This window comes from Flavobacterium sp. (assembly GCF_035299005.1).
GTDB lineage: Bacteria > Bacteroidota > Bacteroidia > Flavobacteriales > Flavobacteriaceae > Flavobacterium.
In genome coordinates this window covers 1-57,671 of record NZ_DATGXL010000010.1, presented here as the reverse complement: position 1 = coordinate 57,671, position 57,671 = coordinate 1, and the positions used below count along the sequence as shown (strand labels likewise).

Here is a 57,671-nt window from a genome sequence, read left to right as displayed (position 1 = left end):
CTGTGAAAATATTCGGTGAAGATTTAGATATATTGGCAAGAAAAGCCTCTGAAATAGAAAAAGCAATTAAAAATGTGGAAGGCGCTTCAGATATCATCATAGAAAAAACAGAAGGATTGCCTCAAATGTTTGTACAATATGACCGCAGTAAAATTGCCCGTTATGGTTTGAATATTTCCGATTTAAATGAAGTAATTGCATTAGGTTTTGCTGGAAAAACAGTTGGTAATGTATTTGAAGGCGAGAAACGATTTGATATGGTTATTCGCTTAAATAAAAATAACCGACAAGATATTGAAGATTTGCGAAATTTATATGTATCAACACCTTCAGGCGAACAAATACCTTTAAGAGAATTAGCTACTATTGAATATACAGAAGGTCCAGCAAAAATATCAAGAGACAATACTAATAGAAGAATTGTGGTAGGAATCAATGTAAGAAATCGAGATTTACAAAGTGTGGTTGACGATGTAAGATATAATATTGAAACAAAAGTTAAATTACCAAGTGGATATAGAGTTACTTATGGCGGTCAATTTGAGAATTTAGAAAGCGCCAAAGCACGTTTGTTAATTGCAGTGCCCATTGCACTATTTTTAATATTTATTATGCTACATTTTGCTTTCGGTTCAATTAAAGAAGCTGTCATGGTGTATTCAGCTATTCCATTATCTGCGGTGGGTGGAATTTTATTTCTATGGATAAGGGATTTACCATTTAGTATTTCGGCAGGGGTAGGTTTTATTGCACTTTTCGGTATTGCTGTTTTAAATGGAATTGTCCTCATTGAACATTTTAAAGAATTAAAACATCAAGGCATGAAAGATATGAACGAACTTATTTTAAAAGGTACAACAGACCGACTTCGTCCTGTTTTACTAACAGCCGCTGCCGCTGCGCTAGGATTTTTACCCATGGCAATCTCATCATCAGCAGGAGCAGAGGTACAACGACCATTAGCAACTGTAGTAATTGGTGGTTTGTTTACAGCAACTCTTTTAACTATGATTGTGTTGCCTATTTTATTCAAAGTGCTTGATAGTAAAGAATTTAAAAAACCCAAATTTAAAAAACATGTAAGCGGTACTTATATTATTTTATTCTTTATTGGTACTAGCTTTGGTTTTGCTCAAGATAGAAATGTTGAATTGGATTCTATTCTAGCAAAAGCGATTCAAAATAATAAATCGTTAAAAGCAGGACAATTGCAAGTAGATAAGATGAAAGCCAATATTAAGACAGCATATGACTTTGAAAAAACAAATGTATATTACAGTTACGACCAAAATAATTTGGCATTGAATAACCAACCTTTAAAAGTGTTTGGTGTGCAACAATCGTTTTTGTTTCCTACGGTATATGGTGTGCAACGAAAAGTTAATCATGCTGCTTATGAGCAAGAACAAGCACGTTTTGAGTTACAGAAAAACAAACTTTCGTTAGAAATTTCTAAAACATATCATAACATTGTTTATTTACAACACCAGGAAACAGCTTATAAATATTTAGATAGTTTGTACCAAAATTTCTCTAAAGCAAGCGATAGACGTTTTGAATTGGGAGAAACAAATTATTTAGAGAAAATTACTGCGCAAGCAAAATATCGACAAATACAAACTAAATTAAATCAACTGGATAAAGAGAAAAAAGGTCAATATGAATTGTTACAAGCATTGGTGCAATCGGATGATAAAATAACTGTTAAATCAGTAATTTTAAAGCCAATAATTAATTTAACTATTACTACAAATAAAGAATCATATTTATCATATTTTGAAAGTGTTACAAATTTTTACAAAAGTAATTTGAAACTTCAAAATCAGAATTGGTTACCTAATTTGAACTTAGAATATTTTCAAGGTAGAAACAATGGAATTTCTGAATCATTATATGGATTTCAAGTAGGAGTTGCTGTACCCTTGTTTTTTTCAGGAAATGTAGCTAAATCTAATGTTGCGAAGCTAGCCTTGCAATCTTGGGAGCTAGAAAAGCAAAATGAAGAGCAAAAAATTGAAGCGTATATTTTGCAGTCAAAAAACACTTTAGAACAACATCAACAAGCTATTACTTATTATACAGAACATGGCAAAAAGTTAGCGACTGAAATAATTAAAGTAGCCGATATGAGTTATAAACATGGTGAAATAGACTTTTTTCAATATATACAAAGTTTAGAAAATGCTACAACTATTCAAATGGAATATTTAGATGCTTTAATACAATACAACAAAACACAACTTGATTTACAATACCTTAACTATTAATATTATGCTTAGAAAAAATATAATTTTAGCCGCACTTACTATTTCGCTTTTCTCTTGTAAAGAAACCAAACCAGAGGAAGTTTCTGTTGTTGATGAAAGCACAATAACGGTAACAAAAGAGCAATTTGAAGCCTCAAAAATGACAATTGGAAACCCAGTTGAACAAGATTTTGATGTAACTATAAAAGCATCAGGAAAAGTGGATGTTCCGCCACAATATAGAGCTAAGGTGACAACTTTTTTAGGTGGTTATGTCAAAGCTACTAAGCTGTTAGTTGGTGATAAAGTTGTAAAGGGGCAAGCCTTGATTACTTTAGAAAACACAGAATATTTAGACTTACAAAAAGACTATTTAGAACTTGCCGAACAGTTAACGTATTTAAAATCGGAATTTGAACGTCAAAAAACGTTATATCAAGAAAAAATAGCTTCGCAAAAAAACTACTTAAAAGCTGAAAGTGAGTACAAGAGTACAAGAGGTATGTATCAAGGTTTGCGCGAAAAGTTATTGTTACTTAATATCAATCCAACAAATGTTGAACGTGGAAAGTTTACTTCTCAAATTACGTTAACCGCACCTATTTCTGGAGATGTAACGGTGATGAATGCCAACGTAGGTATGTTTATGTCTCCTTCAGATGTGATTTTAGAAATTGTGGATACCAAGTATTTGCATTTGAATTTAAGTATTTTTGAAAAAGATATTTTGAGTGTAAAAGAAGGACAAAAAATAAATTTTTCAATTCCTGAAGCAAGTAAAGAATTGTTTGTATCACAAGTGCAAAAAGTGGGTAAATCGATAGAGAGTAAAGATAGAACTATTGCTGTATTCGGTACATTAAGCCAACAAGACAAGACCAAATTATTATCAGGAATGTTTGTTGAAGCTGGAATTGTTATCAATTCTAAGAAAGGTTTTGGTGTACCAGCAGAAGCTATTGTTACTGAAGACAATAAAACCTTTGTTTTGGTTTTAAATAATGATACAAAAGACTATATTTTCAAAAAAGTTCCTGTATCTTTAGGTGAGAAATCTGAAAAATTTGTAGAAATAATGCCTACAGCAACTATTAATCAAACTACCAAGATATTGACTAAAGGTGTGTTTGATGTGGCAAACTAAATATGTAATCTCATGGATTTGAATAAACTAAAGTCTCAATTGCAAACAGAAGTTGACACTGCTTTTTTATACGACAGCATTGCAGCTATTCAAACAGACACCAACTTAAAAAGAGTTTTGGAGAGTTTGGCAAACATTGAAAAAAGTCATGCTCATCATATGCTTATAAAAGTCCAAGAATTGCAGCCAAGTACTCAAATGCCTATGCCTTCCGCAAGAGCAAAGTTGCAACTCAAATTGGGAAAAGTGTTTGGTTATAATTCAATCATTAGCAATTTATCTAATATTGAAAAGCAGTTTGCCGTAAATACAATAAAAAACAAATTAGAAAACGGCGAAAAGATTTCTGGCTTTGAACACAATCACTTAAAGATAATTGAAGCTGTTAATCAAAACCAAGCCTTAAATATTTCGGGTGGTTTCTTATCAAAATTTGAAAGCCGACATAAATCTGTAGGAGGTAACGCTTTGCGAGCAGCAGTATTGGGAGCAAACGACGGATTGGTTTCTAACATGAGTTTGGTTATGGGGGTGGCTGGAGCTGCCGTTTCAAACAGTACAATTTTATTAACGGGTTCAGCAGGATTATTAGCAGGAGCAATTTCAATGGCTTTAGGCGAATGGCTTTCAGTACAAAGTTCCAAAGAACTCTACGAAAATCAAATTGCATTAGAAACCGAAGAATTAGAAGCTTCACCAGAAGAAGAAAAAAAAGAATTAGCATTATTGTACCAAGCCAAAGGAATGTCTGTTGCAGAAGCGCAAAAATTAGCAGATAAAGCTTTTGAAACTCCAGCATCAGCAATAGAAACATTGATTACAGAAGAACTAAACATTAACAAAGAAGAATTAGAAGGTTCGGCTTGGGAAGCTGCAATAACATCTTTTGTATTATTTGCCTTAGGTGCCATTATTCCATTATATCCATTCATTTTTTTAGAAGGTGTTAATGCCATCTATTTGAGTATTGGTAGTAGTGTTGTTGGACTTTTTACTATCGGCTCTGCAATTACTTTGTTTACAGGAAAATCCATTCTTTTTTCGGGATGTAGACAGGTGATATTTGGTCTAGCGGCAGCGGCAGTAACTTATGGAATAGGAGCATTAATAGGCGTTTCCATAGCAGGATAAATTAGTATTAACTTAAATATAATAAATTATGAACGACGCGCATTTACACATGGTAGTAAACCATTTTCCAATTATTGGAACTATTTTTGGATTAGGAATTTTAATTGCTGGCATATTTTTAAAGAACAACGTTATCAAAAACGTAGCTTATATTCTGTTTGTGGTAGCTGCAATTTTTGGAGCTATCAGTATGGCAACGGGTGAAGGAGCAGAGGAAATTGCTGAGAAATTACCTTCTGTTACAGATCAAATCATTCATGAGCATGAAGAAATGGCTGAAAAATTAGCTTTAGTATTATATGCTTTAGGTATAATTTCCTTAATTGGATTGTATCTCAATTTTAAAAATCATGCTAAAACCGCTGCAGTATCATATATTGCATTAGTAGTTGCTGTTATTGGTGTGTTTTTTGGAAAACAAACAGGTACAACTGGAGGAGAAGTTCGCCACACTGAAATTAGAGCCAATGCTACTACAACTGCTGTTGACCAAAATGGAGGAGAAGCGGAAGAAGGTGACGACGATTAATAGAAACTAAGATTTATATAAAAGCCACTTTATAAACAATAAAGTGGTTTTTATTTTAAAAGCTATGGCATAGTTAACGTTTTGCGGCTTGCTCTCAGTGGCGTTACACCAACACCAAGCCATTACAAATATAACAAAACATTCCATTCAGTAGGAAAATCTGGAAGTAGGTATTGAAGTAAACGGCTGTTGGCAGATGGCATTTTTATTTCCACCATTCTTTTTTCGGTTTAATCCACCAACCATTTTTTGAATATTTTTCAGATATACTTAATTCTCCGGCTCCAATGTCAAAATCACATATTGTATATGGAACTCGATAATCACCCCAATTGCATATTTTCTCAGTTGTTGAGTTATACATTTTCCAAGTTCCAACAAACGCATTGTTAAAATAACCGTCAGAATTTAAATTAATGTCGTTATATTTTATTAAATTGTCTTTGTCTAAATACCATTTTGTTTGTAAAATTCCTTTGAATTGTCCCGAATGATTTTGTTCTTTATTTTCAAATAGTTCATACTTTGCAGTTAGTAATCCTTGACTTTTTATTCCTGAATTTTTGAATTCATCATCAACTCCAAAATTGTCGTTTTTCAATTCTTGTATTTTAGTTATTGTTATTTTTCCAATAAAATCACAAACACTTGATTTAACACTCGATTTTCCATAAACTAAATATTCATAAGGATTATTTAAAGTTCTTTCTACAAAAATGAATTTCATTAATATTCGTTGATAATCATCTCCAATTATTCCATAAACCAATTCATTTTCGGTTTTCGTCCATAAATTTGAAAAGTCAAATTTTGAATATTTTTCGATTTGGTTATCTTCAAAAATCTGATTTCCATTTAATATATCTTTTCTGCACAACGTTTCTTGTCCATAATTTTGAAAAGAAATAAAGATAAATACTAATACAACTCTAAACTTCATTTTTGTACGATTTTTTATGCTTTCTGCCAACGTGTCGCCGCTTCACGAAGTTGCTGATTTTCAACACTTTTGATTACAAATATAGACAAAATTTAGTTTCAAAAATTACCAATTCTGATAAATCCCAAGCCCAGAAATTAGTGCAAACCGCTGTTAGCGGCTGCCTTTTATGTTTTTCCAATTCTCAATAGTAGCGGAAAGACAACTTTTTTTTCTTCGCTGTTCCAAAGTTGTTCAATTTCGTTTTGTAATTTATCTATTGGATTAAATCCGTTTTGTTTTATAAAATGTTTTACCGCTGACCAAGTGTTTAAATAACCAATCAAATGTTCTAATGTCCATAAATGCTGGTTTTCAAATTTTGGTGTTTGGATTTCATTAAATGGAAACGGAATTGTTTCATAGTTTTCATCAACATATTTACGTTCCTTATCCCAATATGTTCCGATAACATTTGTGTAAAACTTCGTAATTAAGTTGTCTATTGGTTCAGAAATTTTAATTCTGCCGTAACCAATTACACATAGTAAAGCATTCTCTTTTGTGGTTCGCCTAACTTCTTCGTAAAACTTGTCAAAATCAAACCAATGTATTGCTTGTGCTACAATAATTAAGTCAAATCGTTTATCATCAAAATTTGTTTGTTCGGCTGGTTGGACAGAATACGAGATATTGTTGGCTTGTAATGCGTTGTCAATTTGAGATTGGCTAATGTCAGTTGCAAATACGTTTTCAAATGTTTTTGCTAATTCATAAGCAACTTGTCCATTTCCTGTTCCGCAATCCCAAGCATTTTGTTTGTTAATAATGATTGAGTTTAAATATTCAAAAAACTCTTTTGGATAAGTTGGACGATATTTAGCATATTGGTCAGATTGAGAAGAAAAATTGTCTTTTGTTGCCATAATATTTTTCAATTGTTTTCTACAATTTGTTTTTGTTGCAGTTTTGTTCAAAGGTTGCCGCTACGTTCCGGCGCTTTGCGCAGTTGCGAGCTTCGGAACCGATTATTTTCTGTTAAAGATAAAATTTCTTGCAAGAAATAAACGTGTATTTACCACAAAATTCGCAATCTTGCCAAACGCCTGTTGTGTGTAGTGCTTTTTATGTCTTATTGAACTTAAACATCAAAAATATTATCGTACTTTGTATCACAAGATTTAATATGTAATTTAAAAGCCAAGAATTACTCAATATCATTGGAATTAAACTACAAATCCAAAAAAAGAAGAACCCAATTCCGCTAAACATTGCAAATAACAAAATACTCATTGTTATTCTTTGAAGTATTGATGAAGATTTATCTAAAAACAACATAAGTGGAAGCATTAAGATACTAAAAAAATAATATATTCCACCTGATGTAAAATGAAACCAAAAATTATTAGGAGCAATTTTATAAACGTCTTTTTTTGGTAAATTAGACTTTTTCGGTTCCTCAATATTTTTATTAAAAGAAAGGTCAGACAAATAATCATTAATTTTTTCTAATACGTTTTTTCTGAGTAAAGTCTCGTTACGAAGTTTGACAGCATATTTTATTGTTAATTTATCAGAAGATTTGTCTGAAATTATAGAGTTTATTTTTTGTACCTCCTCAATTTTATTGTTTAATAAGTAACTATAGGAAAATCCAATTAGATTATCGACTAATACAAGACCCAAAATAGATAAAATTATAATAGCAGCTTTTGACGAAATTTTTTTTCTCTCATCAAAAACAAAATCTGTTAACTTATCAAAAAAAATCATATTTAAATTTATTGTTTTTTATAAATAAAGGTTTTCTTCAGTTCAGCGCGCGCATTACACACAACTAGTAAATATCATCAAATATATACAAGTTTTTTAATAATTAATAAATTCTTTTATACTTCAATTGTGTTAAGCCTTTTTTGAGTGTTTTAGATGGTTTGTAGGTTATTTTAGCACCTGTAATATTGCTTTTACCTATGTTTTCAGCATCTGCTGCACCTTTGCCCGTTAAGGCTACTGAAAATGTACCTAGACTCTCAATTTTTACAAGTTTGCCATTTGCTAAAGCTTCTCCAATAGCTTCGCTCATAGCAATCATAACACCATAACAATCAGCTTTGCTTAGTGTGCTTCGGCTTGCTATTGTTTTTGCTAAATCATCTAAATCTATTTCTCCTTGACTCACTGCGCAAGGATAATATTTTACTTCGGGTGGGGTTGCAATATTGTTTTGTTTGGCAACCATTTTGAATTGTATAGCCATCTCTTTTTGTTTTATCAGTACAAATATATAAAATCCCCTAGGGGAATTGCACATTTTCCCTAGGGGATTTATACAAATTCCCTAGGAAATTTTACTAAATGCTGTACAGCAATTGATTTTATTGTACTGACAAAATGAAAATTCAAACGTAATCAATGCAATAAAGTATGCAGAAGAGAGGCAAGTAGTTCAGTTATTTATAAAAAAGATTATTAAATTTCTAAAAAAAAGTAAATGAGCAAAACGTTTAATTAGTTATTTTAGACAAAGGATAGCAAAGCGAGATTTGTTCTTATCATAAAGTACTAATTTACTTTCAAGTATTGATTCATTGTAAGCAAAAGGTTTTGTTTTGCAAGAAATTAAAATTTTTTGAAAGGGAGACTGTTTTTTAATTCTAATTAATAGTCAAATTCCTTGAGATACATTTTCAAAAGTACCATATTCATCAGTTATTGTTTCATGAATAAACCAACTTCCATTGATTAAGTTATTTTTTGATAGGTAGGTATTTTAGTATAGTGATTTATCAAATATCAAAAATTTTAGTTAATACAGCTTACATAATGTTCGTCGTTTGTATGATTATGGCAAAAGCTACTATGATGACAGGCGAAGGAGCCGAAGAAATTGTTGAAGGATTAGGTATTTCACATGATTTGATTCATGAACATGAAGAAATAGCAGAAACCTTCATGAAAATTCTTTATGTATTAGTAATTCTCTCTATTTTAGGATTAATTGCCAATTTTAAAAAGCATCCAAAAGCGGCAATTGTTTCTTATGTTGTTTTAGTTTTAGCAATTGGTTCTGCTGTTTTGTCTATTAAAGTAGGTAATTCTGGAGGTGAAATTCGTCATACTGAAATTCGATCTAATGCTAGTATTAGTAATACTTCAGATACAAATAATGAACAAGAATCACACGAAGATGACCATTAAACAAAAAATAAAATTTTAAAAACATTTTGTTTATTCAAAAAATTAGTTGTTAACTTTGCAACGTTAAATAATAACAGAAATTATGTTTTTAAATCAATTACATCATCATCATCATACCTCCGCTCAAGCGAAGTAATGATGCTATGTAATTAATCCATATAAATCAGAAACCCGTTTGAGTACATCAAGCGGGTTTTTTCTTGTTAAGCATTTTTAAAATCTTCTTGGTGTACTCATTTTAAATCAAATTAAATTTAAAATGAACACGTTAAAAATTGCGATTCAAAAATCAGGTCGGTTACACGATGAAAGTATCCAAATCTTAAAAGATTGTGGAATTTCAGTGTATAATGGAAACGATCAACTCAAAGTCACGGCTTCCAATTTTCCTTTAGAAGTGTATTATTTACGAAACTCGGATATTCCACAATATTTGATTGATGGTGTAGTCGATATTGCGATTGTAGGCGATAATCTTTTAGTTGAAAAAGGGCAAAACATTGAAATCGCTGAGAAACTAGGATTTTCCAAATGCAAAGTATCAGTAGCGGTTCCAAAAAATTTCAACTACAATTCTATTCAAGATTTAAACGGATTACGTGTTGCCACTTCCTATCCAAAAACCGTTGTAGATTATTTTTCTTCGAAAGGAATTACTGTAGACATTCACCAAATCTCTGGTTCGGTTGAAATTGCACCAAATATCGGACTTTCCGATGCTATTGTAGATATTGTTTCTAGCGGAAGTACCTTATTTAAAAACGGTTTAAAAGAAGTAGAAGTGATTCTAAAAAGTGAAGCAGTTTTAGCTGTTTCTCCTCAAATTTCAGAAGAAGCCAAACAAGTTTTAGCTAAACTTCAATTTCGAATTCAAGCCGTTTTGCGTTCAAGAAAATCGAAATATATTTTGATGAATGTTCCCAATGATAAAATTTTAGAAATCAGCAAAATTCTCCCTGTTTTAAAAAGTCCAACAGTGATGCCTTTAGCCGAAGAGGGTTGGAGTAGTGTGCATTCTGTAATTGATGAAGATAAATTTTGGGAAGTCATCGACCAATTAAAAGAAGCTGGAGCCGAAGGAATTTTGGTTTGCCCAATCGAGAAAATGGTCCTTTAAATGAAAATAGAGAATAGAATTTAGAATATAGACTTATGAAAAAAATATACAACCCACAACCCGAATCTTGGTCAGAAATTTGTAAAAGACCAACCCAAACTTTCTCAGACATAGAAGAAACGGTAAAACAAATCTTCAAAGAAGTACAACAAAAAGGTGATAAAGCCATTGCAAAATATGCTTCCTTCTTTGATGGCGTTACTTTAGAAAACATCCAAGTCACACAAGAAGAAATTGAAATTGCAAAAGATGAAGTTACTTCCGAATTAAAAGAAGCCATTCAATTAGCCAAATCAAATATAGAACAATTTCATGCTGCTCAAAAAACGGATAAGATTGTAGTTGAAACGACTGTCGGAGTAACTTGTTGGCAAGAAAAAAGACCAATTCAAAAAGTCGGTTTATATATTCCAGGCGGAACTGCTCCTTTATTTTCAACGGTTTTAATGTTGGCTGTTCCAGCAAAATTAGCAGGTTGTCAAGAAATTGTATTGTGTTCGCCACCCGATAAAAACGGAAAAATTAATTCCGCAATTCTATATGCTGCCGATTTGTGTGGTGTAACTAAAATCTATAAAGTAGGCGGAATTCAAGCCATTGCAGGAATGACATTCGGCACAGAAACCATTCCACAAGTGTATAAAATCTTCGGACCTGGCAACCAATTTGTAACGATTGCAAAACAATTTGCTTCTCAAAATGGAGTTGCAATTGACATGCCAGCAGGTCCAAGCGAATTGTTAGTTTACGCAGATGAAACTGCTATTCCAAGTTTTGTAGCTTCCGATTTATTAAGTCAAGCCGAACATGGGAAAGACAGTCAAGTAATTTTGGTTACTACCAATAAAAATATCTTAAATGATGTAGAAGAAGAAATCTACAAGCAATTAAAAGAGCTTCCAAGACAAGAAATCGCCCAAGTTGCCATTCAAAATTCCAAATTAATTTTTGTTGAAACCGAAAAAACGGCTTTATCGTTAATTAACGAATACGGCCCAGAGCATTTTATTGTATGTTCTAAAAACGAAGATTATTTCGTTGATGGCATTCAAAATGCGGGTTCGATTTTTATTGGAAATTACACTCCAGAAAGTGCTGGCGATTATGCTTCAGGAACCAATCACACACTACCAACAAATGGTTATTCCAAAAGTTACAGCGGTGTAAATTTAGATAGTTTCTTAAAAGCGATGACATTCCAAAAAATATCAAATGAAGGAATTCAAAACATCGGAAAAGCGATAGAAACAATGGCGGAAGCTGAAGGTTTACAAGCACACAAAAAAGCAGTTACACTAAGATTAAAATAAGAACTATGAATTTAGAAAATCTAATCCGAGAAAACGTAAAAAAACTGAGTCCCTATTTCTCAGCACGAGACGAATTTGAACAGTTCACAAAACCAATGATTTATTTGGATGCTAATGAAAATCCGTTTTCGAACGGTATGAATCGCTATCCAGATCCGCAACAGAAAGAATTGAAAGCAATAATTGCAGATAGAAATAATGTTCCTAAAGACAACATTATCTTAGGAAACGGAAGTGATGAAGTCTTAGATTTGATTTTCAGAGCTTTCTGTGAACCGAATCGCGATAATATTATCACATTGCCACCAACATACGGAATGTATGGTGTTTTAGCAAATATCAATGCTATTGAAAATCGTGAGGTTTTATTGAATGAGGAGTTTCAACCGAATGTTGAAGCCATTCTAAATGCTGTAGATAACAATACGAAAATCATCTTTTTGTGTTCGCCTAACAACCCAACAGGAAATTCTTTTACGGATGCATCGGTAATCAAAATTCTGAATCAATTCAAAGGTTTAGTGGTTATTGATGAAGCGTATATCGATTTTTCAAAAGATGAAAGCTGGTTAAGTGTTTTGAAAGATTTTCCTAATTTGATTATCACCCAAACTTTATCAAAAGCGTATGCTATGGCGGGATTACGAATTGGAATTTTGTATGCTTCTAGGGAAATTATTTCGGTCTTGAATAAAATCAAGCCTCCTTATAATATTAACGGTTTGTCTCAAGAAACGGCAGTTAAAAAATTGTTGCAAAGTACCATGCCAACACAAGTTAGAAAAATATTGGTGGAACGAAATAAACTTATCGAAGCACTTTCAAAATGCGAATTTGTTGAGAAAATATATCCTTCGGATGCCAATTTTATTTTGATTAAAGTAGATGATGCAAATTATCGCTATCAACAATTTTTAGATAATGGAGTAGTGGTTCGAAACAGAAGCAATCAACCATTATGCGAAAATTGTTTGCGAATTAGTATTGGAACCAAAGAAGAAACCGAACAAATTATTGAATTATTAAAAATCTTCAACAATGCCGAAAAAAGTATTATTTATAGATAGAGATGGAACTTTGGTTTTAGAACCAGAAAATTACCAATTGGACAGTTTAACTAAACTAGAATTCTATCCAAAAGTGTTTCAATTTTTGAGTAAAATAGTAAAAGAATTGGACTTCGAATTAGCAATGGTGACCAATCAAGATGGTTTAGGAACCGAGAGTTTTCCGGAAGAAACGTTTTGGCCAACCCAAAATTTCATCCTCAAAGCATTTGAAAATGAAGGCATAACATTTGACGAAATTTTTATCGATAAAAGTTTTCCAGAAGACAACACTCCTACCAGAAAACCAAGAACTGGAATGTTAACGAAGTATTTGAACAATCTGGAATACGATTTAGAAAATTCATTTGTAATTGGCGATAGAATTACCGATGTAGAATTGGCAAAAAACTTAGGTTCTAAAGCGATTTTCATCAAAAATGAAGAGAATTTGGGAGGAAATGAAATCGCAACTTCTTTAGAAGAATTACAAAATGTAATTACTTTACAAACAACTGATTGGCAGAAGATTTACGAATTTCTAAAATTGGATGAAAGAACAGCTTCTATTAAAAGAACTACTAATGAAACGAATATCGCTATCACTTTAAATTTCGATGGAACAGGAAAAAGCAACATCAACACCGGAATTTTCTTTTTTGATCATATGTTAGACCAAATTGCGCGTCACGGTCAAATGGATTTAGATATTCAAGTGAAAGGCGATTTAGAAGTTGATGAACACCACACGATAGAGGATACAGCAATTGCATTAGGCGAAGTTTTTGCAAAAGCTTTGGGCAACAAATTAGGCATCGAACGTTACGGATTTTGTTTACCAATGGACGATTGTTTGGCTCAAGTGGCTATTGATTTTGGTGGAAGAAATTGGTTAGTTTGGGAAGCAGAATTCAAACGCGAAATGATTGGTCAAATGCCAACCGAAATGTTTTTTCACTTCTTCAAATCGTTCACCGATGGAGCAAAAGCAAATTTAAACATCAAAGCAGAAGGCACAAACGAACACCATAAGATTGAAGCAATTTTCAAAGCCTTCGCCAAAGCCATAAAAGCTGCTGTAAAACGTGATGCAGAAAAAATGATTTTACCTTCAACCAAAGGAATGTTGTAATGAAAATAGCCATTATAGATTACGGAGCCGGAAATGTGCAAAGTGTTATATTCGCTTTGGAACGACTTGGTTTTGAAGGAATTGTTACGAATGATTGGAATACCATAAAAACCGCTGATAAAGTGATTTTTCCTGGTGTAGGTGAGGCGAGTAGTGCTATGAAAATGTTACAAGAAAGTGGTTTAGATGTGCTAATTCCAACGTTAAAACAACCTGTTTTAGGGATTTGTTTGGGCATGCAATTGATGTGCAAACAGTCAGAGGAAGGAAACACAAACGGACTTGGAATTTTTAATGTAAATGTTATGAAATTTTCAAACGAGGTTAAAGTGCCTCAAATGGGTTGGAATACGATTTACAATCTGCAATCGCCATTGTTTAAAGGAATTAAAGAAAACGAATTCATGTATTTGGTGCACAGTTATTATGCACCATTGTCTGAAAACACTATTGCCACAACAAATTACCAACAAGAATATAGCACAGCATTACAACGCGATAATTTCTTTGGCGTACAATTCCACCCAGAGAAAAGCGGTGTTTTCGGAGCACAAATTTTGAAAAACTTTTTAAACGTATAATTGGAGCTTAAAATTGCTCTTGAAAACGAACTTGACATGAGAATCATTCCAGCCATAGACATCATTGATGGAAAATGCGTACGACTTTCCAAAGGAGATTACAGTACGAAGAAAATATATAATGAAAACCCGTTGGAAGTAGCCAAATCCTTTGAAGCACATGGCATTGATTATTTGCATTTAGTAGATTTAGATGGTGCAAAATCAAGCAAAATAGTGAATTATAAGATTTTGGAACAAATTGCTTCGAAGACCAATTTAAAAATCGATTTTGGTGGCGGTTTAAAATCGGATGCGGATTTGAAAATTGCTTTTGAAAGTGGCGCCCGTCAAATCACAGGTGGAAGTATTGCCATCAAACAACCTGAAGTTTTCAAAAGTTGGATACAGCAATATGGAGCTGAAAAAATCATTTTAGGAGCGGATGCAATGAATGAAAAAGTAGCGATTTCAGGTTGGTTAGAAGGATCAAAAGAAGAATTAATTCCGTTTATACAAAAGTATCAACAAGAAGGAATTCAGTATGTAATTTGTACCGATATTTCAAAAGACGGCATGCTAGAAGGTCCAAGTTTTGAATTGTACCAAAGAATTTTAGAACAAACTAAAGATTTAAAACTAATCGCTTCTGGAGGTATTTCCACTTTCGATGAATTACCCAAGTTAGCCGAATTAGGTTGCGAAGGCACCATCATCGGAAAAGCGATTTATGAAGGTAGAATCACCTTAAAACAATTAGAAAATTATATTATTAATAAGTAAAAGTGAAGAGTAAATGTTTAAAAGTTTGTAAAGCTATTCACTAATCACTAAATCATGCTTACAAAAAGAATTATTCCCTGCTTAGACATCAAAAATGGACGAACCGTAAAAGGTGTCAACTTTGTGGATTTAAAAGATGCTGGAGATCCAGTAGAATTAGCCAAGAAATACGCTGAATCCGGCGCAGATGAACTTGTTTTTCTTGATATTTCTGCTACGGAAGAGCGTCGCGCGACATTAATCGATTTGGTTAGAAAAGTGGCAGCTGCGATAAATATTCCGTTTACCGTTGGAGGTGGTATTTCTTCCGTTGCGGATGTGGATGTTTTACTACGTAACGGTGCGGATAAAATTTCGATTAATTCTTCAGCTGTTAAAAATCCTGATTTAATAAACGAGATTGCAGCAAAATATGGAAGTCAGTGCGTGGTTGTTGCTATTGATGCGAAACAAATTGATGGCGATTGGATAGTTCATTTGGTTGGCGGAAAAGTTCAAACGGAATTAAATTTATTCGATTGGGCGAAAGAAGTGGAGCAACGTGGTGCTGGTGAAATTTTATTCACTTCCATGAATAATGATGGTACAAAAAATGGTTTTGCGAATGAAGCCTTGGCCAAGTTATCCGAAATCGTAAACATTCCCATTATCGCTTCTGGTGGTGCAGGGACTATGGAACATTTCGCAGAAACATTTATCACCGGAAAAGCTGATGCCGCATTAGCAGCTAGTGTTTTTCACTACCAAGAAATCGAAATCCCAGAATTGAAACAGTTTTTAAAGAATCAAAATATTTCAATTAGAGTATAACTTTTATGAACTTAAAAATAAACTCAATTTACCGAATCAACTTATATGACTTATATGTTTAAAAATAAAACTATGAATATCAATTTCAACAAAACCCCAGATAACCTTATCCCAGCCATCATTCAAGACAACGAAACCAAAAACGTTTTGATGTTGGGCTACATGAATCAAGAAGCATTAGACCAAACGTTGGCGACCAATAAAGTAACTTTTTTCAGTCGTTCTAAAAAACGATTATGGACAAAAGGTGAGGAGAGTGGCAACTTCTTAGAACTAATTTCCATTAAAGAAGATTGCGATAACGATACACTATTAGTAAAAGTAAAACCAGTGGGTCCAACTTGTCACACAGGTTTAGATACGTGTTGGCAAGAAGCTAATAATCAAGAACTTGGATTTTTATCAAAATTAGAAAATACCATTGCAACACGCAAAGTAAATGCCGATGCAGAAAAGAGTTATGTAGCTTCATTATTTGCGAAAGGCATTAACAAAATCGCTCAAAAAGTAGGAGAAGAAGCCGTTGAAGTAGTCATTGAAGCCAAAGATAACAACGATGATTTGTTCTTATCTGAAAGTGCCGATTTATTGTTTCACTATTTAATTTTATTGCAAGCGAAAGGTTTTCAGTTGCAAGATGTAGTGAAAGTTTTGAAGGGAAGGGAGAAGTAAAGTTATATTTTTTTAATGCTTATTTCATTAAAAAATGAGATTTTAGATATGGTTTTACGTATGATTATTTTTTGCATCAGAGACTATTTTATTTATTAAAGATTCAAATACTATTTGAAAAAGTAAGTTTCTTTGTTCAAGTAAAACATTCCATTGTTCAGATGTCCAATCATTTTCTAATTTTTTATACATCCCATGAGCTAAAATATGTCTCATATCATCAAATTTTTCGTTTCTCAAAAAGCTGTTTTGACTTTTTATTTTTTCAATTATTTGATCACGAATATATTTATTCTCTTTTCCGGATGCATAATTTGTTTTTAACATAGATATAAAGCTATCTGTAATATTAGATTTATTAGATTTCTCATTATACCAAAATCCTTCAATAAATGAATATAAACTTAACAATTCAATTATAGAATCATCAATTTGACTAATCTTGTAAATCTCTTCTAAAATAAAATAATTTAATCTAGGAATAGTTTTTAAAGCATTAAAATATTGAATTACTTTATCAAAACTATTAGAATTAATTTCAATTTTCGAACTATTTCTCGAGTTTTTAAAACCTTCCCAAGTTACCATTGTACTAACTAAATTTGGAACATGTTCAGCTGTTTTTGAAATTAAAGTTGGTTGAAAGTAAACAATTTTCAAACACAATCTTAGTAAATGAGGAAATTCACTTGATACTTTATGATTATATGGATTTTTTGTTATAACAAATATTGAACTTATCGGAAGAGGACTATTCCTAGAATTCATCATTCCATCATTAATGATTTTATTATGTATCCAATCTTTCAATGGTTCTTCTATTGTTTTTGAGTTTTGGTAATTTGTTATCAGAAGTTCAATTTTCTCATCATTAAATTCTAAAGTTTTCGAAAAATCTTTTCCAGAAAACACAATATTATCAATAAACCAACAATTGTATCTATAGTTTTCAATCATTATTTATAATTAAACAATTATTTATTTCCCTCAAATATATCCAAATTTCTCCAAAAATTCTTACCTTTAAAATAAAAATTTAAGATGCGATTTCATACGAGAAAATGGGTAAAACCCGAAGATTTGAATGCAAACGGAACGTTATTCGGTGGTAAATTACTGGCTTGGATAGATGAAGAAGCCGCTTTGTATTCGATTGTGCAATTGGAAAATCCTAAAGTAGTGACCAAGTTTATGAGTGAAATTAATTTCATGAGTGCCGCCAAACAAGGAGATATTGTTGAAATTGGTTTAGATGTGGAACATTTTGGAAAATCGTCGTTAGTATTAAAATGTGAAGTTCGTAATATGATGACACGTGAAAAAATCATTACTATTGATAACATCACGATGGTAAACTTAGATGAAAATGGAAAACCAAAACCGCACGGCAAAACTCAAATTGAATTTATTGAAGATCGTTTAAAGAAATAACATCATTTTGCTACGGATTATAGGATTAAAAGGATTTTCAAAGTAAATAATCGTGATAATCTGTGTAATCAATGGCTAAATAAATTAAAAAAATATGCTACAAAAATCAACCTTCGAATTCCTAGCAGAACTCAAAGAAAACAATAACCGCGAATGGTTTGCCGAAAATAAAAAAGCATTTCAGGCGGAAGAAAAATTAGCCAAAGCTTTTTTTGCTGCAGTATATGCCGATATAGAAAAAATAGACAGTTTGGATAAAATGCAAGTGTTCCGCATTTATCGCGATGTGCGTTTTTCAAAAGACAAATCACCTTATAAAAATCACTTTAGTGTTGGTTTCAATCGAGCCAAACCCTTGCTAAGAGGAGGCATGTATTTACACATAGAAAACGACGCCAGTTTTGTAGGTGGTGGTTTTTGGGAGCCCAATGCGGCCGATTTATTTCGTATGCGTAAAGAAATAGAAATGGATGCCTCAGAACTGAGAGCAATTATTGCTGAAGAAACTTTTCAAAAGTATTTCAAAACACTAGAAGGAGAGGAGTTAAAAACGGTTCCAAAAGGATTTGATAAAGCGCATCCGGACATTGATTTAATTCGTAAAAAGCAGTTTCTATTAACCCGAAGTTTTACGAATAAAGAAGTGTTATCGCCTAATTTTCAAGCAGAAGTTATAGCTACTTTTAAAGCAATGCGTCCGTTTTTTGACTACATGAGCGATGTATTGAGCACCGATTTAAACGGCGAATCAATTTATTAAACCAACAGTAAAATTAATAATTGGGCAACAAATATTCTAAATATGGTTACTAATGGGTAAACCGTAGCATAAGCCTGTGTAGGAATATCAGAATCTAAATATTTGGTGCTAAATGCTAAAGCTGCAGGGTCGGTATAAGTACCACTCATCAAACCAACTAACTGATAAAAGTTCAGTTTTAGTACGAATCGTCCGATTAAAACCATTGCAATAAGCGGAATAAATGTAATGAAGCAACCATAATAAATCCACAACCAGCCGTTGTAGTGTATGAAATTATCATAAAAACCTTCACCGGCATGTACACCCACAGCAGCAAAGAATAAGCAAATTCCCAAGTCTTTCATGAAATATACAGCACCATTATTTATATAGGAGTGAATAACACCCACACCACCATATCTACTGATAAATAATGCGGTTAACAATGGTCCGGCAGCAAATCCGAGTTTAATAGGGACTGGTAATGAAGGGATAAAGAAAGGAATGGAGCCAACGATCATTCCAATAATTAAGCCACCAAATAAAGATAAAAAATCGGGTTCTAATAGCTTTTTTTCAGAGTTCCCTATGATTTTTTCAGCTTCAACAATGGCTTCTTTATTTCCTACAATTCTGATTTTATCTCCATAATATAATTCTAATGTAGGTTGCGCTAGCAATTCCATTCCTGAACGGAATACACGGGTTACTTTTAAATCAAATTTGTTGTATAAGTCTAGTTCAGCTAGTGTTTTATGTGTTGCAGCTGATTTGGTTACAAAAAGATTTTTAGTCACTATATCTTGTTCCGATTCGATAAATAAATCACTAGAAACTTTTCCAACGGCATCAATAAATTGTGATACAACTGCTGGTCTTCCTACAACCATTAGGACATCTTTATTATGGATTTTAGTATCTAATGAAGGAGCATAAACAACCTGGGAACCACTGTTTTTTAAACGAGAAATAATGATGTCTTGAATGTTGACTTCTTTTAAAACTTGATAAATGCTTTTTTCAAAAAAGGCTTCATTGGTAACTCTACATTTTTGATGGATTATAAGTGCAGTATCATTGTTAGTTGTAACAGTATCACATATAAAGCTTTCTTTTCCTAAATTAATTTTGAGTAATGTTTTAGATAAAATAATAGTAATGATTATTCCAAATACACCTAACGGATAGGTAATAGCATAAGCAATAGTAGGGTCACTAAATGATTTAGAAGGAAATTGTTTCTGAATTTCGGTAAGCGTTTCTTTAGCTGCACCTAGTCCTGGTGTATTAGTAACCGATCCCGACATTAATCCAACGGCATTTTCAATAGAAATAGTAGAAAATTTGAATAGGAGGAAAGTGATAAATCCACCAAACAAGACGGTAGAAACGGCTAAAATATTAAAGCGAATTCCTTCCTTTTTAAAAGAGGAAAAGAAAGATGGTCCAACTTGAATTCCAATTCCATATACAAAAAGGATTAAACCAAAGTTGCGAACAAATTCTAAAATTTCGGCGTTAATTCGATAACCATAATGGCCTAAACCTAATCCTACAAACATAACCGCCGAAACGCCTAGTGTAATTCCTTTTACTTTTATTCTGCCAACAAAAAATCCGATACTTATTGCTAATAACAACACGACTAATGATTGTGTAACATCTGGTATTTCGCTAGGGAAAATTAGTCTATACATCCAATCTAACATGATCTTCTTCTTTAAGAAATTTTACTGTATAAAGGTAATCATAAAAAATGATAAAATCTCTGTTAAGCCTTATAAATAAAGAAAACGTTTGCGTAACTTTTTATTTTTTATGATAAATATCAGTTTATTTGGAGATGCTATTTCGGAACTTTGATAAGCATTAAAGAGTAATAAATCAGTAAACGAAAATCATATGAAAAATATTAAAATTATTCAGGAGTTGCATGATTTAGGAATTACAGGATATCATGAGGTTTCTTATAATCCAAGTTATGAAGAATTATATCAAGCAGAGGTTTCTCATCAACGCAAAGGTTATGAGAAAGGCGCCTTAACCGATACTGGTGCAGTAGCTGTAAAGACAGGAATCTTTACGGGTCGTTCTCCTAAAGACAGATACATTGTTAAGGACGATGTTACAAAAGATACCATTTATTGGGATGACAAAGTAAATTTTGCTACTACACAAGAAGTGTATCAAGATTTGAAACAACTTGTTTTAAAACAACTATCTGTTTCAAAAAAACTATATGTAGTTGATGCCTTTTGCGGCACAAATCCAGATACACGTTTAAAAGTTCGCTTTGTAATGGAAGTAGCTTGGCAAGCTCATTTTGTAACCAATATGTTTATACGTCCTTCAATTTATGAATTAGAAAATTTTGGCACTCCTGATTTTATTGTCATGAATGGTTCAAAAACAACCAATCCGAAATGGGCTGAACAAGGTTTAAATTCTGAGAATTTTGTTGTTTTTAATTTAACAGAGCGTATTCAGTTGATTGGCGGTACTTGGTATGGCGGTGAAATGAAAAAAGGAATGTTTGCTATGATGAATTATTATCTACCCTTGAAAGGTATGGCATCAATGCATTGTTCTGCTAACGTAGGTGAAAAAGGTGATGTAGCAGTGTTTTTTGGGCTTTCTGGAACAGGAAAAACAACACTTTCAGCTGATCCAAAACGTTTTTTAATTGGAGATGACGAGCATGGTTGGGACGATAATGGAGTGTTTAATTATGAAGGTGGTTGCTATGCAAAAGTTATAGATTTATCAGAAGAAAATGAGCCAGATATATGGCGAGCTATCAAACGAGATGCTCTTTTAGAAAATGTAGTGGTTAATGAATACGGAGAGGTAGATTATTATGACCATACCATTACTGAGAATTCTAGAGTTTCATATCCAATTTATCATATTAATAAAATTGTATTGCCATCTAAAGCTGGACATGCTAAGAAAATCATATATTTATCTGCCGATGCATTTGGTGTGTTGCCTCCTGTATCTATTTTAGATGATGAGCAAGCGCAATATCATTTCTTATGTGGTTACACATCTAAATTAGCAGGAACAGAAAGAGGAATTACAGAACCACAACCTTCTTTTTCACCAGCATTTGGAGAAGCATTCTTAACATTACATCCAACTATGTATTCTAAAACATTAATTGGAAAAATGAAAGAACACGGAGCTAAAGCATATTTAGTAAATACGGGATGGAATGGTACAGGAAAACGTATTTCATTAAAAGATACCCGTGCAATTATAGACGCAATCATCAATAGTGAGATTGATGCAATGCCAACCCAGCATATTCCTTATTTGAATTTGACAATTCCAACTACATTGCCAAATGTAACAGAAGGAATATTAGACCCAAGAAATACCTATAAAACAGAGGAAGAATGGGCTATAAAAGCAAAAGATTTAACAGCTAGATATATCAAATATTTTGAACAATATACCACTACAGAAGAAGGAAAACGTTTGGTGGCAGCAGGCCCTACATTAGAACAGGTTTTAGTTTAAATTTGTATAAGTTTGTTATGAAAAACCATCTATTCAACAATGAATAGATGGTTTTTTTATGCTATTTCTAATAATTGTACTTGACTTTTTAAACGTTCAATTAATAAATTCATCATTCTTTTGTTTATATTAGAGGAATTTTGAATGTATTCTTTGTACTCTGTGATAGTAAAGAGACCAATGATAATACCTTTCAATGAGTTTCTAAATTTAATATCACGTTGAATTGCGTTTTCAATGTAACTCATTTTTTTTTCAGGAGTATAAGTGAAGAAGATGCCTTTTTGTTTGACAGCATAGTTTTTAAAAACTTCCAAAAACAAATCATTTTGAAATTTCAAAATAGGGCGCAAGGTCTGATTTTGAAATCTTTCTTCAAAACTAGAATGTTCGGTAATCGTACCAATAGATTCTCCTCTAATTTCTAAAATAGCTTCTTCTTTAGTTTTCATGGTTCTTTTTTTATAGTTATTTAAAGTTAATTAAAAAATATACATTGTATAATTGTTTAGTATATAAGTTATTAAGAATCAGTTGTTAATTACTTCTAGTCAAACTCTTTGATTGTTTGCCTTACAATTGTTTTAAAAATGCTATTTTTGAATAGAATAACCTCTAAATTGTTATGGCATATATATCAAAAATATTTGTTACTGTTGATGTTTTAATTGTAAAAACTTTTGAATTGGAACAACAAATTCTGTTGATAAAACGGAAAAATGATCCATTTAAAGATTGTTGGGCTCTACCTGGAGGTTTTGTTGATGAAAACGAGGATTTAGAACTAGCTGCTATTAGAGAATTAGTTGAGGAAACTCAAGTTAAAGTATATCATTTAGAACAAATTGGTGCATTTGGAAAACCATATAGAGATCCGCGAGGACATATGGTTTCAGTTGCATATTTTGGCCAAGTGGATACAAATACAATTGCAATGGCAGCCGATGATGCTAAAGAAATTGGCTGGTTTTCGGTAACAAATTTACCATCACTAGCCTTTGACCATTCAGCTATTATCGAAGCGGGATTACAAAAGTTTTTATAAAATTTCAGTATCAATTTTTGCAGGTGGTGTACTTACCATTTCAAATACTTCTAGACCAAAATATGGTACCGAAGCAATAACGTGATCAAAAATATCAGCCATAATATGCTCATAATTTAACCATTCTTTATCCTTTGAAAAACAGTAAATTTCTAACGGAATACCTTTGTCTGTAACTTGCAGATAACGCACCATTATTAGCATATCTTTATTAATACCTGGGTGACTAATAATGTATTGGTTAATATATTTTCTAAACAATCCTAAATTTGTAAGATTTCTACCGTTTACGATAGTACTTTTGTCTATGGCATTTGATAGATTATATTTATCAATATCAGACTGTCTATGCGTAATATAGGATGAAATGTGTTGTATTTTTTTATATTTTTCAATTTCTTCTGGTTGAATAAATTTTACCGAGTTGGATTTAATTAAAATATGTCTTTTTATTCTTCTTCCATCTGAATTAAGCATTCCTCTCCAATTTCTAAAACTATCAGAAATCAAGCTATAAGTAGGAATAGTTGTAGTAGTATTATCAAAATTTCGAACTTTAACTGTAGCTAAATTAATTTCAATAACATCACCATCAGCACCAAATTTATCCATAGTAATCCAATCACCAATACGTACCATATCATTTACCGAAACTGAAATACTGGCTACAAATCCAAGAATAGTATCTCTAAAAACCAAAATGATTAAGGCAGAAATAGAACCAAAAGTGGTTAAAAGTGTTGTTTTGCTAGTGTCAAATATGATTAAGATAAATGAAGTAATTCCAAAAATCCACAAAAAAAGCATAATTACCTGAATATAGCTATCGATGGGCTTATCGCTAAATCTTGGTTGTTGCTTTAAATAATCTTTTAGTGCATTAAAAATACTTCGCGTAATCCATAAGGAAAGTAAAATGATGTAAATTTTTACTCCCTTTTCAAAAAAATCTTCCCAATAAGTAAACTTACTCAAAATAACAGGAACCGTTTTGTAAATAAAGAGTAGGGGAACTAGGTGAGCAATATATTTAGCCGTTTTGTTTGCTACTAAAAAATCATCAAATGACGATTTTGTTTTGGCTGCTACTATAGCTAAGAAAATTATAAATACTTTTTTGAAAATATAATCTAAAATATAGGCAACAACAATTAGAACAATAATGTTCACAAACAAGTTTAAATATAATGCTAATTCGTCATTAAAATCTAAGCTTTTGAATAATGTATAGGCCCAATTAAATATTTTCACTAGTTATTTGTTAAGTATTTTTTTTCTACATAGAATGTTCCAAATGGTAATATTGAAGCGATTAAAATTACAAAAAATGTTTTAATATCCCATTTTTGTGACTCTTTCAATAAAAAAGCTAAACAAATATAACCAATGAATAAAACCCCATGAGCCATTCCTAAAGGAAATAATATTTGCTTATAAATGTCAATAAAATTAGGTTTAATTAATAACATGTTGGCAAATAATAAAATATAGGAAACTCCTTCTAAAATGGCCGTAATTTTAAATATTCGTAGCATATAATGTCAATTTTGAGGCAAAAATAGTTGTTTTTGGTATGATTATTCGTTAATAATTTTATAAAAAAAGCTACTTAAGAATAAGTAGCTTTTTAATATTATGTAAAATAGAAATGTCTAAAATGCTAAAAATGCTTTGTTGTATTCTTTTAAATCTAACACATTATTTTTCTTACTTAAGTCTGTAAATAAAGATAGGAAGTAATTAAAACTTTCTAAGTTGTTTTCTTCAGAAATATTTGCTTCAATTTCGGTTTCTTTACTATCTACAGGTTCGTCGTCTGGAATTCCAATTAAGAATGCATTATTAGCTTCTAAATGTTCGTATGCCAAGCGCAATGCTTTTGTAACAACTGGATTATTTAATTCTAAAGTAATTTCTCTTATTTTTTTTAAATCGGCAACGCTGTCTGCTACAGAAAATTTATTTTGTAATAGTTCTTTCTGTATTTTTTCGATTAATTTTAAGGCTTGTTTGTTTTCCATGACTATATTTAATAAGGTTTGCAAAACTAAACTTTATAATAGTATTACACAAACGTTTTTCTTAATTTTTGCATATTATTATTTTGATATATAATATACATTATGTAAAATAGAATATTTAAAAGAATGTTGATATATCAATAAAATTACTAAATTTGTTAAGTAATTAAACACTCTCACTCCATGCAGAATTCAATAGCCGAAAATATTGCCACCTTCCTCAAACAATATGAGCCATTTAATTATATTGAGTATACAGATTTAAAATCAATTGCAACAAATTGTAGTATTTTAACATTGCAAAAATCAAAATCACTTTTTAAAATTAATGATGAACTACATGAATCATTTTATATTGTTTATTCTGGTGTTGTACATTTGACTAAAGTGGTTGATGCTGAAGAAGTTTTGCATTCAAAATGTTATACTGGTAACTTGTTTGGATTGCGTCCATTTTTTGCCAAGAATAATTATGTTTTAAATGCAACAGCAAATGAAGATGCTGTTTTATATGCTATTCCAATTGCTATTTTTAAACCCTATTTGACAAAATATAGTTCGGTCTTAGATTATTTTCTTGAAAATTTTGCTACACAGGCCAAACCTAAAATGGAAAATTATCAACAATTTAAATCTATTTCGGAGATAGATACTGGTGCATCTGATACAAATTTATCTTATTTTCAAGATTTGCAATACACTACAAATCCTACATTAATTGAAATAAATACTTCTATAAAAAATGTAGCTTTAAAAATGATTGCAAACAAATCTAATCATGCTATAATAACTTATAATAATAAAATTGCAGGTTTAGTTACTGATGCAGATTTTACAAAAAAAATTGGAGCTGGTCTATTTCAAATTGAGAATGATGTCAATAAGATTATGAGTACTAATTTTATTGTAGTTGATAAGAGTATTTCAGTTGCTGAAGCACAATTATTGTTGCTAAAAAATGATGCAACACATTTATGCGTAACTGAAGATGGAACAGAGAATTCTACAATTTTAGGAATTATTTCTGAGCGTGATGTTATTAATTCGCAATCAAATAATCCGGGAATTTTAATTAAAGAAATTAAATCCGCACATACCTTTGATGAAATTAAATATATTCATACCAAATATTTAGACATCATTCAAAATTCATTTACTAAAAATATTCCTATTTTTCATATCAATGCTGTTGCAAGTGAAATTTTGTACTCAATTATTCATAAAAATATAGAGATGGCAATTGAGCATCTAGGCTCTCCTCCTGCTCGTTTTGTATGGTTAGCTATCGGAAGTCAAGGAAGAAAAGAGCAGCTTTTTTTGAGTGACCAAGATAGTATGTTAATATTTGAAGATGTTGCTCCAGAAAAGCATCGTGATGTAAAGTATTATTTTGTACAATTAGCTAAGTTGGTTATAGGAAATATGGAAAAACTTGGCTATAAATTATGTCCATATGATCACATGGCGAGCTCTATTAAATGGTGTAAATCTTTGACAGATTATATCAATTTGTTTCAAAATTGGATGGTTACACCTGGAGAAAATAGTACTGATTTTAGTACTATTCTATTTGATTTTGAGTTTGTTTATGGCGAAATAAAAATTAAAGACGCCCTTGAAACTGCAATTTATCAGAAAAGTAAAAACAATACTTTATTCTATGATTTTCTTGGTAATAAAGTTCTAAAACTTCCTGAAGGATTAACTTTTTTCAAGAAAATAGCTGTTGAAGAAAATGGAGATAAAAAAGATTTTTTTGATCTTAAACAAAAAGGTTTACAAGTATATATTGATGCTGCTCGATTATTTGCTTTAAGCCATAATTTAAAAGGAGTTAACAATACTTATTTACGTTATAAGCAGTTGGCAATAACAGACGCTAAAAATGCTGAGAAATATTTAGATTTTGCAGAGAATTATTTGCAATTACAACATTTTAGAGTTGAAGAAAGTATTGTAAATGATACTGATGGCGCATACATAAAAATAAATTCGCTAAATAAGGTTGATAAGGAAAAATTAAAAAAATGCTTATCACAAACCGATGATATAATCGAATTAATTAAAGATAAATACCAATTAACACAATTTTCATAGAAAATGCTACAGTGGCTAAATAATAAATACCCAGAATTCTGGAAAAAATACACTTCTAGTTTTAAAGAAAAATCAGATAGATATGTAGTTTTAAGCATTGAATCTACTGGACTTAATACCTCAAAAGATGCTATTTTAGCTTTTTCTGCGGTTAGTATTTTAAATGATAAAATTACAATTAAAGATGCTTTAGAAATATATGTTTCTCATACAAAATCTGAAGTAGAAATCAATCAAAATGAGTTTTTATTAGTTAGTAAAGTAGCCAAAAAGACTGAAAGTGAGGCAATTGAACTATTAATAAATTTTATCGGAAATGCTACAATTATTGGACATAGAGTATATCAAGATATCGAATTATTAAATACTAGTTTAGCAAAATTAGACTGTGGAAAGCTTAAGAATGAAGCCCTTGATATTGAAATTATGTTCAATAAAGTAAAAGATACAATTGATAAAAAATACGCATTGGAAGAAATGTGTACTTATTTTTCTGTTCCTGTTAATGATAGAATTTCGGTTGCTGATGATACATTTTCAATTGCCATTCTTTTTTTAAAATTAAAAACGATTCTAAAGATAAAATAGCAGAGGCAATATAGTAAAGATTTGTAATTTTATATAAACTTTTATTCAATTGTTATTACCTCTATTAACATTTTGTCAAGAAAAAAATATGCAAAACGATTGGGCTAATCTTAATAAATATGCTTTAGAAAATGAAAAACTTATTCAACAACCTAATATAGGTAATAGAATAATTTTCATAGGAGATTCAATTACAGAATTTTGGAAAATGAATGATAGCATATTTTTTTCTCAAAATAAGTATATAAATAGAGGAATTAGTGGACAAACAACTTCTCAAATGGTTAAGCGATTTGAAAATGATGTGTTAAAATTGCAACCCAAAAAAGTTGTTATTTTAGCGGGAATTAATGATATTGCTGAGAATAACGGACCAATCTCATTAGAAGAAATTTTTCAAAATATTGTTTCAATGATTGATATGACAAATGAAAATAAAGCAGAAGTTATTTTATGTTCTGTGCTTCCTGCTAATAGATTTTATTGGAATACAAAAATACTACCAGGTGAAAAAGTTGTAGCATTGAATAAAATGATTCAAAATTATGCAAATTCTAATAAGATAAAATTTGTTGATTATTATTCTGAAATGGTTGATAATTCTAATGGTTTACAAAAGCATTATGGTGAAGATGGTGTACATCCAAATTTAAAAGGATATTTAAAAATGAAATCAATACTTGAACCATATATAAAATGATAAATCGGTTGCTAAATATTGGTTTATTAATTGCTTTTCAATTTTGTTATTTAGAATGGCCGAATAATTCTGTGTTTATATTTCAAGCTGAATATGAAATATTTACAAAAACTGAAAGTTTGTTAAGTAACTTAACGCATCCAATTATTTTGCTTGGATTAATTACTCAAATTATACTTTTATTAGGTGCTATTTTAAATAATTTTAGCAAAAAAATAAATAATATAGCTGTTCTATTACTATCAATACTAGTTTTATTTTTCTTTTTTGTTGGAATTCTTGGTTGGAATTATAAAATAATTGCTTCCACTACTCCATTCTTGATTTTTGCAGGAATTTATTTAGTGTCACTTTTTAAGCGAAATCAATAATTTTTTATTCTTTTTTCTTTTCGTCAATATCTGGAGTTGCACTAATTTGAGATAGAAAACTTATTGTCCCAGTAGTTTTAAATTTTTTATTCGCAAAAAATATTCCAATTATAAAACCAATGACTATTACACCTATAGCCACTACTAAGCCAATATTTGTTTGAAAATTATAATAGATTATAGCTCCAATTAAGCAACCTAATAATGTAGGAGATAACATTATTTGAATCCAACCGATTATTTCTAAGATAAAATGAAAAATTCTTTGCATACTCAAATTTAGACAAAAATTAGATAAAAAAAAACTGCTCCATTTCTGAAGCAGTTCTTAACCAATAAAACTAAAAAACTAGAGTTTGCCTTCTTTGATTTCGTCCACTATTTCAGGATTTAATAAAGTTGAGATGTCTCCAAAGTTAGAGAAGTCTCCCTCAGCAATCTTTCTTAATATTCTACGCATGATTTTACCAGAACGTGTTTTTGGTAAACCACTAACAAATTGAATTTTATCTAATTTAGCAATAGGACCTATTTGATCAGAAATTAATTGATTAATCTCTTTTGCTAAGTTATTTCTATCACGACTTTCACCTGTTTCTTTCAAGATAATAAAGCCGTATAATGCGTTTCCTTTGATATCATGAGGGAAACCTACAATTGCACTTTCTGCAACTGCTGGGTGTTCGTTGATGGCATCTTCTATAGGAGCTGTTCCTAAATTGTGTCCAGAAACAATAATAACATCATCTACTCTACCTGTAATTCTGTAGTATCCAACTTCATCACGTAAAGCACCGTCTCCTGTGAAATATTTTCCAGGGAAAGCAGTGAAATAAGTTTCTTTATAACGTTGATGATCTCCCCAAATAGTTCTTGCCATCGACGGCCAAGGAAATTTAATACATAAAGCACCAGTTACTTGATTTCCTTCAATTTCATTACGTAATTCATCCATTAAAACTGGTTGAATACCAGGTAATGGTAGTGAAGCATATGTTGGTTTTGTAGGTGTAACAAACGGAATTGGTGAAATCATTATTCCTCCTGTTTCTGTTTGCCACCATGTATCTACTAATGGACAACGCTTGCCTCCTACGTGGTCATTGTACCAGTGCCAAGCTTCTTCATTAATTGGTTCTCCTACCGAACCAATAACTTTTAGAGTACTCAATGGGAATTTTTGCACATAATCTAAACTTTCTTTAGCTAAAGCTCGAATAGCAGTTGGTGCAGTGTAGAATTGAGTCACTTTATGTTTTTCTATTACTTCCCAAAAACGGCTAAAATCTGGATATGATGGAACACCTTCAAAAATTACGGTTGTTGCTCCATTTAAAAGAGGTCCATATAAAATATAGGAATGTCCAGTAATCCAACCGATATCTGCTGTACACCAATATATATCATTTTCTTCGTAATTGAAAACGTTTTTAAATGTATATGCTGTGTAAACCATATAACCTGCTGTAGTATGCACCATTCCTTTAGGTTTACCTGTAGAACCTGAAGTATATAAAATAAACAAAGGATCTTCCGCATCCATAATTTCGGCTACATTGTTTCCAACTGCTGCGTCCATTAAAGGCTGTAACCAAATATCTCTACCTTCTTTCATATTTACTTCTGTATTAGTTCTTTTAACCACTAGTACAGTTTCAACACAAGGTGATTTTTCTAATGCTTCGTCTACAATTCCTTTTAAATCAATGGCTTTGTTTCCACGGTAGCTACCATCAGATGTAATTACCATTTTACATTCACTGTCATTGATACGAGCTGCAACGGCAGAAGATGAAAAACCAGCAAACACTACTGAGTGTATTGCACCAATTCTGGCACAAGCTAAAATAGCAACTGCTAATTCTGGAATCATAGGTAAATAAATACAAACTCTATCTCCTTTTTTTATTCCTTGATCACGCAAAACATTTGCCATTTTTGAAACTCTAATGTACAAATCGTTATAAGTAATGTGTTGTGCTGCTTCACTCGGATCATTTGGTTCAAAAATAATAGCTGTTTTATCTCCTCTTTTTGCTAAATGTCTGTCAATACAGTTTTTGGTAATATTAACTTTTGCATTTAAAAACCATTTAAAATTGGCTTCTTGCATGTCTACTTCAAATACTTTATCCCATTTTTGGTACCAAGTAAAATTTTCATCCGCTACACGATCCCAGAATTTTCTAGGTTCACGCACAGATTTTTTATACATTTTAAAGTAGTTTTCTAAATCGTGTATTTTGTAATAACTCATTGTTAGTTTTTTGTTATCAGTTTGTTAATGTAAATATAACTATTAAATAGAATCTAAAAAGAATTTTCTTGCTAAATAGATATAGTTAAGAGATTGAAAATATGTTAGAAAATTTTGTAACAAATTTATTTGAAACAACCAATTTTATCATGTTGCAATGCAGCTCTTATTTCATCGATAATTGCCTCATCGTCAATTGTAGAAGGTATTTGAAAACTTTCTCCATCTGCAATACTACGCATCATTTTTCGCAAAATTTTACCAGAACGAGTCTTAGGCAAACGTTGTACTAAAACTACATCTCTTAAAGCAGCAACTGCTCCAATTTGTTCTCTAACTAATTGTACTACTTCATGTTGTAATTGAAAATGCTCAATATCTTCGCCTGATTTTGCTACAACCAAAGCTAATGGAATTTGTCCTTTCAATTCATCATTGATACCAATAACAGCACATTCTGCTACGGAATGATGTGAAGCGACAATCTCTTCCATTTCTGCTGTTGAAAGGCGGTGTCCAGCAACATTAATTACATCATCTACTCTACCAGTAATATAAATATAATCCTCAGTATCTTTAAATCCTCCATCACCCGAAAAATAATAACCTGGAAATTTATTCAAATAACCAGCTTTAAAACGGTCGTTATCTTTCCATAAGTCTAATAAAGTCCCAGGAGGCAAAGGTAATTTGATTACTACATAACCTTCTTCATTAGGGCCTAATTCTTGTCCGTTTTCGCCAAAGATTCTGATATCATACCCTGTAACAGCTTTACCTGCAGAACCAGGCTTTATAGGTAAATATTCCACCCCCATCATGTTAGAAATCATAGGCCAACCTGATTCTGTTTGCCACCAATGATCAATAGCTGGAATAGGAATATGTTCACGGTACCATTCTAATGTAGCTACGTCACATCGTTCTCCTGCTAAAAATTGAATGCGCAATGAGGATAAATCATACTGCTTAATAAAATCTCCATTTGGATCCTCTTTTTTGATAGCACGAATGGCTGTTGGTGCTGTAAACATAACATTTACTTTATGTTCATTAATCACACGCCAAAAAGTACTTGCATCTGGTGTACGAATTGGTTTTCCTTCGAATAAAACGGTAGTATTTCGGTTAATTAACGGACCGTAAACTATGTAACTATGCCCAACAACCCAACCCACATCTGAAGCTGCCCAAAATACCTCACCTTCTTTAGTGTCGTAAATATGTTGCATTGAAAATTTAAGTGCAGTTGTATAACCTCCTGTATCTCTGACAATTCCTTTTGGCTTACCTGTTGTTCCAGAAGTATATAAAATGTATAAAGGGTGTGTTGAATTTACAGGAATACAATTAGCTTCATCAGAACCATAAACAAGAGCATCATAATCAACATCATATTTTTTAAATGGAACCCTTGCGCCTAATTTTCGATTGAAAACAACAACTTTTTCGGGTTTGTGATTGGCTAATTCAATAGCTTCATCAACTAAAGGTTTATAAGCTATTAATCTATCTATTTCAATTCCTGATGAAGCTGTAATGATAGCTTTTGGTTCACAATCATCAATTCGTATGGCTAATTCATGAGGAGCAAAACCTCCAAATACAACGGAATGAGTGACTCCTATTCTAGCACAAGCCAGCATAGCAAATGCGGCTTGAGGAATCATAGGCATATAGATTACTGCTGTGTCTCCTTTTTCTAAACCTAAAGAAAGTAAACCTCCCGCTAATTTAGCAACTTCAGCTTTGACTTCACTAAATGTATATTTTTTTACAGTTTGAGTAACTGGTGAATCATAAATGATTGCTACTTGATCACCAAAACCATCTTGAATATGTTTGTCTAAAGCTAAGTAACAAGCATTTAGTTCTCCGTCTGCAAACCACAAAGGATAATCGTTTTTATCTTTTGACAAGATAGTTGAAGGCTGGCTATACCACTCTAATTTTTTGGCTTGATCTGCCCAGAATTCTTCAGAAGAATTTATACTTTTATTATAAATATCGCAATAATTCATTTGTATTATTCAATTTATGTGATTTATTTTATAGAGTAAATGTAGAAAATAAAATAATGCTAAATGAATTAATTTTGCTAAATAGGTATAGTTAAAAAAAGGAACTTAAATACAGTTCCTTTTTTAAATTATTTATGTCATTTTACTATGAAAGTAATTCTTCTACTTGTTCTACAACTTTTTTTATTGAAAATGGTTTAGTCAAATAAACATCGGCTCCTAATGACATTCCTTTTTCAATATCACTTTCTTTATTTTTGGCAGATAAAAACATGACTTTGGTATGTTGTAAATTAATATCTTTTCTAATTTGCTCAAGTGTAGCATAACCATCAACCATCGGCATCATAACATCTAAAATAATAACATCAGGGTAGTTTGTTTTCAAAATATCTAATGCCTCTTGCCCATCGCGAGCTATAAACACTTCATAATTATTCTTCTTAAATGTATATTCAAGCGACATTACTATGTTTGGTTCATCGTCTACAATTAAAATCTTTTTCATAATTAATTATTTTCTGTATTCTTGTTTTTAGGCAGGGTAAAAACTATACAAGCTCCTTTTAGACTTTGTTCTACCCAAATTTTACCTTTATGGTGTTCAATAATTTGTTTGCAAATGGCTAATCCTAATCCACTTCCAACAGGTTTTTTAATGTTTTGATTAGTTGATTGATAAAATTTGTCAAATATAGCTTCAAAATCATTTGAATTTATACCTTTTCCGTTATCGATAACACTTGTTTGTATAAAAGTTTCTTTATCAGTTATTTGGATTGTAATTAAACCATCATTCTCAGGGCAAAATTTAATTGCATTTGAAACTAAATTTGTAATTACTTGAAAAATTCTATCTTCATCATAATAGGCATTTACCTTACTCTTACTTTCTATATAGATGCTTATGTTTTTATTTTTAATCAATTGCTGTAAGGGTTCAATTGATTTTTCTATGGTTTCAACTAAATTATTTTTTGTGGGATGTATGGTTTGCTTCCCCGTTTCAAATTTTTCTAAGTCTAATATTTTATCAATCAAACGATTTAAACGATCTGATTCTGAAATAATATTTTGCAAAAACTGTTTTTTTAACTCGTCTGGAATTTCGTCATCATCATGCAAAATCTCACTAGCGGCACGAATGGCTGTGATTGGCATTCTAAGTTCGTGGGTTACGGTATCCAAAAATTCATCTTTTTGCTTGTCTTTGGCCATCAACGAAATATTTGCATTTTGTAATTTTGCAGTAATTTCTTTCAATTCGTTTGATGTTTCAGTCAATTTTTTATTGATAATGATATTTTCTTTAGATTCTTCTAATATTTTTAAAACCTCAGGTAATGTGATTTTTTCTTCTTTTACAACGCTTGAAATTAGTATTCGAGCTGAAGCAGTTCCAATGTGTCCTGTAAGAAGATTTTCAGAAAATTTAATCAATCGAGCATCGGCTAATTCCTGATTGATATCGACATTATATTTTACATTAAATATATTCATGGCTCGTTTTGTGCGCTCAATGCCTAAAAAACGAATCAATACTTTTTCAATATCATTTCGATAAGCGGTTCCTTTCCAAATGAAAGCATTTTCGTGATTTGTAATGTATTTATTAATATCAACAAACATTTCGGCATAATTACGTTCGCGATAATTTCCTTTAAAGCTTACAGAAACAGCAAAATAAGTTATACAATTAAATAACATACTCCAAAATAAAGCATGTGGAACTGGTTGCAAATAGTCTAATCCAAATAGTTGAAATGGTTTTAATAATTCATACCCCATGAAACCATCAGAAATAAAAGTACTTTCGCTATTAGTAATTCCTATTGCATAAGGAACTAATAATGTATATATGCAGACAATAAAACCAACAATGATGCTATAAATCGCCCCTAATCTTGAACCTCTTCTCCAAAATAGCGCTCCAAAAAAGGCTGGTGCAAGTTGTGAAATGATAACAAAAGCAACCATTCCGATTGAAACCAAATTATAATCTAATCCAAAAAATCTATAAATAAAATAGGAAAGTATGATTAATGAAAAAATACCAATTTTTCTACTATTTAAGATAGATTTACTACTAATTGATTCATCACTTTTCAATTTTCCTAATAAGTTATAAGGAATCAAAATGTTATTTGTTACCATAGTGGATAAACCAATTGATGAAACAACAATCATAGATATAGCTGCAGAGAATCCGCCAAGAAATACTAAAACGGTTAAAGTTTTATTATTGAATAATTGAGGAATCAATAACGAATATGCATCAGAATTTACTTCTTGTCCTTCAAATAAAATATTTCCACCCCAAGCAATTGGATAGACGAAAATATTAAACAGTAAAAGGTATAGAGGAAATAACCAAACTGCTGTATTAATATGATTTTCACGGTTATTTTCAATTACCCCTACTTGAAATTGTCTAGGTAATAAAAATATAGCAAACATAGATAATATACAAAGTAAAAACCAGTTGATTGCTTGTGGCAAACCACCTATTGAATTTTTTTCTTTAAAATGTTCTAAAAGAGATGCTTTTTGATAAATATCATCAAATCCATCAAAAACAAAGAAAGTTACATAAACGCCAATGATAACAAAAAATACTAATTTCAAAACACTTTCCAAAGCAACAGCAGTTACAATTCCTTTTCTTTTTTCTGAAGCATCTACATAACGTGTTCCATAATATGAAGCAAATAAAGCTAATGCAATTGCAACATAAGTTGTGGTGTCATCAAAAATAAAAGAGCGAATTTCGGTTCTAGTGACCACATGGAAAGTCTCAGCAATAGCTTTTAATTGTAAGGCTATGTATGGAATAATTCCTGTAAGACAAATGATTGTTACTAAAGCGCCGAGAAATCTGCTGTTTCCATAACGTAAAGAAATAAAATCTGCAATACTTGAGATCTTATTTACCCTAGATATTCTAATAATTTTCTTTAAAATTAAAATCCAAGACGGGGCAATAATAATAGGTCCTAAATAAATCGGTAAATAACTTAAGCCACTATCTGCAGCAACTCCAATACTTCCATAATATGTCCAAGCAGTGCAATATACGGCTAACGAAAAAGTATAGATATATGGATTATTTGTCCACTTACTGTTCCCTTTTTTTTCAGCCCAATAGGCAATATAAAAAAGAACAGCCAAATAGCCAGATAATATAACCAAAAGCGAAATACTATTCATTATATCGTTTTACAATTAATAAAGAAACCAAGATTGAAAATAACCAAATTGAAAAAAAGTAAATATATATAACTGGAAAACCTAACATATTTTGGCTTGAATCAAATAATAATACAATAGGAAGATTTAATCCTATGAGTAAAATCATGGATACGATGACCAGTTTTTGTTGATGTCTTTTTTTCATATTTATTGCAACAAAATTGTTGAGTTTATTTTGATGATTATTTCACTAATTTACACAAAGTTTTTAATCTCATATACTAAATTCATAAACTTTTAAAACCTCTATGTAATAAAAACCCAAAAGCCCTTATAGAAATAAGAGCTTTTAGGTTAATTAAATAATATTCTTAATCTTCCTCGTATTCATCAGTGATTGCATACCATCCGAATATTGTTAATCCGGTTACAACCATTGGTAAAAGTATGAAGAAAATAATGATTCCAAAAACTAAATCATCTTGTTTTCCAGAAGTTAATTTACCTCCAAAAATTCCAATCGAAAAATAAGCTATTGCGATTGCTAATGCTATCCAAACGATTCCTAAATATTTTTTTACTGCGTTCATATCTTATTTTTTTTAGTCGTGAAGTGTATTAATTTTTCTATCAATGTATATCATACCAATAATGAAACATACAGCTGCAATTCCGATAGGATACCAAAGTCCTTCTAAATAAAACTCTACATCACCAGCATCTTTGGCTGTTGTAACAAAGTATGTTGAAATAGCAGGTAACAATCCACCAAATATACCATTTCCTACGTGATATGGCAACGACATGGATGTATATCTAATTTTAACAGGGAACATTTCTACAAGGAAAGCTGCAATTGGTCCGTAAACCATTGTTACAAAAATTACCTGAATGAAGACCATTAATACCAAGAACCATTTGTCGCTATTATTAATTTTTTTAGTAACCTTAGTTTCAATTTTGTCTTTTCCTTTATCATCAAGCATTACTTTTCCAGCTTCAAAATGGATTGTTTTGATTTCTTCTACAGTAGTTCCATCAGTATATGCTTTTGTTGTAGTGTAGATTGAATCCATTTTAGTTGCATCAATTTCTTTGATTGAAGGAACTACTTTTGTTTGATCTACAACTTCTGTTTTTAAAGATAAATCTGTAGAAGCATACATCATACGATAAATTGGACGGTAGCATAAGATCGCTAATAACATACCTCCCATCATAATAACTTTTCTTCCCACTTTATCACTCAACCAACCAAATACTACAAAGAAAGGAGTTCCTAATAATAAAGCAATCCCTAATAATGTGTCTACTTGTGAAGAATCTATACTTTGTACTGTTTTCAAGAAGTTCATCGCATAGAATTGACCAGTATACCATACAACTCCTTGCCCCATTGTTGCTCCAAATAAAGCTAAAAGAACAAATTTTAAGTTGTATTTGTGACCAAAACTTTCTTTTAATGGATTAGTAGAAGTTTTTCCTTCAGATTTAGCTTTAGCAAATACTGGAGATTCGTGCATATTTTTACGAATCATGTAAGAAATAAATACCATTAAAATTGAAACCCAAAATGGTACTCTCCATCCCCAATCTTCAAATGCTTCTTTAGACATTAATCCTTTAGTAATTAAAATTACCATTAATGAGATAAATAAACCTACAGTTGCAGTAGTTTGGATCCAAGAAGTCCAATATCCTTTTTCGTTTTTTGGAGCGTGTTCTGCAACATAAGTAGCAGCACCACCATATTCTCCTCCAAGTGCTAAACCTTGTAATAAACGTAAAATTAATACTAAGATTGGAGCAGCATAACCAATTGTCTCATAACTAGGAATACACCCGATTACAAATGTAGCACCACCCATTAACATTAAAGTTACCATGAATGTATATTTTCTACCTATTAAATCTCCTAATCTACCAAAAAATAAAGCTCCAAACGGACGAACTACGAAACCAGCTGCAAATGTTGCTAATGTAGATAAGAATGCTGCTGTAGGATTATCTGACGGGAAAAATTTAGTTGATAATACTACTGCTAAACTTCCGAAGATATAGAAGTCATACCACTCAATCATTGTTCCCATTGAAGAAGCTGAAATAACCTTCCAGATTCCCGTTGTTTTTTTATCACTCATATTTATAATTATTTTAGTTTAATATTAAATTAGAAAGCATATACACAAGAAATCATTGCTCTAAAGTTTCCAACATCTTTAGTGTTTCCACCTATTGAAGCATCAGATTTTAAGTCACCCCAAGTTGCTGCAGTGTACTCTAATTCAGGTGTAATTCTAAATTTGTTTTGTTTGAAATCTACTCTTGCAGAAGCTCTCCAAACATTATCAACACCTCTTGTTCCAGAAACGCCTCTCATATATAATGCAGTCGCACCATCTTTACCTGTACCATCATTTTTAGTATATCCAAAAAAGAAACCAGGAGCAACTTTTGCACCATTACTAGCAACGTCCAACCAGAATGAAGTTGTTTTAGTAGCTTCATATTTTTCAACTTCACCAGGAACTGTATATCCAGCAAAACCACCAAGCATCACTAAATTATACATGTTTTCACCCGTAATTCCGTATGCTTTTATATGAAATTTATCGTTATTGTATTTGAAATATCCAACGAATGAAGTGCTATTTACTTTTTCATCAGACACTAATCCATTAGAAACAGTTAGTGGTTGTAATGATTTGAATTCAGCACCTAAACCTGCAATCCAATTTTTATTTTTGAATTGAAATTGACCGTGAAAGGTTGGAATTGAAGAATTAATTGATGCAGAGTTTTGAGATCCTCCTGTTGCTGTTGCTGTTGTAAACTCTCTTTCCTTGTATGCTGTTAAAGCAAATGAGATACTTTTTGATAAATTATGTTTTACTCTAACTTGAGAAGCCCAACCAAATGGATTAAACATAATTCCTGTGCTAAAATTTGCTACACCTGGAAAAACCTCTGGAATAAACGTTGGGTACCAAGTTTGTCCCATTGTAACTGTTGTTTTTGACCATTCTAAACTTGCAAAAGCATGTCTTAATCTAAATTGACCAACAGTTCCTTCAGTATTACCAAAGAAGTCACCTTCTAATGTTCCTGAAGTTTTTGCTCCCCAGACATTTGGTCCTTTAGCTTTAACTCCAAGTCTGGAAACAACAGATAAAAAGTTTGATGCACCTGCATCATTAATGTCGTCTCCATTTGCATCTAAAGATTCATCTAATGGATACAAGTTCAAATTGTATTCTCTAACTTGTACTGATTTTCTAGTATCCCAAATATAATCGGTTCTAACAAAACCATAAAGACTTACGTCCCACTCTTTTTCTGCAGGGGCAGCTGTTGGCGCAGTTTGTGAATATCCAGAGAAGGATAAAGCAGCAAACGATGCAATTAATACTCTTTTCATAAATTTAAAATTTGGTTAGTAATTCTATTTTTGTTTGACCAAATTCTAAAATTTTGTTAATGAAAAAAATTATAATATATATTAATGTAAAATACTATAGTTAATCTTTAAAACGTTCCCATTTTATAAGCATAAATTTATCACCGAGTTCTGTAATTATCATACCTGCACCTGATAATTTTTCTTTGTGTTTGAGAAATTCAACTAATTCTAAATGATTGAAAATTTTATATGTAGGATGATAATTTGGATGTGGAGGTTTTTTTATCTTAAATTCCTTTACCCAATTACTAATAGATACGTGTGAAACCCCTAAAATACGCTCAATTTCTCTAAAACTGAGCCCTTCTAAATATAACTGTAATGCTTTTGTAACATAGTAATCATCAATCTTTTTTCCTAATTTGTTTACCGTGAAATAATAATTACAAGATTTACACAAATACCTTTGTTTATCTTTGATTACACCACTTTTTACAATTGTGTCACTTTGGCATTTTGGACAGGCTAAAATCTCCATATATATAAATTTTGCATAAATATACTAAATTAGCAATTATATAAAAACATTTTTGATATTTTTTTTAATTAAAAAATAAACAAAACATAATTTTTAGTACAAATAATTATGTTTTATGTAGTTTTTACTGAATTATTCAAAATAACAACATTCAAATAAACTAATTAATTGAATATATGTATTAATAATTCTTTTAATAAATCGTGTTGACTTATTGATGAAGCTCCTACTCCTTTACTTTTAACATCAATATCTCTTAAAGCAGCTACAATTGCACTTACTTTTTTCATAGGATAATTTTTAAAAGCTATTTCATAATCTTTAATAAAATAAGGATTTACTTTAAGTACTTTAGCGGCATTAAATTGTGATTTATCCTTTAATCCATGGTATTGTAACAGTTGGGAAAAGAAACCAAAAACTAAACCAGTAGTTACAACCAACGGATTATCTTTGGGGTTTTGTGCAAAATAATCTATAATCTGATAAGCTTTAACTTGGTTTTTTTCACCAATCGCCTTTCTTAATTCAAAATTATTATAATCTTTACTAAAACCTATATTTTCTTCAATATCTTTAGGAGTAAACGTATGTCCTTTTGGTAAAATTATTTTAAGTTTATCTAATTCATTACTAATTTTTGATAAATCAGTACCTAAGAACTCAACTAATATAGCAGCAGCTTTTGGTTCTATACTGTAGCCTTGTCCTGATAAAACTCTCTTAATCCAATCCCCTACTTGATTTTCATATAATTTCTTACTTTCATATACAACCCCAACTTTGTCTAATAGTTTTGTGACTTTTTTTCGCTTATCAAGTGTTTTGTATTTGTAAGCAAAAACCAATATTGTTGTTGGCTGCGGATTTTCGGCATAAGCTTCTAACTTATCAATATTTCTTGATAATTCTTGTGCTTCCTTAACAATAACCACTTGTCTATCTGCCATCATTGGGTAACGTTTAGCATGAGAAATAACTTCTTCAATTGTAGTATCTCTTCCGTAAATTGTCATTTGATTAAAACCTTTTTCATCTTCAGAAAGCACATTATCATCAATAAAATCTGTTAATTTATCAATATAATAAGGTTCTTCACCCATAAAAAAATAAATGGGTTTATAATTACCGGCTTTGATATCTTTTGTAATTTGAATTACTTCGTCCATAATTTAGTATTCAGTGTTCAGCAAAATAGTTGGCAGTTTGTAATATTTAACTAATTTTGAACTATGCAAAATTTGAATTTCCCAAACTATTCCTTTCGGTTCAAAAATAGCGAAAATAAAATAGCTATCTTCGATGAAATTAGAAAAAAATTTATTCTTCTTACACCAGAGGAATGGGTGCGTCAGCATGTGGTTCAGTTTTTATTACAAGACAAAAAATATCCGAAATCATACATTAATGTAGAAAAATTAATCAAAATAAATAATTTAAGTAAACGTTATGATGGTGTTGTATTTCAACCAAATGGAGAAATTTTTTTATTAATTGAATGCAAAGCGCCTGATGTTCCAATTACGCAAAATACGTTTGATCAAATTGCACGTTATAATTTAGTACTGAAAGCTAAATATTTAATGGTAACTAATGGTTTGAATCATTATTTTTGCCAAATGGATTTTGAAAACGAAAAATATGTTTTCTTGAAAGAACTTCCAGAATATTCAAATCAATGAAAAAAATAGCAGTAGTCATATTAAATTGGAACGGAGCCAAATTGTTAGAACAATTTTTGCCTTCAATTATTGCTTTTTCTGATGAAGCAACCGTTTATGTAGCTGATAATGCTTCTACAGATACTTCGATTCAAGTAATAAAAAGTCAATTTCCATCTGTTAAAATTATTCAGAACACGGGAAATTTTGGATTTGCTAAAGGTTATAATGAAGCCTTGAAATATGTTGAAGAAGAATATTACGCATTAGTCAATTCGGATATTGAAGTTACTGAAAATTGGCTTACACCTATTTTAAATATATTCGAAACGCAACCTGAAACAGCGATTATTCAACCTAAGTTATTAGATTTCAAAAAGAAAACACATTTTGAATATGCTGGTGGTGCTGGTGGTTTTATTGATAAATTTGGTTATCCATTTTGTCGTGGACGAATTTTCGATACGATTGAAGAAGATAAACATCAATATGATGATGAAATTGAAATTTTTTGGGCAACTGGAGCTTGTTTTTTTATTAGAAAAGAAGTCTATCGAAAATTAAACGGTTTTGATAATGATTTCTTTGCCCATCAGGAAGAAATTGATTTGTGTTGGAGAGCTTTCAATTTAGGCTATAAAGCAAAATACACACCAAAATCTATTGTTTATCATGTGGGTGGCGCTACTTTAAACGAAGGAAATCCTAAGAAAACTTTTTTGAATTTTAGAAATTCATTATTGATGTTAACGAAGAATTTACCTAAAAAACAGTTAATCCCTATTTTATTTATGCGTTTGTGTTTAGATGGTTTAGCAGGAATTCAATTTATTTTAAAAGGAAAATTAAAACATTGCTGGGCAATTATTGAAGCACATTTTGCGTTTTATTCGCTTGTAAATCAATTTTATAAAAAAAGAATAACCCTACAGAGAAATAATTACTATAAAACAAACAACATAGTTTATCGCTATTTTGTTAAGAATGGCAAGGTGTTTGCTGATTTGTTTTAACAATAGTTTATGTATAAAAATTTCGTGTACTTAAACTTCCTTTTTAAATTTGTAAAAAATTATTATCTCATGAAAAAAGTAATGTTAATCATCACTTTAGTTTCTATGTCATTTACATCGTGTGTTTCTAAAAAGAAATTCACAGAATTAGAAGCTAAAAACAAGGAAATTCAAGATTTATTAAACACAGCAACTATCAAATTAAACACTTGTTTAACTGAAAAAGATGCTCTAAGTAGTCAGGTTGAATATTTAAAGAAAAACAATTCTGATTTAATCAATAGTTCGAAAGAGTTAACTGTTTTAACTACTAAAGGAGCTGAAAATCTTGAAAAATCGTTAGAAAGTTTAAAAGAGAAAGATCTAAAAATAAATCGTTTGCAAGATGCCTTAACTAAAAAAGATAGTGTAACTTTAGCTTTAGTAACAAGTTTAAAACGCGAAGTTGGAATTGACGATCCAGACATTAATATCAATGTTGAAAAAGGAGTTGTTATGATTTCAATTGCAGACAATTTATTATTCAAATCGGGAAGTTATGAAGTGAGTGACAGAGCTAAAGGTATTTTAGCTAAAGTTGCTAAAGTAATCAATAGTAAACCAGATTTTGAATGCATGGTTGAAGGACACACAGATGATGTGCCTATCAAAAATTCCGTGTTATTAGACAACTGGGATTTATCTGTAAAAAGAGCCACTTCTATTGTAAGAGTTTTGCAAAAAGATTTAGGTGTTAATCCAAAACAATTAATTCCTGCTGGTAGAAGTTCATATATTCCATTAGTTGAGAACAATACACCAACAAATAGAGCAAAAAACAGAAGAACTCGTATCATAATTATGCCAAAAATTGATCAGTTTTATGATATGTTAGAAAAAGAAATGAAAAATTTGGAAGGAAAATAATCCAACAAAAATATCTGATAATTAACCCATAAATGAAGCTAAATAATTGGAGTTTCATTTATGGGTTTTTAGTTTTATTTTGCTTAAATTTGTAAGTGATACTATCAAGATTTAACAAGAATTATAAACTTGATTTAGTTCATTTAATTTCGTTAAAAATAACCAAATGAACTCCATTTTAAGAAAATTATTAGTTGGAAAAGTTTCTAGAAGTTATGTCCCTAAATACAATCCTATTCAGAAACGAATTTTAAATATCAAATCCATATGGAATAACGACCATCAAGATGATAATGGAATTGAAAAAATTGTTCGATTATTACTTTCTGGCTCTCAATTGTTATTTCCTGGTATTTACATTAAATATTTTGCTTGTAAAAGAGGTTATGAATATCAAGATTTAGCGCTAGATTTTTATGTACTAGCAAAAGTAGTATTTCCTATTCTAATCTTAATGAACCAATGGCAGAGTAATATCTATATTGTTTGGATGTTAGTTTATTTATTACTTGAAACAGTTTTATATATTCCAACACTAATTTTTGCTTCGGATTTATTTTCTAGACCACGTTCATACAAACGTTCTATGCTACTTCTCTTTTTTAATTATATTGAAATTGTAGTTTCGTTCGGTGTGTTGTATACTATTGGAGACAATATGAATAAACCTTTTGAACATTGGTTTGATTCTGTATATTTTAGTGTAGTTAGTTCAAATTCAATTGGTTTTGGCGATTATTATCCAATAACAACATTCGGCAAAGTCTTAGTGAGTTTACAAGCGATGTTTTTTCTTTCTTTTGTGATTTTATTTTTGAATTTTTTCTCGACAAAAGTAAAAAGCAAAGGATATTTCGAAGATGCAGAAAATTAAGCTAATAATTTTCGAGCTTTTTCTAAATCTTCTGTAGTATCAATTCCAATACTTCCATGAGTGGTTTCGACCATTTTAATACGTTTTCCATATTCTAAGTAGCGAAGTTGTTCTAGTTTTTCGGAAGCTTCTAACGATAACATGGGTAAACTATAAAAATCTAGCAACGCTTGCTTTCTAAATGCATAAATTCCAATGTGTTTCATATAACGTACTCCAGCATTTTCTTCTCTTGGAAAAGGAATTACTGAACGTGAAAAGTATAAAGCAAAACCTTGTTGATCTGTTATTACCTTTACATTGTTTGGATTATTAATTTCTTCTTTATCAGTTATTTGAAACATTAACGAACCTAAATCCACTTTCTTTTCAGCATCTTTTTTAAAAACTTCAATAAGTTGTTCTAATGGTTTTTTATCTATAAAAGGTTCGTCTCCTTGTACATTAATTACAATATCAACATCCATATTTTGAACTGCTTCTGCAATTCTATCACTACCGCTTTCGTGTTCTTTTATTGACATAATTGCTTTGCCTCCATTCGAATAAATTTCGTTAAAAATCAAATCCGAATCGGTAACTACGAATACATCGTCAAATAATTGTGTATTTACAGCTGCTTCATATGTTCTTAATATTACAGTTTTACCACATAAATCTTGCATCAATTTTGCAGAAAAACGAGTAGAAGCATAACGAGCAGGAATAACAGCGATGATTTTCATAATTTAGATTTTATATGCAAAAGTATTAATTTTTAAAATATTCATCTTTAAATCCTATTAAATATAGTTTCTCTTCAGCACGAGTAATGGCGGTATATAGCCATCTCACATAGTCTATATCTATTCCATTTGGCAAATAAGGTTGTTCTACGAAAACTGTTTTCCATTGTCCTCCTTGAGATTTATGACAGGTAATAGCATAAGAAAACTTAACTTGTAAAGCATTGAAATACTCATTTTCCTTTACCTTTTGTAATTTTTTATATTGCTGACGTTCCTCTTCATAATCTAATAAAACTTCTTGATACAATTTGTTTGATTCTTCATAAGTTAGCGATGGCGATTCGCTCATTATGGTGTCTAACATCAAAATAGTATCAAAAGGAGCCTGATTTGGATAATCGACCATTCTGATTTTTACTGTAGCAAATTTGAATCCATAGAGCTCTTGAATTTTTCTAATTTCCAAAATTTCAATAATATCTCCATTAGCAATAAAACCTGCATCAGATTCTTCTTTTAACCAGAAATAATTATTTTTAACCACCATTAAATAATCACCAGTAGATATTTCGCTCTCTTTTGATAAAATTGAAGCTCTAATTTGCTGATTGTATTGGTTAGCTCTTTTATTTGAACGAACAATAAATACGGTATCTTCTAATCCATAATTGTCATACGCACCATGAATTGCATCTTGAATATCATAACCATCTTGCAAGCGAACAATATCTTTAAATCCTTTCAAATCAAATTGAAATGTATCAATAAAATGTGAATGTAATAATTCGCGTAATTGTGTAGCATTATATAAAATTCCAGAAGTTTCTGCCTGACGCATTACTTCATCTAATTCAATATGCTGCACGTTTTTTTGATAATGCAACGATAAAGTATCGATATCCAAAGCTGGGCTTATTGTCATATTTACGGGTGGTAACTGAGCTGTATCACCTATGAGCAATAATTTACAATTTTTACCAGCTTCTACATAAAAGAATAAATCATCTAAAAGCGATCCGTTCTCATATAATTTTGAATCTTGTGAAGTATCAGAAATCATAGAAGATTCATCAACAATGAAAATTGTATTCTTGAATTTGTTTTGTTGCAATGTAAAGCTAACGCCTCCTGTTTTATTTTTTTTAGGAAAATAAATTCGTTTATGGATTGTAAATGCAGGTTTTCCAGAATAATTACTAATTACTTTTGCAGCTCGTCCTGTTGGAGCTAATAAAACACATTTCATTTCTACTTCTTGTAATTGATTAATTACATTAGAAATTATAGTTGTTTTACCAGTTCCAGCATATCCTTTTAAAACAAAAATTTCATCGCTTGATTTGTTTAAAAGAAAATCTGAAATTTTTTGAAAAAAAATATCCTGTTTTACAGTGGGCTGAAACAGAAAATTTTTGTGCAGAATCTTATAAAACAAAGCAGAAGTAATCATTAATAAGTGGTAACTTTTATAATTATCAAATATAGTGTTGATTTTTGAAAGAAAAGAGATATCATTCAAAAAAAATTGTAGCTTTGCCAGTAATATACACCAATATTTTACTGATTAAGATAAGGCATTTATGGTAATTTCATCTAGTGATATCACTCAAAAAACATATAAAAAGTTAGTTATTCAAGTTGCTTTGAATACCTTTTCTTTTTGTGTTTTTGATTTAATTACAAACAAAGTATTGCATACCCAAGTGCTTAATTTAGAAAAAAACAAAGTGATTGAAGAGCAACTTTGGCGAGCATTTGTGGATTATCCAATACTAACTAAAAATTATGATGAAGTAGTTGTTTTGCATAATAATAATTTGAATGCATTCGTACCTTCATCACTTTTTGATCCTCACTTTTTGGCAAGTTATTTACAATACAATACAAAGGTTTTCGAAACCGATTTTTTTGCATATGATGTTATTGCACCTTATGAAATTAATAATGTTTATGTGCCTTTCATGAATATTAATAATTTTTTATTGGATCAATTTGAAAGTTTTGATTACAAGAATAGTAATTCGGTATTAGTTAAAAAATGTATTGATTTTTCAAAAAACAAAGAAGAAAAGCAAGTATTTGTTCATATTCAAAAAGAACATTTTGAAATTGTAGTTGTTAGAAATCAAGAACTTATTCTGTTTAATTCATTTTATTATTCAACTGCTGAAGATTTTATTTATTATTTACTATTTACTTGTGAGCAATTGCAATTGAATCCAGAAACTATAAATGTACAACTTTTCGGAAACTGTGTTGCGGACGACGCAAATTTCAAAATTGCATATACTTATATCCGCAATTGTTCACTGTTAGATGTTTCGCACTTAACAAATGGTTTTGATGCAACAGAAACTGCAATTAGAAATCACTTTACACTCTATCATTCATGAGAATTATATCTGGAAAACACAAAGGACGTCGATTAGTAGCTCCGAAAAATTTACCTGTTCGTCCTACAACTGATATGTGTAAGGAATCCTTATTTAATATTTTAAATAATTACTTTAATTTTCATGGATTAAAAGTATTGGATTTATTTTCGGGTACTGGCAATATCAGTTATGAATTTGGTTCTAGAGGTGCAGGCCCAATTACAAGTGTTGATGGCGATTTTGGTTGTGTAAATTTCATTAAAAAAACTGCAACAGAATTAGATTTAGACATTACAGCTATAAAAAGCGATGTTTTTAAATTTTTAGAAAAAAGTAAGTCTAGCTACGATATTATTTTTGCTGACCCACCTTATGATTTAAATCAGCAAGATTTTGAAAGTATTATTCAGCTCATTTTTGAAAACGAACTTTTAGATGAAGAAGGAATGTTGATTATTGAACATTCAAAACACACTAAGCTAGATCACATGACTAATTTTTCATTTTCAAAAAATTATGGTGGTTCTGTTTTTTCCTTTTATGAATTTGAAAGCGAAGAAGAAGAAAATTTTGAAGATGAAGATGAAAGTTAATCACATTACAAAATAAAAAAGCAGACCTATAAGCCGGATTCTGTCTCCGATATATCGGAGCCTTATCATTTATCTAGACTATACATTACTATATAGTTCAAGCTGCCTACCCTTCAGCATCGGACGAGTAGCCCTTATTCTGATTACTCAGAAACTGCTGATATACTTGACATTTCACCGCATAGAGTTTACCTGGTTTCACTACAGCATTATCTGTACATACTTTCTGTTGCACTTGTCCTCGTTTTTCAACGGACGGGCGTTACCCGCTATGCTACTCTTTGGTGTCCGGACTTTCCTCCCATGCTTACACACGGACGATAAGGCGGTCTGCGGTGCAAATGTATCAATTACGAATTAAAAATTACGAATTAATACCAATTTTAAACATATAAACTTTTAAACATTTAAACTTTTACTTACATTTGTGATTCAATATAATCTATGGAACAATTTATAGTATCAGCCAGAAAATACCGTCCGCAAACATTTAAAGATGTTGTCGGTCAACAGGCTATTACTAATACATTGTTAAATGCTATTGAAACCAATCACTTAGCTCAAGCTTTATTGTTTACTGGACCTCGTGGTGTGGGTAAAACAACTTGTGCGCGTATTTTAGCACGAAAAATCAATCAAGAAGGTTATGATGATCCATATGAAGATTTCTCATTCAATGTTTTTGAATTAGATGCTGCTTCTAATAATGGTGTAGATGATATTCGTAGTATTATCGACCAAGTTAGAATACCACCACAAACAGGAAAATATAAAGTTTATATTATCGACGAGGTACATATGCTTTCGCAAGCTGCTTTTAATGCTTTCCTGAAAACATTAGAAGAACCTCCTAAACATGCTATTTTTATTTTAGCAACAACAGAAAAACACAAAATCATTCCAACGATTTTATCACGTTGTCAAATATTTGATTTTAAAAGAATTACTGTTAAAGATGCCAAAGAACATTTAGCTGAAATTGCTAAAGAACAAGGTGTTGCTTATGAAGATGATGCATTACACATTATTGCTCAAAAAGCAGATGGTGCAATGCGCGATGCTTTATCAATTTTTGATAGAGTTGTTTCTTATTGTGGTAAAAATCTTACTAGACAAGCCGTTACCGAAAATTTAAATGTATTAGATTTTGAATATTACATCAAAATCACCGATTTAATTTTAGAAAATAAAATCCCAGATTTATTAGTTGCTTATAATGATATTTTAGCAAAAGGATTTGATGGACATCATTTTATAGCAGGTTTGGCTTCACATTTTAGAGATTTATTAGTGTGTAAAAATCCAGCTACTTTACCATTGTTAGAAGCTGGTGAACAAGCTCAAGCGTTATATGCTGCTCAATCGCACAAAGCAATGCATGATTTTTTAATAAAAGGAATCGAATTGGCAAACGAGTGTGACTTGAAATTTAAAGTCAGTCAAAATCAACGTCTTTTGGTTGAACTTTGTTTAATGCAATTAGCCTCTATCACTTTTGATGGAGAAAAAAAAAAGTAGCTAAATTTATAATTCCGGCTACTTATTTCAAAAACAACTCCTACTCTATTGTTGAAGTTCAAAATCAGATTCCGCAAATTCAGAATGAAAAACCTTTTGTAGTAAATGAACTTATTAAAACAACTGAAGTTTCAGTTGAAGAACCAGCAATTGAAAAAGTAATAATTCCTGATGTTCCGAAACCAGTTCTTACCAATTTAAATCCAACAGGCACCAAAGTTTCGGCGCTTTCATTAGCTAGTATTAAAGCTAAAAAAGAATTAGAAGCACAGCAGCAACACCATCAAAAACATAGAGAAGAATTGCCTTCAGAAGTGTTTAATGAAACCGATATGTTGTTGCAATGGAATAAGTTTGCCCAAAAAATGACCGACACTGGCAAACGTTTATTAGCGACCTATATGCAAATGAACGATCCAACTTTAAACGGGACTATAATTACTTTAGAACTTCCCAATCAAAGTACTAAAGAAGAATTCTTAACGGGTTGTCATGAATTATTAGGTTATTTGAGAGGAAAATTACACAACCACGATATTACCATAGAAGTTGTTGTAAACGAAGCTACTGAAAACAAATACGCTTTCACACCACAAGAAAAATTTGAACGATTAAAACAAATTAACCCTACGATTGAATTGTTGAGAAAGACTTTTGATTTGGATGTTTAGTTCTTCCTATATCTTACCATAATACATTGCCTTCACAATACCATCTGATAATCCAATTTTTGGAACGTAAATATGTCTTGCTCCGCTCCATTTCATAGCATTTAAATAGATTCTTGTAGCTGGAATAATTACATCAGCACGATCTGGATTTAAACCTAAGTCGGCAATGCGCTGTTCATAAGTCATACTATTCAATTTTTGATATTGTGATTGAATATACATATATGACAAGGGTTTATCTTGATTTTTTTCTGATAATTTGAATAATTTATTAATATTTCCACCAGAACCAATTAAAGTGATGTTTTCAAACGGCTCAGTGTTAGTTTTAATCCATTTTTCAATTTCTTGCCAAACAATTTCAGAAACCATATTATTCAACAAGCGAACTGTTCCGTTTTTAAAGGATTTTGAAGCAATAATTTTTCCTTCAAAAAACAAAGAAAATTCAGTACTTCCGCCACCTACATCTACATATAGATAGGCTTTATCCGAATTAATAAACTGGGTTAAATCGGAAGCAGCAATAATAGCGGCTTCTTTTTTACCGTCAATTATATCAATTTTTATATCTGCTTTTTTTCTAATAATCTCAACTACTTCTTTGCCATTATATGCTTCTCTCATAGCTGAAGTTGCACAAGCTTGGTATTTTTCAACTTTGTGTACTTTCATTAATAATTTAAAAGCTTTCATGGCATCTACCATTCTATCAATGTTTTCTTCTGTAATTTCTCCCACAGTAAATGCATCTTGTCCTAAACGAATAGGTACACGAACTAAGGAACTTTTGTTAAATTGTGGGGCACAACCATCTTGCTCTACGATATTTGTAACTAATAATCTCATGGCATTAGAACCAATATCAATAGCAGCATATTTTTTTATTGTAATCATTTGATAATTATAGGGTTATTCAACTTTTTCAGCAATTACATCCAATTTTTTTTGGTAATAATTGTACATTTCTAATTGTGCTCTAAAAGGTTTTTCATCACCTCGTTTTCTATACTTATTTAGTAAATCATCAGAATGAATTCGGGCTTTTACATTTGCTTTCCAACCAATTTCAAAAGTTTCAATGAGTTCTTTTTTGATATCTTCATCATAAATTGGGCAAGTAACTTCTACCCTAGCATCTAGATTTCGAGTCATAAAATCTGCAGAAGAGATAAAAACATCTGGGTCACCACCATTGGCAAAAATATAAATACGTGAATGCTCAAGATAATTATCCACTATGCTAATTGCTTCAATATTTTCACTCAATCCTTTTACACCTGGAATCAAACAACAAATACCTCTAACAATTAATTGAATTTTTACACCAGCATTACTAGCTTCGTATAACTTATCGGTCATTTTAAAGTCAGAAATACTATTCATCTTTAACTTTATAAATGCCTCTTTTCCTAAAAGAGCATTTGATATTTCTCTTTCAATTAACTTATTAAATTTTCCTCTTGTATAATGAGGTGAAACAATTAAGTGTTTATAACGGTGAACACGATAATTTACGTCAAAGAAATCAAAGATTTTAGCTGCATCTTTTAAAATTTCTGTATTACTAGTAAATAAGGTAACATCGGTATATACTTTTGCAGAATTTTCATTGAAATTACCAGTAGATATTAATCCATAACGCTTTACTTTTCCTTCTTCAATACGTTCAATAACACATATTTTGCTGTGAACTTTTAATCCTTTTACACCAAAAATCAATTCAATACCTTCCGTTTGCATTTGTTCAGAATATGAAATATTGCTTTCTTCATCAAAACGGGCTTGTAATTCAATTTGAACCGTTACTTTTTTACCATTTTTAGCAGCATTTATTAATGAACTTACAATTTGTGAATTCTTAGCTAATCGATATAAAGTTATTTTAATTGAAGCAACTTTTGGATCTAAAGCAGCTTCTCTTAAGAACTTGATGATGTATGAAAAAGATTGGTACGGAGCGTATAATAGATAATCTTTCTTTTTAATTTTCTCTAAAATACTACCTTCTAGCGACAATCCTGTAATTGGTAAAGGAACATTAGAACGATATAGCAAATCATAACGTCCTAAGTTAGGAAAACTCATATAATCTCTACGGTTATGGTATCTTCCACCAGGAATAATACTATCAGAACTATCGATTTTCATCCCCTTTAAGAAAAATTCTAAAGTATCTTTTCCAATCGCTTGATCATATACAAAACGTACAGGTTCACCTACGCGTCTGTCTTTAACGGAAGAAGATATTTTTTCAATTAGACTTTTACTTAAATCACTATCAAATTCCAACTGAGCATCTCGAGTAATTTTAATCATGTGAGCAGAAATACTTTCATAATTAAATATGTTAAATATATTATTTAGATTATAACGTATAACATCGTCTAATAGAATAATATACTGCTTTTCTGAATTTGATGGAAGTACTACAAAACGATTAATTGTATTGGGAATTTCTACTACTGCATATCTAATTTCTTTGTTTGTAAATACTTTATCAACTATAGAATTTGACTCCGACTTCATTACTAATTTTACTGCCAAATAACCAGACGTGTCTTTCAATAAAGGAAACTCATCTAAATCATTTAACATAATAGTCACAACTGCTGGGCTAACTTTCTGAATAAAATAATCGTGAATAAACTCTTCTTGTTCTTTAGAAATATCTTTTTCATTAATAATAAAGATGTTTTCTTTTTCAAGCTTTTTCTCAATTTCACTTAAAATTCGTAAACTCTCAGATTGTTGTTCAATTACAATTTCTGTAATTTCTTTTAATAATTGCTCAGCTGAAACACCCAATATTCTTTCAGTTTCAGTATTTTCGTGGCTCATTCGTCGAATGGCAGCATATCTTACTCTAAAAAATTCATCTAAATTATTGGAAAAAATTCCCAAAAATCTAAATCTATCTAATAAAGGAACATTTTCATCATTAGCTTCTTGTAGTACTCTAGCATTAAATGTTAACCAGCTCTTTTCTCGGTCTATATAACTATTATGTGTATTATTCATCTTTAAAATGGCTTGGAAATAAAGTTTTAATTGTTTTTCCTTTGCCTAAATTTGACCAATCGTTGCTATCAAATTCCATAACAACAACCCCACTTGTAGGAACATTATCAATTTTTAGGTCTCCAAATTTATTAACAAAATTTGTAATAGCTTCATTATGTCCAAAAAGAATTAGATTATCATGCTCATTTTTACATTTTTTTATGGCTAAATGTAATTTTTTCTTATCAAAAGTGTATAACTCATTTGAAAAATGAATGGTTTCTATCGGAATTGATAAATATTGAGAAAAAATATAGGCAGTTTCTCTAGTACGTTTAGCAATACTAGACCAAACTATGTAAGATTTAGGCAAAATAAAAGCTGTTTTAGCTGCTATAAGATGTGCATTTTTTACTCCTTTAGCCGAAATAGAACGATCAATATCTTGAACTGGTGCATCCCAACTTGACTTTGCGTGTCTGATTAAAATTAAGTTTTTCATAGTATCTGCTTTAAAAAATTAAATTACTGAATTTAATTGACGTAAGCAAAAGTGATTTGCGCATATTTGAGTTAGTTAATAGATTTTTTTATACACTTTGTCGAAAAACTTCTACAAGGTTATTGTAATTAATTGTTTTTAAGTAATTTAGCACAGTGATTTTATTTATAATTTAAAATTTTAACATAATTATTTAAAATAAATCACATAAAAGATTTAGTCCCTAAAAATCTATTATTTTTTTAACTTAATAATTTTCTACCCCCTTAACTAGCCTTTAGAACACTTGCTATAATTCTAAATTTAAAAAATTAGTATTATGGAAAGTTTTTCAAAATTCCAATGTCATTTAATTATGACATTATTTTTCTTCATAAGTTTTGCTCATTGCAATGCACAACAGTTTCATAAATATAGTGAAACAAATAACATTAGCGAGCAAAGTAAAATTGCAGAATTAGATAAAAAAATTAGTCTTCTTTTAGATTCCAAAGACGTTTTATTTATAAATAATCTGCAAAGTACTTCCAAATTTGAGATTTTAGATATTGATTACAATGATTTAGTGTCTTTAAGTAAAATTTCTAATAGTAGGTTGTTTTCTATCAAATATTGCATTGTGCGAATTAAAGAAAATACAACAATTGATTTAAACAATCTAAATCAGTTTTCAAATTTAGAATTAGTGCATTTAATCATAGAAACCGATGTAAATTCTATGAACATTCCTTCAATAATAACTATGTCAAATCCAAATATGGTTATTTCTTATCAAATAAGTATTCCACAATAAAATAGTGTAAAATGAAGATGAAAAATTACTTTTTAAAAGTTCTATACAGCAAAGAATCGCTACTTTATAGTCTATTCTTTTTATTTCTTGGAATTGATGGAATTGCTCAAGTTAGGGTCAATTTTACACCAAGAGAACCTCAAACTAGCCCTACAACATCAATTTATCATGTAAAAGGAGATTTTTCTTTAATAGGAAATACAAATTTGACATTGAACAATTATGATAATAATGAACCCAATAGTAACAACAACATGATTTATGTTGATGTTGATAGCGATACAAATACATTCAATTCATCAAGCTCAAACTTAACTTTTTCAACAGAGAATGGAGCAATTCCAGAATGTTCTAAAATTGTTTTTGCTGGATTATATTGGACAGGCAGAGCTTCAAACGGTTCAAATAGCCCTGACACATTTAATGTTACAAAAAATTCTATTACTATGACATTTAATAAAAGAAAAGTTCAGTTAAAAGGACCTTTATCTAGCTCTTATACAGAAGTTACTGCTAATGCTAATGATATTTATTATCCGCAAAATAATGATGGTTTTATGTATTCTGCATTTGCTGAAATTACTGACTATGTAAAAACAAATGGCTTAGGACAATATACCGTTGCTGACATAGCATTAATTGAAGGAAATGGTGGCGGAACTGGTTATTATGGAGGTTGGGGAATCATTGTAGTATATGAAAATTCCAAAATGAAATGGCGAGATATTACTGTTTTTGATGGTCATGCATATGTTCAAGGAAGTACAACAATTAGTCACCAAATTCCTATTTCTGGTTTTAATGCAGTTCAAACTGGTCAAGTAAATGTAAAATTAGGATTGATGGCTGGTGAAGGCGACCGCAGTATTAGTGGAGATTACTTTAACATTCTTCGCTCAAGTGATAATAATTGGCAAGCATTGAATCATAGTGGAAATTCTACCGGAAATTTCTTCAATTCATCAATTCAAACTGGTGGAAATACTAGAACTCCAAATTTACTAAACAATACAGGATTAGATATTTCTATGTTTAATATTCCAAATCCAAGTAATAGCGTAATTGCTAACAATCAAACATCTACCACTTTACGATATGGTTCCACTCAAGATACCTATGTAATTTTTATGGCAGCTATGGCTGTAGACGCATATATTCCGGACGCAGAAGGCCTAATGTCTTTAATAACTATTAATGGTCAACCTCCTTCTAGTTCTCTAACTGTATTACCAGGTGATGAAATAGAATATTCAATAAAAATATTAAATGAAGGTACTGAAGCAATCAACAATGCCCAAATAAAAATTGCAATCCCATATATTGCCAACTTTGTTAGTGGAAGCCAAGTAGGAACAATAAATTATTCACCATTACCTACACCAAATAATTTATATTTCAACCCAACTTTAGGCGGTAATGGAACTTTAATATGGGATATTGGTACACTACCTGTTCCTGCAAACTCATCAGACATTTTGGGTGAATTAAAATATAAAATTAAAATAACCGAAGATTGTTTTTTACTAAAAAGTCCAAATTGTATTCCTGTTGCATCATTGCATGGTTTCATTAATGGTATTGGCGCAATTACTGGAATTCCAATCATCGATAAACCTTTTATTCAAGGTTATCAGACTACTGGATTATGTTTAGGAGATCCAATTACCGATCCTATTAAAGTTACAATTGATGCTACTGATTTTATCAACCAAAATTGTCAAAACACTGTAACAGAACTTAGTTTTAATTATTGTGGTAGTTCAGTTGTTATTCCATTTAATTTAATTGCATCATATTATCCTAATGGGACAAGATTTTATAGCAGTTATCCTGTAACAATAGCATCAACAGAATATACAAGTTCAAATCCTTTTCCAAATACACCAGGTGGCGTAAATTACTATGCGGTTCCACCAAATGCAAATGGTTGCTATTTTATGTTCACAATTTTTATCAATGATATTCCAATAATAACAGCACCTTCTGCAACTACTATCAATGGTTGTGGTACAAGTGCTATAACTCCTTTGGCTTTTAGCACAACTCCTGTGTCGATTACATTGCAAGACTTTATCAATGCTGGCGGAACTGTTTCTAATAATTCTCTAAGTTATACTATTACATACTCAGATGTAGCAACAGGAAGTTGCCCGTTATCAGTAAATAGAACATATTCAATATCAACATCTTGTATTTCACTAAATTTTACACAAACATTTACAATTTCTGACACCACCTCGCCAACATTTGATATGGTAATTCCAGCTGATCTAACTGCAGAATGTAACTCAATTCCAACAGCAGCGGTGATTACTGCTTCGGATAATTGTGATAGCAACGTTACTGTTGTTTTCTCTGAAACAACTTCAGCTGGTGTTTGTCCTAATTCGTATACTTTAACTCGTACTTGGAGTGCTACTGATGTTTGTGGAAATTCGGTTTCTGATTCGCAAGTAATTACAGTGCAAGATACCACTGCGCCAACATTTGATATGGTAATTCCAGCTGATTT

At 30.8% G+C, this 57,671-nt stretch carries 56 protein-coding genes and 1 other RNA gene (1 of these 57 running past the window's edge); 31 read left to right on the top strand and 26 right to left on the bottom strand.

From position 1 onward, the window contains the following. The 4 genes in view from VK164_RS05555 to VK164_RS05540 are tightly spaced (at most 28 nt apart) and all read left to right on the top strand, a layout consistent with a single transcriptional unit that may run on beyond the window. Positions 1–2,267, top strand: the 3' portion of a protein-coding gene (locus tag VK164_RS05555) for a CusA/CzcA family heavy metal efflux RND transporter (protein ID WP_324208411.1). 2,068 nt of this gene lie to the left of the window's left edge; only the last 2,267 of its 4,335 coding nucleotides appear in the window; its start codon lies beyond the left edge, outside the window; it ends in the stop codon at positions 2,265–2,267. Between the two features lie 4 nt (positions 2,268–2,271). Then, on the top strand, positions 2,272–3,390 hold the full coding sequence (locus VK164_RS05550; RefSeq protein ID WP_324208410.1) for an efflux RND transporter periplasmic adaptor subunit: 1,119 nt from the start codon (positions 2,272–2,274) through the stop codon (positions 3,388–3,390). A 12-nt stretch (positions 3,391–3,402) separates the two neighbouring features. Next, a complete protein-coding gene (locus VK164_RS05545; protein ID WP_324208409.1) occupies positions 3,403–4,521 on the top strand; it encodes a VIT1/CCC1 transporter family protein in 1,119 nt (372 codons plus the stop codon). A gap of 28 nt (positions 4,522–4,549) precedes the next feature. Further along, positions 4,550–5,050 (top strand): hypothetical protein, encoded by a 501-nt coding sequence (locus VK164_RS05540; protein ID WP_324208408.1) that lies wholly within the window; start codon positions 4,550–4,552, stop codon positions 5,048–5,050. Positions 5,051–5,255: 205 nt separating this feature from the next. On the opposite strand, the gene VK164_RS05535 is transcribed toward VK164_RS05540, so the two are convergent. From VK164_RS05535 to VK164_RS05520, 4 genes are all read right to left on the bottom strand, one after another. After that, positions 5,256–5,990: a hypothetical protein gene (locus tag VK164_RS05535; RefSeq protein WP_324208407.1), complete on the bottom strand. Its 735-nt coding sequence runs from the start codon at positions 5,988–5,990 to the stop codon at positions 5,256–5,258. A gap of 167 nt (positions 5,991–6,157) precedes the next feature. Then, positions 6,158–6,895, bottom strand: coding sequence for a class I SAM-dependent methyltransferase (locus VK164_RS05530; protein ID WP_324208406.1), 738 nt, complete (start codon positions 6,893–6,895; stop codon positions 6,158–6,160). A 199-nt stretch (positions 6,896–7,094) separates the two neighbouring features. Beyond that, entirely contained in the window at positions 7,095–7,742 is a 648-nt protein-coding gene (locus tag VK164_RS05525; RefSeq protein ID WP_324208405.1) for a hypothetical protein, read from the bottom strand. A 103-nt stretch (positions 7,743–7,845) separates the two neighbouring features. Beyond that, positions 7,846–8,229, bottom strand: a complete 384-nt coding sequence (locus VK164_RS05520; protein WP_324208404.1) for an HU family DNA-binding protein — start codon at positions 8,227–8,229, stop codon at positions 7,846–7,848. Positions 8,230–8,795: 566 nt separating this feature from the next. On the opposite strand from VK164_RS05520, the gene VK164_RS05515 reads away from it, so the two are divergent. The 9 genes from VK164_RS05515 (at position 8,796) to hisIE (ending at position 16,600) form a co-directional block, all read left to right on the top strand. Then, a complete protein-coding gene (locus VK164_RS05515; RefSeq protein ID WP_324208403.1) occupies positions 8,796–9,170 on the top strand; it encodes a hypothetical protein in 375 nt (124 codons plus the stop codon). Positions 9,171–9,429: 259 nt separating this feature from the next. After that, positions 9,430–10,287: an ATP phosphoribosyltransferase gene (hisG, locus tag VK164_RS05510; RefSeq protein ID WP_324208402.1), complete on the top strand. Its 858-nt coding sequence runs from the start codon at positions 9,430–9,432 to the stop codon at positions 10,285–10,287. A 35-nt stretch (positions 10,288–10,322) separates the two neighbouring features. Continuing rightward, positions 10,323–11,597 (top strand): histidinol dehydrogenase, encoded by a 1,275-nt coding sequence (hisD, locus tag VK164_RS05505; RefSeq protein WP_324208401.1) that lies wholly within the window; start codon positions 10,323–10,325, stop codon positions 11,595–11,597. A 5-nt stretch (positions 11,598–11,602) separates the two neighbouring features. Beyond that, entirely contained in the window at positions 11,603–12,664 is a 1,062-nt protein-coding gene (hisC, locus tag VK164_RS05500) for a histidinol-phosphate transaminase (protein WP_414655543.1), read from the top strand. Then, entirely contained in the window at positions 12,636–13,775 is a 1,140-nt protein-coding gene (hisB, locus tag VK164_RS05495; protein ID WP_324208400.1) for a bifunctional histidinol-phosphatase/imidazoleglycerol-phosphate dehydratase HisB, read from the top strand. The genes hisC and hisB overlap by 29 nt, the downstream gene beginning before the upstream one ends. Further along, positions 13,775–14,356 (top strand): imidazole glycerol phosphate synthase subunit HisH, encoded by a 582-nt coding sequence (gene hisH, locus VK164_RS05490; protein WP_324208399.1) that lies wholly within the window; start codon positions 13,775–13,777, stop codon positions 14,354–14,356. Before hisB ends, hisH begins: the two co-directional genes overlap by 1 nt. A 36-nt stretch (positions 14,357–14,392) precedes the next feature. Further along, entirely contained in the window at positions 14,393–15,118 is a 726-nt protein-coding gene (gene hisA, locus VK164_RS05485) for a 1-(5-phosphoribosyl)-5-[(5-phosphoribosylamino)methylideneamino]imidazole-4-carboxamide isomerase (RefSeq protein ID WP_324208398.1), read from the top strand. A 54-nt stretch (positions 15,119–15,172) separates the two neighbouring features. Beyond that, positions 15,173–15,928, top strand: coding sequence for an imidazole glycerol phosphate synthase subunit HisF (hisF, locus tag VK164_RS05480; RefSeq protein WP_324208397.1), 756 nt, complete (start codon positions 15,173–15,175; stop codon positions 15,926–15,928). A gap of 72 nt (positions 15,929–16,000) precedes the next feature. Continuing rightward, positions 16,001–16,600 (top strand): bifunctional phosphoribosyl-AMP cyclohydrolase/phosphoribosyl-ATP diphosphatase HisIE, encoded by a 600-nt coding sequence (gene hisIE, locus VK164_RS05475; RefSeq protein WP_324208396.1) that lies wholly within the window; start codon positions 16,001–16,003, stop codon positions 16,598–16,600. Between the two features lie 54 nt (positions 16,601–16,654). Here the strand turns inward: hisIE and VK164_RS05470 are convergent, their stop codons facing one another. Further along, positions 16,655–17,557: a hypothetical protein gene (locus tag VK164_RS05470; protein ID WP_324208395.1), complete on the bottom strand. Its 903-nt coding sequence runs from the start codon at positions 17,555–17,557 to the stop codon at positions 16,655–16,657. Between the two features lie 84 nt (positions 17,558–17,641). On the opposite strand from VK164_RS05470, the gene VK164_RS05465 reads away from it, so the two are divergent. After that, positions 17,642–18,031 (top strand): acyl-CoA thioesterase, encoded by a 390-nt coding sequence (locus tag VK164_RS05465; RefSeq protein WP_324208394.1) that lies wholly within the window; start codon positions 17,642–17,644, stop codon positions 18,029–18,031. Positions 18,032–18,125: 94 nt separating this feature from the next. Next, a complete protein-coding gene (locus VK164_RS05460; protein ID WP_324208393.1) occupies positions 18,126–18,791 on the top strand; it encodes a DUF2461 domain-containing protein in 666 nt (221 codons plus the stop codon). Here the strand turns inward: VK164_RS05460 and VK164_RS05455 are convergent. Next, a complete protein-coding gene (locus VK164_RS05455; RefSeq protein WP_324208392.1) occupies positions 18,788–20,482 on the bottom strand; it encodes a putative transporter in 1,695 nt (564 codons plus the stop codon). The two genes, VK164_RS05460 and VK164_RS05455, sit on opposite strands and share 4 nt — an antisense overlap. 193 nt (positions 20,483–20,675) lie before the next feature. Here VK164_RS05455 and pckA point away from each other — a divergent pair, with 193 nt between their 5' ends. Further along, positions 20,676–22,295, top strand: a complete 1,620-nt coding sequence (gene pckA / locus VK164_RS05450; RefSeq protein ID WP_324208391.1) for a phosphoenolpyruvate carboxykinase (ATP) — start codon at positions 20,676–20,678, stop codon at positions 22,293–22,295. A gap of 56 nt (positions 22,296–22,351) precedes the next feature. Here pckA and VK164_RS05445 read toward each other — a convergent pair whose 3' ends face one another. After that, positions 22,352–22,747 (bottom strand): glyoxalase, encoded by a 396-nt coding sequence (locus VK164_RS05445; RefSeq protein WP_324208390.1) that lies wholly within the window; start codon positions 22,745–22,747, stop codon positions 22,352–22,354. A gap of 173 nt (positions 22,748–22,920) precedes the next feature. Here VK164_RS05445 and VK164_RS05440 point away from each other — a divergent pair, with 173 nt between their 5' ends. After that, on the top strand, positions 22,921–23,340 hold the full coding sequence (locus VK164_RS05440) for an NUDIX hydrolase (RefSeq protein ID WP_324208389.1): 420 nt from the start codon (positions 22,921–22,923) through the stop codon (positions 23,338–23,340). On the opposite strand, the gene VK164_RS05435 is transcribed toward VK164_RS05440, so the two are convergent. The 3 genes from VK164_RS05435 to VK164_RS05425 all read right to left on the bottom strand — a co-directional run bounded on the left by VK164_RS05435 (position 23,335) and on the right by VK164_RS05425 (position 25,361). Further along, entirely contained in the window at positions 23,335–24,591 is a 1,257-nt protein-coding gene (locus tag VK164_RS05435) for a mechanosensitive ion channel family protein (protein ID WP_324208388.1), read from the bottom strand. The genes VK164_RS05440 and VK164_RS05435 overlap by 6 nt on opposite strands. Then, positions 24,591–24,875 carry a DUF3817 domain-containing protein gene (locus tag VK164_RS05430; RefSeq protein ID WP_324208387.1) on the bottom strand — a complete coding sequence of 95 codons (285 nt, stop codon included), beginning with the start codon at positions 24,873–24,875 and terminating at the stop codon, positions 24,591–24,593. The genes VK164_RS05435 and VK164_RS05430 overlap by 1 nt, the downstream gene beginning before the upstream one ends. A 117-nt stretch (positions 24,876–24,992) precedes the next feature. After that, on the bottom strand, positions 24,993–25,361 hold the full coding sequence (locus VK164_RS05425) for a hypothetical protein (RefSeq protein WP_324208386.1): 369 nt from the start codon (positions 25,359–25,361) through the stop codon (positions 24,993–24,995). A gap of 183 nt (positions 25,362–25,544) precedes the next feature. Here VK164_RS05425 and VK164_RS05420 point away from each other — a divergent pair, with 183 nt between their 5' ends. The 4 genes from VK164_RS05420 to VK164_RS05405 all read left to right on the top strand — a co-directional run bounded on the left by VK164_RS05420 (position 25,545) and on the right by VK164_RS05405 (position 29,117). After that, positions 25,545–27,458: a DUF294 nucleotidyltransferase-like domain-containing protein gene (locus tag VK164_RS05420; RefSeq protein ID WP_324208385.1), complete on the top strand. Its 1,914-nt coding sequence runs from the start codon at positions 25,545–25,547 to the stop codon at positions 27,456–27,458. A gap of 3 nt (positions 27,459–27,461) precedes the next feature. Then, positions 27,462–28,046: an exonuclease domain-containing protein gene (locus VK164_RS05415; protein WP_324208384.1), complete on the top strand. Its 585-nt coding sequence runs from the start codon at positions 27,462–27,464 to the stop codon at positions 28,044–28,046. 88 nt (positions 28,047–28,134) lie between these two features. After that, positions 28,135–28,746: a GDSL-type esterase/lipase family protein gene (locus tag VK164_RS05410; protein WP_324208383.1), complete on the top strand. Its 612-nt coding sequence runs from the start codon at positions 28,135–28,137 to the stop codon at positions 28,744–28,746. Further along, positions 28,743–29,117, top strand: coding sequence for a hypothetical protein (locus VK164_RS05405; protein WP_324208382.1), 375 nt, complete (start codon positions 28,743–28,745; stop codon positions 29,115–29,117). Before VK164_RS05410 ends, VK164_RS05405 begins: the two co-directional genes overlap by 4 nt. Positions 29,118–29,121: 4 nt before the next feature. Here VK164_RS05405 and VK164_RS05400 read toward each other — a convergent pair whose 3' ends face one another. From VK164_RS05400 to holA, 10 genes are all read right to left on the bottom strand, one after another. Continuing rightward, entirely contained in the window at positions 29,122–29,388 is a 267-nt protein-coding gene (locus tag VK164_RS05400) for a hypothetical protein (protein ID WP_324208381.1), read from the bottom strand. A gap of 78 nt (positions 29,389–29,466) precedes the next feature. Beyond that, entirely contained in the window at positions 29,467–31,374 is a 1,908-nt protein-coding gene (gene acs / locus VK164_RS05395) for an acetate--CoA ligase (RefSeq protein WP_324208380.1), read from the bottom strand. Positions 31,375–31,499: 125 nt separating this feature from the next. Next, entirely contained in the window at positions 31,500–33,395 is a 1,896-nt protein-coding gene (locus VK164_RS05390) for an acetate--CoA ligase (RefSeq protein ID WP_324208379.1), read from the bottom strand. A gap of 145 nt (positions 33,396–33,540) precedes the next feature. Further along, positions 33,541–33,903: a response regulator gene (locus VK164_RS05385; RefSeq protein ID WP_324208378.1), complete on the bottom strand. Its 363-nt coding sequence runs from the start codon at positions 33,901–33,903 to the stop codon at positions 33,541–33,543. A 2-nt stretch (positions 33,904–33,905) separates the two neighbouring features. After that, on the bottom strand, positions 33,906–36,602 hold the full coding sequence (locus VK164_RS05380) for an ATP-binding protein (protein ID WP_324208377.1): 2,697 nt from the start codon (positions 36,600–36,602) through the stop codon (positions 33,906–33,908). 353 nt (positions 36,603–36,955) lie between these two features. Continuing rightward, the gene (locus tag VK164_RS05375; RefSeq protein ID WP_324208376.1) at positions 36,956–37,174 is read right to left on the bottom strand and encodes a DUF6814 family protein; all 219 of its coding nucleotides are present in this window, start codon (positions 37,172–37,174) and stop codon (positions 36,956–36,958) included. Positions 37,175–37,186: 12 nt separating this feature from the next. Beyond that, a complete protein-coding gene (locus VK164_RS05370; protein ID WP_324208375.1) occupies positions 37,187–38,725 on the bottom strand; it encodes an MFS transporter in 1,539 nt (512 codons plus the stop codon). A gap of 29 nt (positions 38,726–38,754) precedes the next feature. Further along, a complete protein-coding gene (locus VK164_RS05365) occupies positions 38,755–40,002 on the bottom strand; it encodes a hypothetical protein (protein ID WP_324208374.1) in 1,248 nt (415 codons plus the stop codon). A 100-nt stretch (positions 40,003–40,102) separates the two neighbouring features. Beyond that, on the bottom strand, positions 40,103–40,522 hold the full coding sequence (locus VK164_RS05360) for an IS1 family transposase (RefSeq protein WP_166237258.1): 420 nt from the start codon (positions 40,520–40,522) through the stop codon (positions 40,103–40,105). Positions 40,523–40,686: 164 nt separating this feature from the next. Then, entirely contained in the window at positions 40,687–41,691 is a 1,005-nt protein-coding gene (gene holA, locus VK164_RS05355; protein ID WP_324208373.1) for a DNA polymerase III subunit delta, read from the bottom strand. A gap of 63 nt (positions 41,692–41,754) precedes the next feature. On the opposite strand from holA, the gene VK164_RS05350 reads away from it, so the two are divergent. The 4 genes from VK164_RS05350 (at position 41,755) to VK164_RS05335 (ending at position 44,976) form a co-directional block, all read left to right on the top strand. Further along, positions 41,755–42,204 (top strand): type I restriction enzyme HsdR N-terminal domain-containing protein, encoded by a 450-nt coding sequence (locus VK164_RS05350; protein WP_324208372.1) that lies wholly within the window; start codon positions 41,755–41,757, stop codon positions 42,202–42,204. Further along, entirely contained in the window at positions 42,201–43,196 is a 996-nt protein-coding gene (locus VK164_RS05345) for a glycosyltransferase family 2 protein (protein ID WP_324208371.1), read from the top strand. The genes VK164_RS05350 and VK164_RS05345 overlap by 4 nt, the downstream gene beginning before the upstream one ends. A 69-nt stretch (positions 43,197–43,265) precedes the next feature. Further along, positions 43,266–44,102, top strand: a complete 837-nt coding sequence (locus tag VK164_RS05340; protein WP_324208370.1) for an OmpA/MotB family protein — start codon at positions 43,266–43,268, stop codon at positions 44,100–44,102. A gap of 166 nt (positions 44,103–44,268) precedes the next feature. Next, positions 44,269–44,976, top strand: coding sequence for a potassium channel family protein (locus VK164_RS05335; RefSeq protein ID WP_324208369.1), 708 nt, complete (start codon positions 44,269–44,271; stop codon positions 44,974–44,976). On the opposite strand, the gene kdsB is transcribed toward VK164_RS05335, so the two are convergent. Beyond that, entirely contained in the window at positions 44,973–45,701 is a 729-nt protein-coding gene (gene kdsB / locus VK164_RS05330; RefSeq protein ID WP_324208368.1) for a 3-deoxy-manno-octulosonate cytidylyltransferase, read from the bottom strand. The genes VK164_RS05335 and kdsB overlap by 4 nt on opposite strands. A 25-nt stretch (positions 45,702–45,726) precedes the next feature. After that, positions 45,727–47,151 (bottom strand): ATP-dependent DNA helicase, encoded by a 1,425-nt coding sequence (locus VK164_RS05325; RefSeq protein WP_324208462.1) that lies wholly within the window; start codon positions 47,149–47,151, stop codon positions 45,727–45,729. 133 nt (positions 47,152–47,284) lie between these two features. Between VK164_RS05325 and VK164_RS05320 the strand changes: the two genes are divergently transcribed. Further along, complete coding sequence (locus VK164_RS05320) at positions 47,285–48,097, top strand: DUF3822 family protein (protein ID WP_324208367.1); 813 nt, start codon at positions 47,285–47,287, stop codon at positions 48,095–48,097. Continuing rightward, positions 48,094–48,672: a 16S rRNA (guanine(966)-N(2))-methyltransferase RsmD gene (gene rsmD / locus VK164_RS05315; RefSeq protein WP_324208366.1), complete on the top strand. Its 579-nt coding sequence runs from the start codon at positions 48,094–48,096 to the stop codon at positions 48,670–48,672. The genes VK164_RS05320 and rsmD overlap by 4 nt, the downstream gene beginning before the upstream one ends. A 13-nt stretch (positions 48,673–48,685) precedes the next feature. Here the strand turns inward: rsmD and rnpB are convergent. Then, positions 48,686–49,009: RNase P RNA component class A (gene rnpB / locus VK164_RS05310), an RNA gene on the bottom strand. A 107-nt stretch (positions 49,010–49,116) separates the two neighbouring features. Between rnpB and dnaX the strand changes: the two genes are divergently transcribed. Beyond that, on the top strand, positions 49,117–50,190 hold the full coding sequence (gene dnaX / locus VK164_RS05305; protein ID WP_291135476.1) for a DNA polymerase III subunit gamma/tau: 1,074 nt from the start codon (positions 49,117–49,119) through the stop codon (positions 50,188–50,190). Between the two features lie 302 nt (positions 50,191–50,492). Beyond that, a complete protein-coding gene (locus VK164_RS05300) occupies positions 50,493–50,861 on the top strand; it encodes a DNA polymerase III (protein WP_324208365.1) in 369 nt (122 codons plus the stop codon). 6 nt (positions 50,862–50,867) lie between these two features. Here the strand turns inward: VK164_RS05300 and VK164_RS05295 are convergent, their stop codons facing one another. From VK164_RS05295 to VK164_RS05285, 3 genes are read right to left on the bottom strand one after another with little or no spacing between them, the layout of a single operon-like run. Then, positions 50,868–51,758: an exopolyphosphatase gene (locus tag VK164_RS05295; protein WP_324208364.1), complete on the bottom strand. Its 891-nt coding sequence runs from the start codon at positions 51,756–51,758 to the stop codon at positions 50,868–50,870. A gap of 15 nt (positions 51,759–51,773) precedes the next feature. Continuing rightward, entirely contained in the window at positions 51,774–53,882 is a 2,109-nt protein-coding gene (ppk1, locus tag VK164_RS05290; protein WP_324208363.1) for a polyphosphate kinase 1, read from the bottom strand. Next, entirely contained in the window at positions 53,875–54,366 is a 492-nt protein-coding gene (locus tag VK164_RS05285) for a SixA phosphatase family protein (protein ID WP_324208362.1), read from the bottom strand. Before VK164_RS05285 ends, ppk1 begins: the two co-directional genes overlap by 8 nt. Positions 54,367–54,685: 319 nt before the next feature. Between VK164_RS05285 and VK164_RS05280 the strand changes: the two genes are divergently transcribed. Beyond that, positions 54,686–55,159, top strand: coding sequence for a hypothetical protein (locus VK164_RS05280; RefSeq protein WP_324208361.1), 474 nt, complete (start codon positions 54,686–54,688; stop codon positions 55,157–55,159). An 11-nt stretch (positions 55,160–55,170) separates the two neighbouring features. Continuing rightward, the coding region (locus VK164_RS05275; protein ID WP_324208360.1) for a hypothetical protein at positions 55,171–57,671 on the top strand (2,501 nt) is incomplete at its 3' end.

Bases quoted from the DNA above. Each gene is read 5' to 3' on its own strand.
- hisIE (WP_324208396.1), top strand. From the start codon at position 16,001: ATGAATATCAATTTCAACAAAACCCCAGATAACCTTATCCCAGCCATC.
- VK164_RS05295 (WP_324208364.1), bottom strand. From the start codon at position 51,758: ATGATTACAATAAAAAAATATGCTGCTATTGATATTGGTTCTAATGCC.
- VK164_RS05525 (WP_324208405.1), bottom strand. From the start codon at position 7,742: ATGATTTTTTTTGATAAGTTAACAGATTTTGTTTTTGATGAGAGAAAA.
- VK164_RS05540 (WP_324208408.1), top strand. From the start codon at position 4,550: ATGAACGACGCGCATTTACACATGGTAGTAAACCATTTTCCAATTATT.
- pckA (WP_324208391.1), top strand. From the start codon at position 20,676: ATGAAAAATATTAAAATTATTCAGGAGTTGCATGATTTAGGAATTACA.
- VK164_RS05400 (WP_324208381.1), bottom strand. From the start codon at position 29,388: ATGCAAAGAATTTTTCATTTTATCTTAGAAATAATCGGTTGGATTCAA.
- hisC (WP_414655543.1), top strand. From the start codon at position 11,603: ATGAATTTAGAAAATCTAATCCGAGAAAACGTAAAAAAACTGAGTCCC.
- VK164_RS05415 (WP_324208384.1), top strand. From the start codon at position 27,462: ATGCTACAGTGGCTAAATAATAAATACCCAGAATTCTGGAAAAAATAC.
- VK164_RS05470 (WP_324208395.1), bottom strand. From the start codon at position 17,557: ATGATTGAAAACTATAGATACAATTGTTGGTTTATTGATAATATTGTG.
- kdsB (WP_324208368.1), bottom strand. From the start codon at position 45,701: ATGAAAATCATCGCTGTTATTCCTGCTCGTTATGCTTCTACTCGTTTT.
- VK164_RS05455 (WP_324208392.1), bottom strand. From the start codon at position 20,482: ATGTTAGATTGGATGTATAGACTAATTTTCCCTAGCGAAATACCAGAT.
- VK164_RS05375 (WP_324208376.1), bottom strand. From the start codon at position 37,174: ATGAACGCAGTAAAAAAATATTTAGGAATCGTTTGGATAGCATTAGCA.
- VK164_RS05350 (WP_324208372.1), top strand. From the start codon at position 41,755: ATGCAAAATTTGAATTTCCCAAACTATTCCTTTCGGTTCAAAAATAGC.
- VK164_RS05285 (WP_324208362.1), bottom strand. From the start codon at position 54,366: ATGAAAAACTTAATTTTAATCAGACACGCAAAGTCAAGTTGGGATGCA.
- hisD (WP_324208401.1), top strand. From the start codon at position 10,323: ATGAAAAAAATATACAACCCACAACCCGAATCTTGGTCAGAAATTTGT.
- VK164_RS05385 (WP_324208378.1), bottom strand. From the start codon at position 33,903: ATGAAAAAGATTTTAATTGTAGACGATGAACCAAACATAGTAATGTCG.
- VK164_RS05360 (WP_166237258.1), bottom strand. From the start codon at position 40,522: ATGGAGATTTTAGCCTGTCCAAAATGCCAAAGTGACACAATTGTAAAA.
- hisB (WP_324208400.1), top strand. From the start codon at position 12,636: ATGCCGAAAAAAGTATTATTTATAGATAGAGATGGAACTTTGGTTTTA.
- dnaX (WP_291135476.1), top strand. From the start codon at position 49,117: ATGGAACAATTTATAGTATCAGCCAGAAAATACCGTCCGCAAACATTT.
- VK164_RS05535 (WP_324208407.1), bottom strand. From the start codon at position 5,990: ATGAAGTTTAGAGTTGTATTAGTATTTATCTTTATTTCTTTTCAAAAT.
- hisA (WP_324208398.1), top strand. From the start codon at position 14,393: ATGAGAATCATTCCAGCCATAGACATCATTGATGGAAAATGCGTACGA.
- VK164_RS05320 (WP_324208367.1), top strand. From the start codon at position 47,285: ATGGTAATTTCATCTAGTGATATCACTCAAAAAACATATAAAAAGTTA.
- VK164_RS05515 (WP_324208403.1), top strand. From the start codon at position 8,796: ATGTTCGTCGTTTGTATGATTATGGCAAAAGCTACTATGATGACAGGC.
- VK164_RS05460 (WP_324208393.1), top strand. From the start codon at position 18,126: ATGCTACAAAAATCAACCTTCGAATTCCTAGCAGAACTCAAAGAAAAC.
- hisF (WP_324208397.1), top strand. From the start codon at position 15,173: ATGCTTACAAAAAGAATTATTCCCTGCTTAGACATCAAAAATGGACGA.
- VK164_RS05465 (WP_324208394.1), top strand. From the start codon at position 17,642: ATGCGATTTCATACGAGAAAATGGGTAAAACCCGAAGATTTGAATGCA.
- VK164_RS05410 (WP_324208383.1), top strand. From the start codon at position 28,135: ATGCAAAACGATTGGGCTAATCTTAATAAATATGCTTTAGAAAATGAA.
- VK164_RS05340 (WP_324208370.1), top strand. From the start codon at position 43,266: ATGAAAAAAGTAATGTTAATCATCACTTTAGTTTCTATGTCATTTACA.
- VK164_RS05390 (WP_324208379.1), bottom strand. From the start codon at position 33,395: ATGAATTATTGCGATATTTATAATAAAAGTATAAATTCTTCTGAAGAA.
- VK164_RS05445 (WP_324208390.1), bottom strand. From the start codon at position 22,747: ATGAAAACTAAAGAAGAAGCTATTTTAGAAATTAGAGGAGAATCTATT.
- VK164_RS05530 (WP_324208406.1), bottom strand. From the start codon at position 6,895: ATGGCAACAAAAGACAATTTTTCTTCTCAATCTGACCAATATGCTAAA.
- VK164_RS05430 (WP_324208387.1), bottom strand. From the start codon at position 24,875: ATGCTACGAATATTTAAAATTACGGCCATTTTAGAAGGAGTTTCCTAT.
- VK164_RS05280 (WP_324208361.1), top strand. From the start codon at position 54,686: ATGGAAAGTTTTTCAAAATTCCAATGTCATTTAATTATGACATTATTT.
- hisG (WP_324208402.1), top strand. From the start codon at position 9,430: ATGAACACGTTAAAAATTGCGATTCAAAAATCAGGTCGGTTACACGAT.
- rsmD (WP_324208366.1), top strand. From the start codon at position 48,094: ATGAGAATTATATCTGGAAAACACAAAGGACGTCGATTAGTAGCTCCG.
- VK164_RS05420 (WP_324208385.1), top strand. From the start codon at position 25,545: ATGCAGAATTCAATAGCCGAAAATATTGCCACCTTCCTCAAACAATAT.
- ppk1 (WP_324208363.1), bottom strand. From the start codon at position 53,882: ATGAATAATACACATAATAGTTATATAGACCGAGAAAAGAGCTGGTTA.
- VK164_RS05380 (WP_324208377.1), bottom strand. From the start codon at position 36,602: ATGAATAGTATTTCGCTTTTGGTTATATTATCTGGCTATTTGGCTGTT.
- VK164_RS05365 (WP_324208374.1), bottom strand. From the start codon at position 40,002: ATGAAAAGAGTATTAATTGCATCGTTTGCTGCTTTATCCTTCTCTGGA.
- VK164_RS05345 (WP_324208371.1), top strand. From the start codon at position 42,201: ATGAAAAAAATAGCAGTAGTCATATTAAATTGGAACGGAGCCAAATTG.
- VK164_RS05545 (WP_324208409.1), top strand. From the start codon at position 3,403: ATGGATTTGAATAAACTAAAGTCTCAATTGCAAACAGAAGTTGACACT.
- VK164_RS05335 (WP_324208369.1), top strand. From the start codon at position 44,269: ATGAACTCCATTTTAAGAAAATTATTAGTTGGAAAAGTTTCTAGAAGT.
- hisH (WP_324208399.1), top strand. From the start codon at position 13,775: ATGAAAATAGCCATTATAGATTACGGAGCCGGAAATGTGCAAAGTGTT.
- holA (WP_324208373.1), bottom strand. From the start codon at position 41,691: ATGGACGAAGTAATTCAAATTACAAAAGATATCAAAGCCGGTAATTAT.
- VK164_RS05520 (WP_324208404.1), bottom strand. From the start codon at position 8,229: ATGGCTATACAATTCAAAATGGTTGCCAAACAAAACAATATTGCAACC.
- VK164_RS05425 (WP_324208386.1), bottom strand. From the start codon at position 25,361: ATGGAAAACAAACAAGCCTTAAAATTAATCGAAAAAATACAGAAAGAA.
- acs (WP_324208380.1), bottom strand. From the start codon at position 31,374: ATGAGTTATTACAAAATACACGATTTAGAAAACTACTTTAAAATGTAT.
- VK164_RS05440 (WP_324208389.1), top strand. From the start codon at position 22,921: ATGGCATATATATCAAAAATATTTGTTACTGTTGATGTTTTAATTGTA.
- VK164_RS05405 (WP_324208382.1), top strand. From the start codon at position 28,743: ATGATAAATCGGTTGCTAAATATTGGTTTATTAATTGCTTTTCAATTT.
- VK164_RS05550 (WP_324208410.1), top strand. From the start codon at position 2,272: ATGCTTAGAAAAAATATAATTTTAGCCGCACTTACTATTTCGCTTTTC.
- VK164_RS05370 (WP_324208375.1), bottom strand. From the start codon at position 38,725: ATGAGTGATAAAAAAACAACGGGAATCTGGAAGGTTATTTCAGCTTCT.